This window comes from Ensifer adhaerens, assembly GCF_002007205.1.
Taxonomy (GTDB): Bacteria; Pseudomonadota; Alphaproteobacteria; order Rhizobiales; family Rhizobiaceae; genus Ensifer; species Ensifer adhaerens_D.
Map to the genome: position 1 here is coordinate 1 of NZ_LAZS01000006.1, position 56,118 is coordinate 56,118.

Sequence of the window (56,118 nt, forward strand, 5' to 3'; positions counted from 1 at the left end):
ACCACCGACAGCTCCGGATTGACCTGCTTCAACCGGATCGCCGCCGCCAGACCGGCCGGTCCCGCACCGACGATCACAACGTCGAACTCCATGCTCTCGCGTTCGGGCAGGTCTTGCTCGGTCATACCGTCTCTCCAGTCTCACCGGTCTTCTGCCGGCTCAGTTCCCAGGACATATCATCCCGTCATGGCAAATGCAGTTTGGCTTGTCGAGCCGGGATGCGACAGACGATGCCCGCTTTTGCGCATGAGGTCATGACTTTAGGGCAAATGTCTATATGACGTGTACGTAAACGTAAATACATCAATTTGTCGCGCGACGACGCTATTGAGCGTGCGGCCTTGCTTTTGCCGAAGAGCCGTGCGACGAGGCCGCCGCCCCACCGGCGGCACGCGCCGGCACACCCCATTCGCAATCGGCACTCGGCAAGGCGCCTTTCGGCGCCGGACGGCGTGCCTTTTGTCGTCGCGGTACCGGCTGCCTCCGCACTGGACGGCGGCTCTAAAGAATTCAAGTTGCGTTGCGCGCCACCGGCCTCACACCGGGCGGCGAAGCGACGCCAGACGCAAGGAGAGACACCCATGGCCAAGGCACTGGGCTTTGATTTCGGCACGACCAATTCCGTCCTGGCAGTCGCGGCCGGCGACACCACCCATTCGATGCAGTTCGACAGCCTCGCCGGTTCGACGGACGCCATGCGGACGGCCCTCTCCTTCATGAAGGATGCCCATCTCGGCGCCCAGGCGCTGAAGGTCGAGGCGGGCCAGGCAGCAATCCGGGCCTTCATCGACAATCCGGGCGACTGTCGCTTCCTGCAGTCGATCAAGACCTTTGCGGCAAGCCCCCTCTTCCAGGGCACGCAGGTCTTTGCCAAGCGCCACAGCTTCGAGGATCTGATGCGGGTGTTCCTGACCAAGCTGCGCGACTATGCCGGCGACGGCTGGACAGACCAATACAGCCGCATCGTCGTCGGCCGCCCGGTGCACTTTGCAGGTTCCAGCCCCGATCCGGCGCTGGCGCTTGAACGCTATGGCGCCGCCCTCTCCGAATTCGGCTTCCCGGAAGTGCACTATGTCTACGAGCCCGTGGCAGCGGCCTTCTACTTTGCCCAGAACCTCAAGCAGGATGCGACGGTTCTCGTCGCCGACTTCGGCGGCGGCACCACCGACTATTCGCTGATCCGCTTCGAGACCAAGGCCGGGCGGCTGACCGCAACCCCGATCGGCCATTCGGGCGTCGGTATCGCCGGCGATCACTTCGATTTCCGCATCATCGACAACGTCGTCTCGCCGCTGATCGGAAAGGGGAGTCTGTTCAAGAGCTTCGACAAACTGCTTGAAGTGCCATCGAACTACTATGCGAATTTCGGCCGCTGGAATCAGCTTTCGATCTTCAAGACATTGAAAGATTTCACCGATCTGAAGAAGCTCGTGCGCCAGAGCCTGGAGCCGGAAAAGCTCGAGGCCTTCGTCGATCTGATCGAGCATGACGAAGGCTATCCGCTCTACAACGCGATCTCGGCAACCAAGATGCAACTGTCAAAACAGGACGAGACCGAGTTCTATTTCGCCCCGCTCGGCGAAATGTCGCGCCGAACCGTTCGCCGCAGCGATTTCGAAGGCTGGATCGCGCCGGAGATCGCGCGCATCGAAGGCGCGCTCGACGACGTGCTGCAGTCGACCTCTACCGCGCCGGAGACCATCGACAAGGTCTTCCTCACCGGCGGCACTTCCTTCGTCCCGGCGGTGCGCTCGATCTTCGAACGCCGGTTCGATGCAAGCCGTATCGAGAGTGGCGGCGAACTGCTGTCCATCGCCCATGGCCTGGCACTGATCGGCGAGCACGACGACATCGCCCACTGGACGGCGAACGCCGCCTGAGCCTCACCGTCATCCATGACCTTGGATAGCAATGTCGCGGGCCGGAAAAGCGGTTCCGGTCCGGCGGCATATGGGCTAGGTTGGCTGTTATGATTTCCGCCCACGACCTCTCCCCGGCCGAGCTTGCTGCCCTCCTCGCCTTCCACGGCGATGCCGGCGTCGAATGGCTGCTGGAAGAGGAGGCCGTCGACCGCTTTGCCGAATTCGAGGCCATGAAGGCGGCGCGCGGAAACGGGCGCGCCTCAGCGGCCAGCGGCCGAGCGGAAACACCATCGCAGCCGGCTGCCCGTCAGGCAACGGCACCGGCCGCTCCGGCACAATCCCGGGACGTTCGCGCTACCCTTCCCAAGGCAAGCGCCCCCGCCGTCGCCATTCCGGACGCCCAGGCGATCGAGGAAGCACGCTTTGCCGCCGAATCGGCACGCTCGCTCGCAGAATTGCGGGTGGCGATGGAGGGTTTTGCCGGCTGCAATCTCCGGAACAGCGCCCGCAACCTGGTTTTTGCCGAGGGCGATCCGGCAAGCGGCGTCATGATCGTCGGCCCGATGCCCTATGCCGACGACGATCGCGACGGCCAGCCCTTTGCCGGGCGCCTCGGCGACATGCTCACCCGGATGCTGGCCGGCATCGGCCTTACCCGCGACAATGTGCTGCTGAGCAATGTCGTGCCCTGGCGGCCACCGGGCAACCGGGTGCCGACGGCGCGCGAAGCCGATATCTGCCGCCCCTTCATCGAACGCCAGGTCGCACTTGCCGAGCCCAAGCACCTGCTGCTGCTCGGTAATTTCACCGCCCGCTTTTTCCTTGGCGGCAACGACACGATCCACCAGCTTCGCGGCGAATGGCGAGAGCTTCCGATCGGCGGCATCACGGTGGCGACCCTTGCCACCCTGCATCCGCAAGACCTAGTGACCGCGCCGGTCAACAAGCGCTTCGCCTGGCAGGACCTGCTTGCCTTCAAGGCCCGGATCAACGGCTGATCCGCAAGGCGGGCCTTTGCCTGGACAGCCCTCCTTTCCGCCTGCCCGTTTCATGAACAAAGAATGAAGAAAGCCATGCGGTTTGCGCATATCAGCGGCGCATTTTGACGCATTGCAAAATGCGATGTTGCATTGCAATATACTGGCACGGGAGGAATGGAATCTAAGGAATTGAACCATGACTGCCCGCTTTCGTCCGATCCACAGCAGCTTTGAGACGCTCCGCCACACCGGCGCTGCTTACCGGACGCCGTTCAACCGCTTCGGCACGGCAGCCAACGAGCAGATGACCGCGATCGGCCTTGCCCGGACCACCCGTCCGGCGCAGATTTTCGCCGATTTCATCCAGCGCTGATCCCCACGCGATACGCGGCTTTGCGTGTCGCGTGCACAACCGACAACGAAGAAAGGAACGAAACCATGACCAAGCCGATTGCAAGCCTCAAGGTCCTGTTCGATTCGATCTCCGACATCGGCACGGCCGTGCGCGCCTCGCGCGAGTACACCGTTCTCAGCACCAAGAAAGACGCACGCCGCGCCCACCGCACGGCCGTGAGCCCGCTGCTGCCGAACTGACCCTTGCCTGACGGCAAACGCACCGCCTTTTTGCCATCGCCTGTCGCAATCGACAGGGCGCAAAAAACTGGATAGAGCCACACTCGTCCCGACTAAGGAGTGTCAGGCTCATCCGGTCCCTGCCAGACCGTTCCTCGCTCCACCTGCGTTTGCTCGTCATCGCATAGATGACGAAGCGCCACGTTTCCAGGAGCGCCAATGCTGGCCAGCCTCGCTTCCGTCTTCAGCCTGATGGTCTCGACCCTGCTCATGATGGTCGCCTTCGGCCTTCAGAGCTATGTGATCCCGGTGCGCTCCGTCGCCGAGGACTGGTCGACGCTGACGGTCTCGGTCATCGCCACCGGCTATACGGTCGGCTTTACGCTGTCCTGCGTCGTCACCCCCAAATTCGTGCTCCGGGTCGGCCATGTGCGCGTCTTCACCGCACTGATCACGCTGTTGTCGATCGCGATCCTGCTCTGCGGACTCATCGTCGACTGGCGCGCCTGGATCGTCTTCCGCGCCATTGCCGGGTTCGCCATCTCCGGCAGTTATCTCGTCATCGAAAGCTGGCTCAACGAGCGCGTCACCAACGAAAACCGCGGCCTTCTGTTTTCCCTCTACCTGATCACGACGATGGTCGGCACGATCGGCGGACAATACATGGTGCCAATCGGCGACCCGACCAACACGTCGCTATTCATGCTCTGCAGCGTGCTGTTCTCGCTGGCGCTGCTGCCGACGGCACTCTCCTCTTCCCCCATGCCGGCGCCACCGGCACAGGCGAAGTTCGACATCCCCGCCCTATTCCGCCGCTCGCCCGTCGCCGTCGTCGGTGGTTTTCTCGCCGGCGCGCTCTCGGGCGCATGGCTGAACCTCGGCGGCGTCTTCACGCAGAAGATCGGCCTTTCCACCGCCGAAGGCGCAACCCTGCTCGCCTCGCTTTTGACCGGCAGCGCCATTTCGCAGATCCCGATCGGCCGCCTCTCCGACAAGATCGACCGGCGCATCGTCATGGTCGGCTGCGGCATCGTCGGCGTCGTCTCATGCCTGGTGATGTCGGCATCGATCGGCAGCCAGCCGGCGGTGCTCTACGTCATCGCCGCCTTCGTCGGGTCGGTGCTCTTCCCCATTTACGCGCTGAACGTCGCGCATGCGAACGACCTCGCCAAACCGAACGAATATGTCGAGACGTCCTCCGGCCTGATGATCACCTATGGGCTTGGCACGATTTCCGGTCCGCTGATGGTCGGTCCGGTCATGGACCGCTTCGGCCCGTCGGCGCTGTTCCTCGTTCTTGCCGTCTATTTCGCTCTCTATGGCGGCTACGCCGCCTGGCGCATCCTGCAGCGTGAGCAGCACAAGGGCCTGGTCACAAAGACCGACTTCCAGGCAACGAGCGTGATGCCGACGCCCGGGCCCGATGTGACGAGCCCCGTCGCCCAGCAGATGGCCCAGGAGCCGCTGATCGACGACGACACGGTGCCGGCCTGGGAGAAGGCCAAGCCGTAAAGGCGGGGCTCACCCCTGCGGCGTCACGTGCTTGCGAGCGCCTCTGCGCTCCAGGCCAAGCCGATGCTCGCGGAAGATGATGAAGATGCCGGCGCCGACGACGATGGCGGTGCCCATCAGCATGGTGGCGGTCGGAATGTCGTCGAACAGGAAGTAGCCGATGATCAGGCCGAGCACGATCGAAGTATATTCGAACGGCGCGATCGTCGACATGTCGGCATGGCGATAGCTTTCGGTCAAAAGGATCTGCGCGACCCCGCCGCAGAAGCCAGCGAGCATCAACAGCAGAAAGGCCTCGCGCGAGATCGACGGCCAACCGAAGGGCAGCGTCGCGAGCGAAAAGACCGAGGCCGACAGCGAGAAATAGAGCACGATCGTATGGGTGCGCTCATTCTTGACGAGTTTTCGCACCAGTACCATGGCCACCGCGCCGAGGGCCGCCGAAATCAGAACCGCCGCAGCGCCCAGCGCCTCCAGCGAACCGAAGCCGCCTTCGCGGAAGAGTGTCAGCCGCGGCCAGGTAATGATCATCACCCCGACCAGTCCGATGACCACTGCCGACCAGCGATAGAGCCGCACCGTCTCGCCGAGGAAAAACGCTGCGAAGGCGACGGCAATCAACGGCATGGCATAGCCGATGGCGATCGCTTCCGGCAGCGGCAGATGCACCAGCCCGTAGAAACCGAAGCTCATCGCGAGAATGCCGACGAAGCCGCGGGCGATGTGACCGGTGAAGTCCTTCGTCTTGAAGGCATCGCGCAACTGTCCGCGGAAGGCGAGATAGCCAAGGATCGGCACCATGGCGAAGGCCGAGCGGTAGAAGGTGATCTGGCCGGTGGCGATCTCGCTTCCGGCCGCCTTGATCAGCGTCGACATGCAAACGAAAATGACGACGGAAAGGACCTTGAACAGGATCCCCTTCATCGGGCTTTCGAGTTCCGCATTCATTGAGGGCACTTTTCGAACAGCCTCCGCCGGCAATCAGCAGACACGAGGGCTGGTTTGGGAGATTTTTTCAGCGGAGAGAACCGCCACAGGATTTGGTCACTTTAGCGACGCTTGGCGGGAAAGTCGGATCAAACTTCGTGATGAATGACGTTTTTTCTTGATCGATCGGCCTTCGACAGTAGGACGCCAGGCTTTTCTTTAGCTGCCCCGAAAAAATCCTTTCCAATTCATGTCTTGTTAGTCCCACTTCGATACACATCGGTCCGATAGGGGAGCGGGAAGAATAACGGACGCCATGTCTTTTCTGCCGGAAGTGCGGTCGCCGGCATCACAATCGTGTGGCACAATCCAGCTTTTCGCCCCTTGGCCTTTTCACCATCACAGGCGCCCTCTACAAATTCTCCAGTAGAACGGTGCAAGCGGGACTGACCATGCGGACAAATACTGGCCAGATCATTCATCTGGAAGACTACCGGCCGACCGATTTCGTTCTGGAGAGAGTGGATCTGACCTTCGAGCTCGACCCGAAGGAGACCAAGGTCGAAGCCCGGCTGATCTTCCACCGCCGCGAAGGCATCGACGGCGCAGCACCGCTCGTGCTCGACGGCGACGAGCTGACGATGACCGGCCTGCTGCTCGACCAGGAAGAGCTTGCGACGTCGCTCTTTGATGTCGCCGACGATACGCTGACGATCCGCGGTCTGCCCGAAACCGCTCCGTTCGAAATCACCATCACCACGCTGCTCTCGCCCGAGACCAATACGCAGCTGATGGGTCTCTACCGCACCAACGATGTCTATTGCACGCAGTGCGAGGCCGAGGGCTTCCGCCGCATCACCTATTTCCCCGATCGTCCCGACGTCCTTGCCGTCTACACGGTCAACATCATCGCCGACAAGAAGTCCGCTCCGCTCCTGCTTTCGAACGGTAATTATCTCGGCGGCGCGGACATGGGCGATGGCCGTCACTTCGCCGCCTGGTTCGATCCGCATCCGAAGCCGAGCTATCTCTTCGCGCTGGTTGCCGGCGATCTCGGTGTTGTCGAGGACACGTTCACCACGATGTCCGGCCGGGAAGTCGCGTTGAAGATCTACGTCGAACATGGCAAGGAGGCACGCGCCTCCTATGCCATGGATGCGCTCAAGCGCTCGATGAGGTGGGACGAAGAGGCTTTCGGTCGCGAATACGACCTCGACATCTTCATGATCGTCGCCGTGTCCGACTTCAACATGGGCGCCATGGAGAACAAGGGCCTCAACGTTTTCAATGACAAGTACGTGCTCGCCGATCCGGAAACGGCGACCGATACCGACTACGCCAACATCGAGGCGATCATCGCGCACGAGTACTTCCACAACTGGACCGGCAACCGCATCACCTGCCGCGACTGGTTCCAGCTCTGCCTGAAGGAAGGCCTGACCGTTTACCGCGACCACGAATTCTCCGCCGACATGCGTTCGCGCCCGGTCAAGAGAATTGCCGAGGTGCGGCACCTGAAGTCGGAGCAGTTCCCCGAGGACGCGGGCCCCCTCGCCCACCCGGTGCGGCCGACGAAGTATCGCGAAATCAACAACTTCTACACGACGACGGTCTACGAGAAGGGATCGGAAGTCACCCGCATGATCGCCACCATCCTTGGCCGCGATCTGTTCAAGAAGGGCATGGATCTCTATTTCGACCGGCATGACGGTCAGGCGGTGACGATCGAGGATTTCGTCGCCTGCTTCGAGGCGGCGAGCGGCCGAGACCTTCGCCAGTTCGCGCTCTGGTATCATCAGGCCGGAACGCCGCTGGTGACCGCTTCGGGCGCCTATGACGCGGCCAAGCAGACCTTTACGCTCGCGCTCGAACAGACCGTGCCGGCCACACCCGGACAGGGCGCCAAGGAGGCGATGCACATTCCGCTCAAGATGGGCCTGCTGCTCGAAGGCGGCGGTGAGGCCGCGCCTACCGCCGTTTCCGGCGCCGACATAACCGACGACGTCCTGCATCTGACAGAGCGCAAGCAGACGATCGTCTTCTCCGGTATCCCGTCGCGGCCGGTTCCGTCGTTCAACCGCAGCTTCTCCGCGCCGATCAACCTGCATATCGAGCAGAGCGCCGACGATCTCGCGCTGATCGCGCATCACGAAAGCGACCTCTTTGCCCGCTGGCAGGCGCTCAACGCCATTGCACTTACCAATCTCGTCGAGGCGACGGCGAATGTCCGCACTGGCAAGCCGGTCACCACAGACAAGGCGCTGATCGACGGCCTGATCCGGGCCGCCGCCGACAACAGCCTGGAGCCGGCCTTCCGTTCGCAGGCGCTGGCTCTGCCGAGCGAATCCGATATCGCCCGCGAGATCGGCACCAACAACGATCCGGACGCGATCCACGCTGCACGTCAGCAGATTCTGACGGCCGTTGCCGCCGCCGGTCGCGATACCTTCCTCACGCTCACCGACGAACTCGTCTCCAGCGGCGACTTCAGCCCGGATGCGGCAAGTGCGGGGCGCCGGGCGCTGCGCAACAGCGCGCTCACCTATCTCGTGCAGGGCGATGAAGGGCCCGAGCGTGCGGCCAAGGCTTTCGCCGCAGCCAACAACATGACCGACCTCAGCCATGCGCTGGCGCTGCTGGCCCACCGCTTCCCGGATTCGGCCGAGGCGGCCGAGGCTCTTTCGACCTTCCGCAAGCGCTTCGCCGACAACGCACTCGTCATCGACAAGTGGTTTGCGGTCCAGGCGACGATCCCTGGCGCTCAAACGCTCGATCGGGTCAAGGCGCTGATGGCCGAGCCGCTCTTCAACGGCAACAATCCGAACCGCGTGCGCTCGCTTGTGGGCACCTATGCCTTTGCCAACCCGACCGGTTTCAACCGTGCAGACGGCGAAGGTTACCGTTTCCTGGCGCGCCAGATCCTCGACATCGACCCGCGCAATCCGCAGCTTGCGGCCCGCATCCTGACCTCCATGCGCTCCTGGCGTTCGCTGGAGGACAAGCGCGCCGGGCATGCCCGCAAGGCGCTGAAGGAGATCGCCGGCGCGTCGAAGCTTTCGGCCGACGTCGGCGACATCGTCGAGCGTATGCTCAAGGCCTGAGCGCCGTAAAAGCCTGATTTATCTTGAGGCCGGGCCGCGAATGCATGTCTCCTTAAATCGTCCCCGATTTAAGGGAAAAGACATGCAGCAAATCAAAGCGTTACAGCGACCTTCGCGCGTCTGACTAGACGCGCGGCGCTGTAGCGCGACCCGGCCTATTATTTTCCAACGATAAGAATTGGTTAACAAATCTTTACCAGTGCCTCTGGACAAGGCGAATCGCCCTGTGATTCATTGAGTCAGATTCGGGCGAGCGGCGCGCCGAATCATCAGAGGGTTTTAAGAATTGGGAAAGATGGCGGACGCGCGACCAGCGAGCGCAGCCGACGGGCGGTTGCGACTCAAGCTTCCGGGCATTGCCGGCCTGGAGCAGGAGTTTATCTCGCAGGCGAAGATCTTTGCCGGGCCGGCTTCACGCCGCCTGGCAAACGCGGAGCCCGTTCTCAAGCGCTCCATCCCGATCCTGATCATCGCGTTCCTGATCATCGTGGCGGTTTCGCGCATGTCCAGCATCATGGACGAGCACGCCCGCATGGAGGAAAGCTCGCGCCAGACCGTCGGTCTTGCGGCCGCGATCGCCGTCGCCGCCTTCCAGACGGACGGTGTCGCACTGTTCGACGAGGGCCGTCGTGCCGAAGCGGAGCAACGCTTCAGCCAGTTTCTGCCGACCGGCATGCTCGATCCCGGCACATTCATCCTCGCGGTGCGCAAGGACGGGCGGATCTTTGCAAGCACGCAAGGCGGTGGCCCGCTCATCGGCCGCACGCTCGCCGCGGCCGCGCCTGACATCGCGACGCTGCAATATTTCGGCGAACATTCGAGCGTCATGAAGACCGCGATCGCGGGCGCCGACCACATCGTGGCGCTGGCGCAGCTGCCGGACGCGGCTGGCGTCGTGCTGGCGGCAACGCCGGTCACCCAGCTCGAAACGACCTGGCGAGACGAGGTTTCGCTGAACGTCACGCTGTTTGCCGGCATCTCGGCGATCCTGCTGATGGTGCTCTACGCCTATTACATCCAGGCCAAGCGCGCTCGCGACGCCGATTCGGTCTTTGCCGAATCCAATCTCCGGGTGGAGACGGCGCTGTCGCGCGGCCGCTGCGGCCTCTGGGACTTCGACCTCGCCAACCGGCGGCTGTTCTGGTCGCGCTCGATGTACGAAATGCTCGGCATGCCCGGCGAAAGCAGCGTGCTTTCCTTTGGCGACGCCGCGCGGCTGATGCACCCTGACGACCACGGCATCTACAGCGTGGCCCGCACGATCGCGCGCGGTGATGCGCGCCAGATCGACCAGGTGTTTCGCATGCGGCACGCGGACGGCCACTATGTGTGGCTGCGCGCCCGCGCCGAAATCATCCGCACCGCATCCGGTCGCGCGCACCTGATCGGCATCGCCATGGATGTCACCGAACAGCACCGGCTCGCCCAGCGCTACGCCGAGGCGGACCAGCGGCTCGCCGACGCGATCGAATGTACCTCCGAGGCCTTTGTGCTCTGGGACAAGCACGACCGCCTGGTCATGTGCAACACCCACTTCCAGGACGCCTACAAGCTTCCCGATCACGTGCTCGTTCCCGGCACCGAGCGCATCGCCGTACAAGGCGCTGCCGCGCGTCCTGTCGTCGAGCGGCGGATCGCCGACCCCGACCACAGCAATCAGTCGCAGACGAGCGAGGTCCAGCTCGCCGACGAACGCTGGCTGCAGATCAACGAGCGCCGTACGCGCGACGGTGGCCTTGTCTCCGTCGGCACCGACATCACGCTTCTGAAGCGTCACCAGGTGCGCTTGCGCGAATCCGAACGGCGACTGATGGCGACGATCGGCGACCTTTCGGCGTCGCGCATGACGCTGGAGCGGCAGAAGACCGAGCTTTCGGTCGCCAACTCCAACTACCAGGCGGAAAAGGACCGCGCCGAGGCTGCCAACCGCGCCAAGTCGGAGTTCCTCGCGAACATGTCGCATGAGCTGAGAACCCCGCTCAACGCCATCCTCGGTTTTTCGGAAATTCTGCAGAACCAGATGTTCGGCCCGCTCGGCTCGGAAAAGTACAACGAATATTCCCGCGACATCCACGAGAGCGGCAAGCATCTGCTCAACGTCATCAACGACATTCTCGACATGTCGAAGATCGAAGCCGGCCACATGCGCATCAGCCGCGAGACGATCGATCTCGCGCCTCTCATCGAAGAGACGCTGCGCTTCACCACCATTCCCGCGGAGCAGAAGAACATCCACGTGGTGCAGCAGATCTCCTCCGGCCTCACCATGGTCGCCGATCGCCGCGCCATGAAGCAGGTGCTGCTCAATCTCCTGTCCAATGCGGTCAAGTTCACCAATGAGGGCGGGCGGATCTCGCTGCGCGCGCGCAAGGTGACGGGCGCGGTGACGCTGACGATCGCCGATTCCGGCATCGGCATCCCACGCGACGCGTTGCAGAAGATCGGCCAGCCCTTCGAGCAAGTGCAGAGCCAGTATGCCAAGAGCAAAGGCGGATCGGGGCTCGGGCTTGCAATCTCGCGCTCGCTCACCCGCCTGCATGGCGGCAGCATGAAAATTCACTCGACCGAAAACGTCGGCACGATCATCTCGGTCAGGATTCCGGACCGCACCTGACGTTTGGTGACAGGACTAATCCCGAGACAACCGACTGGAAGACGCGGCGCACCGCCTTAGAGAGCCTGCGGACGTCTCCCTCCAGTGTCTTCAGGTCCGGATAGTCCCCCGCCCGGCAGACGAGATCGATCAGGCCCGCCGGCGCCTCCTTCGGCTCGAACTCACCCTCGATGCAAAGCCGCACGATCTGGGACAACTCAGTAAAGAGGTGCAGCGCTTCGAGAGTGACATCGAGATCGTTCGGGTTCATCAGCGCATCGCCGAGCAGCTTCAGCGCGTCGCCGGTATTGGTGCCGGCGATCAGCGGCTGAACGCCCTTCGCAGGCGCGACGAGCGCCAGATACTGGCTGATGAACTCGATATCGACGAGACCGCCCGGTATCAGCTTGAAGTCCCAGATATCGCTCGGCGGCTTCTCGCTGTCGATCATCTCGCGCATGGAGATCACGTCGGCGCTGACCCTGACGATATCGCGCTTGCGCCCGAGGATTTCGGCGAAGATCGCATTAGCCTCGGCGATCAGCCTGTCGTCGCCGCAGATGCAGCGTGCCCGCGTCAGGGCCAGGTGCTCCCAGGTCCAGGCCTCTTCGCGCTGGTACTTGGCAAAGGCGTTGATCCTGGTCGCGACCGGCCCTTTGTTGCCCGAGGGACGCAGGCGCATGTCGACCTCGAAGAGAATGCCTTCGGCAGTCGGCGCCGAAAGGGCCGCGATCAGGCGCTGCGTCACCCGCGTGAAGTAGCGGGTCGGATCGAGCGGCTTGGCGCCGTCGGATTCGGTTGCCGCCTCGTCGTAGTCGTAAAGCAGGATCAGATCGACGTCGGAGCCAGCGGTCAGTTCGTGGCTGCCGAGCTTGCCCATGCCGACGACGGCTATACGACCTCCGGGGAAATCGCCATGCGCCGAACGAACTTCGTCCTCGACCGCCTTTACCGCCGCGGCGATGATGAGATCGGCGAGATCGGTAAAGGCGCGGCCAGCCTGAGCACCGGAGATCGCGCCCGTCAAAAGCCGGATGCCGATCAGGAAGCGCTGCTCGGCGGCGATGATGCGCAGGCGGTCGAGCACCTCCTCATAATGCCGCGCGCCACCGACGAAGTTAGCGATGCGCGGCGCGAGATAGTCCCGCGTCGGCAGTTCGGCAAGCAGGCCGGGATCGAGCATGCCGTCGAAGACGTGCGGGCGCGCAGCGATGATTTCGGCAAGCCTTGGGGCCGACGACATGACGTTGACGATCAGCGATAAGAGGCCCGGATTGTTTCCGAGCAGCGAGAAGAGCTGGATGCCCGCCGGCAGGCCGGAGATGAAATTGTCGAAACGCAGCAGCGCCTCGTCGGCGCGACGGCTCTCACCGAAAACACGCAACAGCTCCGGCGTCAGCTCGGTCAGCCGCTCGCGCGCCTCCACCGACTGCGTCGCGCGATAGCGGCCATAGTGCCAGGTGCGGATCGTATGGGAGATATCCGACGGCCGTTGGAAGCCGAGCTTCTTCAGCGTCTCCAGCGTGTCGGGATCGTCGCGCTGGCCGGTGAAGACGAGGTTGCCGGTCTCGGTCGAAAGCTTGGCTTCCTGTTCGAAGAGCTGGGCATAGCGGCGCTCGACCGTTTTCAGCACGCGAGAAAGCGCCTTCGAAAAGGCAGTGGTATCCTCGAAGCCGAGCATGTAGGCGATGCGTTTCAGCTCCGCCTCGGTCTCGGGCAGGACATGGGTCTGCTCGTCGCGCACCATCTGGATCCGGTGCTCGACATCGCGCAGGAACCAATAGGCCTCGACGAGTTCGTCGGCCGTCTCCTCGTCGATCCAGCCGGCCTCGACGAGCGCGCGCAGCATCGGCTCGGTCGCGCGCTGGCGCAGTTCCGGCATGCGGCCGCCGGCGATCAGTTGCTGGGTCTGGACGAAGAACTCGATCTCGCGAATGCCGCCGCGGCCGAGCTTGATGTTGTGGCCCTTGACCGCGATCTCGCCATGCCCTTTGTGGGCGTGGATCTGGCGCTTGATCGAATGAATGTCGGCAATCGCCGCATAATCGAGATACTTGCGGAAAACGAAGGGGACTAGTTCCCTGAGGAACCGCTCGCCGGCCTCGATGTCGCCGGCAACCGGCCGCGCCTTGATGAAGGCCGCGCGCTCCCAGTTCTGCCCCCTGCCCTCGTAATAGAGCATGGCTGCCTCCACCGGGATCGCAAGCGGGGTGGAGCCCGGATCCGGCCGCAAGCGCAGGTCGGTGCGAAAGACATAGCCGTCGCCGGACCGCTCCTGCAGGATACGGATCAGGCGGCGCAGCAGCCGCCCGAAAGTCTCCGACGCGTCGTCTCGATCGACGATGATGCCGGATTGCGGATCGTAGAAGACGACGAGGTCGATGTCGGAGGAGTAGTTGAGCTCGAAGGCGCCGAGCTTGCCCATGCCGAGCACGACGACACCTGAACCCGCGCTGGGGTTTGCAACGTCCTTGACGTTCAGCTTGCCGCCTTCATGGGCGCTCAGTAGCAGGTGATCGATGGTCGCGGAGACGGCAGCGCCTGCAAATTCGCTGAGCCAGCGCGTGGTTTCGCGCCCGTCGAAATGGCGGGAGAGATCGGCGAGAGCGACGGCGAAGGCAAGCTCGCGCTTGGCCCTTCTGAGCCGCGCCATGATCTCGGTATCGGCCAAGGCCGCGCCGCCCTCGTTCGGCTTCCAGGCGTCGCGGGCGCGGCGCACCCGTTCGGCCAGGAAGGTCGCAAGATCGGTCGACAGGAGCTCTTCGAGAATGGCCGGGCGGCTGCCGCCGGTGTCGCGCAGGAAGGGGGAAAGGGCAAAGGCAGAGACGATGAAGGTCTTGAACGGCGTTTCGGACGCAAGAAGGCTTGCGACCCTGTCATGGCCCTTGGCCATATCCTTCAAGACCGAAAGCGCTGTTTTGGCGTCGGCTTGTGTCGCCGGACGGATCGGCGTCGTCTCGATCGCCCAGCACTTCTGCACCTGTTCCTGCATGCCGACTCCCTTTGGCCGGAGCGGACGGTGCGCAACGACCGCGCACAATGCCTCACTCCACCTTGTCTCCCTAAAACCGGTCTATCAGGTTGCAGTCATCGGGAAAACCATCTGAACCGTCAGGCCCTTGCCGCCGTCTTCGGCGGAAGGAACCGTGTCGGCGAGACGCAGCGAGCCGTGATGCATTTCCATCACCGCCTCGACCAGCGACAAGCCGAGGCCGGTGCCAGGCTTGGACCTGCTCTCGTCCAGGCGAACGAAGCGCTTCACCACCTCGTCATGCATCGCTTCAGGTATGCCGGAGCCGTGATCGGCGACGGCCAACACGACATGTCCGTCAAGCTTTTCCAGAGAGACCCTGATCAGCGGATTGTCCGCACCTTCGGCATATTTGATGGCGTTGTCGATGAGGTTGCCGAGGGCCTGGCCGACCAGTTCGCGGTTGCCTGAAATTGCGAGATTCTGGGCAATGTCGGCTTCGAGTTTCAACCCGGCGTCTTCCGCCACGGGCTCATAGAGTTCGACGCAATCGGCGACGATCTGCGAAAGGTCGATCTCGCTCATTTCGGCAACGGAGGAGCCGGCCTCGACGCGCGAAATCATCAGAAGCGCGTTGAAGGTGCGGATCAGCTGATCGGATTCGCCGATGATCTCCTCGAGAGCGCCGCGCTGGCTCGTTCCCTTGCGGGCAAGTGCGGCTTCGGCCTTGTTGCGCAGCCGCGTCAGCGGCGTCTTCAGGTCGTGGGCAATATTGTCGGAGACCTGCCGCAACCCTTCGTTCAGTTTCTCGATGCGACTGAGCATCGCGTTCAGTGATTCCGACAGCCGGTCGAACTCGTCGCCGGAGCCGCTCATCGGCAGGCGCTGCGAAAGATCGCCGGCCATGATCTTGGTGCTCGCCTCCGACATGCGGTCGATGCGCTTCAGGGCGTTGCGGCCGATACCGAACCAGATGACGAGCGCGCCGAGTCCCATGACGCCGAGCGCCACCATCAGCGCCTGGCGCACCAGGGCGCGGAATTTCTGCGGTTCCTGCAGGTCGCGGCCAACGAGAATGCGCAGGCCATTATCGAGCACCAGGACATGGGCCAGCGCCACATGGCTGTCCTTCTTGTTCTCGTCCGTGTAGCGCTGATAGGCAAACGGACGCTCGGTCCAGCCTTCGCTATCGAGCAACCCCGGCTCCAGGCTGGCGACGTTGCCGGCGAGGATCTCGCCACTCGGCCCCGCGATAACGTAGAGATTGGCGCCCGGCTGGCGTGCCCGGCGCTCGAGCGAACGCAAAAGGCCGTTCATGCCGGCGCGACTATAGACCTGCTCGATCTGCGCCACCTCGGCGGTGACGGCGTCCCGGGTCTGCTGCTGCAGCAGCCGTTCCGACATGCCGGTGACGTAGAAGACGAGAAAGGCAGCGCAGAGCGAAAAAAGGATGAGGTAGAGGGCGGAAAGCCGGACTGCGGTCGTTCTGAAGAGAACGCGAAGCTTGCTCATGCGGACGCCCGGTCATCCTTGATCATGTAGCCGGCGCCGCGCACGGTGCGCAGCAGCGGCACGTCGAAATCCTTCTCGATCTTTGAGCGCAGCCGCGAGACATGCACGTCGATGACGTTGGTCTGCGGGTCGAAGTGATAGTCCCAGACATTTTCGAGCAGCATGGTGCGGGTGACGACCTGGCCGGCATTCTTCATGAGATACTCGAGCAGCCGGAACTCGCGCGGCTGCAGGGGGATTTCCTTGCCCTGCCGGCGCACGGAATGCGACAGGCGATCGAGTTCCAGATCGCCGACGCGGTAGACCATGTCCTGATCTGGTGTGCCCTTGCGGCGCCCCAGCACCTCGACACGGGCGAGCAACTCGTTGAAGGCATAGGGCTTGGGCAGATAATCGTCGCCGCCGGCGCGCAGGCCCGTGACCCTATCGTCAACCTGGCCGAGCGCGGACAGGATCAGCACCGGCGTGTGGATGCCCTTGCGCCGGAGTTCGGTGATGACAGAGAGACCGTCGCGGCGCGGCAGCATGCGGTCCACCACGAGAACGTCGTAATTGTTCTCGCTGGCCATGAACAGGCCGCTCTCGCCGTCGCTGGCGTGATCGGACACGATGCCCGCCTCACGGAAGGCTTTCGCCAGATAGGCTGCTGCCTCCAGATCGTCTTCAATGATGAGAATCTTCATACGCGCGACCATAGTCCCGGACCCCTGTCTGTCTCAACCGGTTTCGACTTTCCGACAACCGGGTTGGCGAGTGCCCTCGTCACGATCGTGGCGATCGGATCGAGCCAAACCATCGCGTGCGATTCCCGGCAGGTGGGAGCGGAATGCGGGCGGGAACCTCGCACTCTTCCCTTCAAATGCGGAGCGCCGCGAAATCACTTGGAAATCGCGGCGCTCCGGTCAATCAGTTGACTGCCGCGATCAGCCCTTGTCGATCGGGAGGGCCACGAAGCGGCTGCCGTTTTCGGCCTCGATCTGGAAGAGCGCCTTGCTACGACCGTCCTTCTTGGCAGTGTTGATGACCTTGAGGATATCGTCGGCGGACTTCACTTCCTGATTGTTCACCGAGACGATCTTCTCGCCCTGCTTCAGGCCGCGATCGCCAGCGTCGGAGTCCTGGTCGACAGAGGCGATGGTGACGCCCTTGCCATCGTCGGACGGCACGACCGTGACGCCAAGGTCGGCCAGAGCCTGCTCGCTCGACGGCTGCGCTTCTTCGGACTGGTCGTCCTGGGCCTTGGCGGCCTCCTTGTCGTCCTTCGGCAGCGTGCCGATTTCGAGCTTGACGGTCTCGGCCTTGCCGTCGCGCCACAGCGCCAAATCGACCGTGGTGCCCGGGCGGATCGCCGCAACCTTGCGGGCAAGGTCACGCGGATCCTTGACCGTGTCGCCATTCAGCGCCGTCACGACGTCGCCCTTCTTGATGCCGGCCTTTTCACCCGGCGAGCCGGCCTGCGGCTCGACGACGAGCGCGCCGCTTGCCTCCGCAAGACCGAGCGATTCGGCGATGTCCTTGGTGACAGGCTGGATCTGCACGCCGAGCCAGCCACGGGAAACCGAACCGTCCTTGATCAGGTCGGCGACCACATCCTTGGCAACGGTCGACGGAATCGCAAAGGCGATGCCGACATTGCCGCCGCCCCTGGGCGAGAAGATCGCGGTGTTGATGCCGACGACTTCGCCAGAGAGGTTGAAGGTGGGGCCGCCCGAGTTGCCGCGGTTCACCGCCGCGTCGACCTGCAGGTAATCGTCATAGGGGCCGGAGCCGATATCGCGGCCGCGCGCCGAGACGATACCGGAGGTCACCGTGCCGCCGAGGCCGAAGGGGTTGCCGACGGCAACCACCCAGTCACCGACGCGGACCTTGCTGTCATCCGCCCAGCCGACATAGGTGAACTTGCGCTTGTCATCGACCTTGAGCACGGCAAGATCGGTGCGGCTGTCCTTGCCGACCAGCTTGGCATCGAGTTCGGTGCCATCGTTGAGGATGACGGTGAAGGCCGAGCCGTCGGAAACGACGTGGTTGTTGGTCACGAGGTAACCGTCTTCGGAGATGAAGAAACCGGAGCCCTGCGCGGTCGGACGCAGGCGACCTTCGCCATGCGGGCCACGGCGGTTGGGGCCACGGTCGGCACGGTCATCGCCGCGCGGGCCGAATTCCTTGAAGAAGCGCTTCAGCGGGTGGTCATCGGGCAGATCGTCGAAGCCGCGACCGTTGAAATCGAAGGTGAAGTCGCTGCCATCTTCGGACACCGGATTGACGCGCGACTGGACGCGCACCGAGACGACGGCAGGCGAAACCGCATCGACGACATTGGCAAAGCTCGGCACCGACGGCGCTTCCACCTTCACCGGTTCGGCGAGGGATTGCGAGATGCTTGCCGGCAGACCCGAGGTCAGCATGACGGCGGCAAGACCGGCGACGGTCGAGGTCTTGAGAACGGTCTTGAGGGAGGGACGCAGGGATTTGGTCGTAAACATCCGTTTTGCCTTTTCTCTTCCTTGATGCCGTCGGAGACGGCACCGAAACCTTGTTGCGAAGCCCGCCTCAGGGAAGGCGGAATTCGTTTTTGGCTGACTGGAGGAACAGCCGATGACGAAAGATGTAACGGATGGGACCTTACTGAGTTCTGTCCGGAAAATGAATTTTTGGTAATGTTGTGAAGAGGTGACCAGGGGTCGGCCAAAGGCCAGCTTGGCAACGCACGCCGGCGCGAACGATGATGGCCATCGCCGGCAATGATCTCCAGTGATATCAAGATATTAGTGTTGAGGCCGGTCGAACGAACGCACGTTCGGCGCGCGCTCCGCTAGGGCTGAAGCAGCTTCTTCAGCTTTTCCTTTTCTGCCTCGGAGAGCGGCGTCCCTTTTGCTTGGGCGCCGCGCCGGCGGGCGGCGACGATAAGGGTGATAGCCCCGACGACGAGCAGGGTTGCCGGCATGCCCCACAGGATCAAGGTCTTCGTCTCGAAGCGCGGCTTCAGCAGCACGAATTCGCCATAACGAGACACGACGTAATCGATGACGGCTTCGTCGCTGTCACCGTTCGCCAACCGCTCGCGCACTAGGACACGCAGGTCCTTGGCAAGCTCGGCGTTCGAGTCGTCGATCGACTGGTTCTGGCAGACCATGCAGCGCAGTTCGGCCGAAATTGCCCGCGCCCGCGCCTCGAGCGCGGGATCGGCGAGCACTTCATCCGGATTGACGGCAAAGGCCGTGCCCACAGGCGCGAGCAACAGCAGAAGTGCCAGGGCCAAACGCTTCATTCCGCAGCCCCCACCGGCACCGACTTCGGTCGCTTGGCCTTGGCCGGAGCACCGACGCGCAGGCGGCGGTCGCTCAGGGAGACGAAACCACCGGCCATCATGAACAGGGTGCCGCCCCAGATGCAGAGGATCATAGGCTTCCACCAGATGCGCACGACGATGCCGCCTTCGTTGATCTGGTCGCCCAGCGAGACATAGAGCTGGCTCAAACCGAAGGTGCGGATACCGGCTTCGGTCGTCGGCATGCGGCGCGCCTGGTAAAGGCGCTTCGACGACCAGACCTCGGAGAGGGTAACGCCGCCGCGGCTGATGGTGAAGTGACCCGATTCCTCGGTGTAGTTCGGGCCGCTGCCATTGCGCATGCCGTCGAAACGCAAACTGTAGCCCCCGGCATCGACCGTCATGCCCGGCTTCATCTCGACCACGGTTTCGGTCTCGAAGGCCGTAACGGCGACGACACCGACCAGGGTGATGCCGAGGCCGATATGCGCAAGCGCCGTGCCGAAGGCCGAACGCGGCAGGCCGGAAAAACGCCGCCAGGCGACGTTGCCGGCCACCTTGCCGAGGCCGGAGCGCAGCGCCAGATCGGTGAGCGAACCGACAATCAGGTAGACGCCAAGGGCAATGCCGAAGAGCGCCAGGACCGGACCGCCATTCATGAAATAGTAGTAGGCGGTACCGCAGAGGAGACCGATCGCGACCGCAGCGAAGAGCCGCTGCGAAACGCCGGCGAGGTCACCGCGCTTCCAGGCGAGCAGCGGGCCGAAAGGCACCGCAAAGAGCAGCGGCAGCATCAAGAGACCGAAGGTCATGTTGAAGAAAGGCGGGCCGACAGAGATCTTGTCGCCGGTCAGCGCCTCCAGCACCAGCGGATAGAGCGTGCCAGTCAGGACCGTCGCGGTCGCGGTCGTCAGGATCAGGTTGTTGAAGACGAGCGCACCTTCACGCGAAATCGGCGCGAAGATGCCGCCGGCTTTCAGGTGCGAGGCGCGAAAAGCAAAGAGCGCAAAGGCGCCACCGATGAAGAAGACGAGGATCGCGAGGATGAAGATGCCACGGGTCGGGTCGGTGGCGAAGGCGTGAACCGACGTCAGGACGCCCGAACGCACGAGGAAGGTGCCGAGCAGCGACAGCGAGAAGGTCATGATCGCGAGCAGCACGGTCCAGATCTTCAGCGCCTCGCGCTTTTCCATGACCAGCGCCGAATGCAAAAGCGCCGTGCCGGCAAGCCACGGCATGAAGGAGGCGTTTTCGACCGGATCCCAGAACCACCAGCCGCCCCAGCCAAGCTCGTAATAGGCCCAGTAGGAGCCCATGGAGATGCCGGCGGTGAGGAACGTCCAGGCGGCAAGTGTCCACGGGCGGACCCAGCGCGCCCAGGCGGCATCGATCCGGCCTTCGATCAAAGCGGCGACCGCAAAGGAGAAGCAGACGGAAAAGCCGACATAACCGAGATAGAGCAGCGGCGGATGGATGGCGAGGCCGACGTCCTGCAGGATCGGGTTCAGGTCCTTGCCCTCGCCCGGCGCCGGAACGAGACGGGCGAAGGGATTGGAGGTCAAAAGGATGAACAGCGCAAAAGCCATGGCGATCCAGGCCTGGACGGCGAGCACATTGGCCGTCAGCGTCTCGGGCAGGTTGCGCCCGAAGGCGGCGACCAGCGCCGAGAAGAACGTCAGGATCAAGAGCCAGAGCAGCATCGACCCCTCATGGTTCCCCCAGACGCCCGAGATCTTGTAGATCAACGGCTTCAGCGAATGGGAGTTTTCCCAGACGTTGCGGACCGAGAAATCCGAGGTCACGTAGGCGAAGGTGAGAACGGCAAAGGCGAAGGCAACCAGCAGAAAGCAGGCGACCGCGGCGCTGGAGGCAAGCTCCATCAGACCGCGATCGTTCAGCCGCGCGCCGAGGATCGGCAGGGCGGCCTGAATGACCGCCGTCGCCAGCGCCAGAACCAGGGCATAGTGTCCGAGCTCGATGATCACTTGATGGTTTCCTTCCCGCTGAGCTCGACGCCCTGGGCCTTCAAACGGTCGGCGACATCCTTGGGCATATAGGTCTCGTCATGCTTGGCAAGGACCGAGTCCGCCACGAAGACCGAGCTTCCGGCAACGAAGGTTCCCTCCGTCACCACGCCCTGCCCCTCGCGGAACAGATCGGGCAGGATGCCCGTATAGGTGACCGGCACGCCGCTCAGCGTATCGGTGACTGTAAACGTCACCGTCTTGCCGTCGCCGCGGTTGACGGAGCCGGCTTCGACGACACCGCCGAGGCGGATGCGGGTTCCCGGCGGGACGTCTGCCTTGGCGAGGTCGCTCGGCACATAGAAATAGGCGATCGCCTGGCTGAAGGCGAACATCACGAGGAAGGCCGCAAGCACCAGGAAGCCGACACAGCCGCCGATGATCGCCAGTCTTTTTTGTTTGCGCGTCATTGCGTTACTCCGTCGGTGGCAATCCCGAGCTCACGCGCCAGCGCCAGCAACTGCTTGCCGCCGTCGCCATCGGCCGGGAAGATTTTCAGGCCCTCCCTTAGCGCAGCCAGTGCCTTGTCTCGTTGATCAAGGACAACATGGGAGCGGATCAGCCGCGCCCAGCCTTCGAGATTATCTGGATTTTCCTTCAGCCGGCTTTCGAGGCTGTCGACCATGCCCCGGATCATTTCCTGGCGATCGCCAGCGCTCATGCTCTGGGCCGCGGCCACGTCATCGGCGCTCGGATTACCAGGAGCAGCAGCACTGGCCGCGCCGGGACCCGCCAGTTCCGCGACATGCTGTTTGACGAGCGGCAGCCAGGGCGCGTCGGCCGGCGACGTTGCGACCAGCCGGTTGAAGGCGGTCAGCGCTTCCTCCTTCTTGCCTTCCTGCTTGAGGCCGAGGGCAAGATAGAATTCCGAGCGCGGATCATTGGGGTCGAGCGACAGCGCCTGCTTGAGCGCGTCCTGCGCCTTGTTCGTCACGACGCCGTCGGACTGCACGACCAGCGCCTCGGCGTAACCACCGAGACGCGCCGGCGTCGGCCCAAGCAGGCGGATCGCCCGATCATAGGCATCGACCGCTTCTTCGACACGGCCGTTGCGCATATAGATCGGCGCGAGCAGATCCCAGCCGGCGCCATCGTTCGGGTTCACGGCCAGATGGTTCTCGGCCTTGGCAATCAGGATGTTGATATCGCCGTTGGGATCGGCCAGGCGCGCGGCGAGCGGCTGCGCCGGCAGACCCGGGCTGCCGGTCAGCAAGTAAAGACAGAGGCCGACGGCCGGAAGACAGAGCAGCACGAAGGCCTGGGCCAGACGGCTGACACCGCGGCGCGGGGCGGCGGCCGGAGCCGTCTCGCCGTCACTCTCGCCGGCAGCGAGCAGCCGGCGCGCCACTTCGGCCCGCGCAAGCTCGGCGTCATCGCCACCGATCAGGCCGCTGTCCTGGTCGCGCTTCAACTCTTCGAGCTGGTCGCGATAGACCTCGATATCATGGCTGTGGGGAGACGACGGGGCTTCCCCTGCCCGCAGCAGCGGGAGGATGAGCACGGCAGCGACAGCCGCCGTCAGGGTGGCGACAAGGATCCAGAACAACATGGAAGCTCAATACTATGGCCCCCATGCCATTCCAACTCGAAAACCCCTTATGACGGAGATTTGAGGCGTTTCGCCGCAACAGCGGATCGCGCCGCCTGAGCGCATCCGGGAGTGCCCGGTCGGCCAGGCCTCAGGTGAGCGGGGTCCAGCTGCCGTCCGGGTTGCGACAGGCAGCGCCCCGCGCCGTCTTCGGCTGGCCCTTGACGGTGACCGTATGGCTGTACTGCCGGCAGTTCTGCGACCCGACCTGATAGGGCGCCGCCGCAACGACCGAACCGTTGACGCCACGCCCGTCCCAGGTCACCGGCTGGCCGCCGGGGGCCGCTTCAAGCGCGCGGTACTCCGCTTCGAGCGCCCGCTGGCGGTCGGATGCTCCGATGTCGAGATCGGTGAGACGAGCAATTACCCCGCCCTGGAGGGCCGCGATGTAATTGGTCGAGGAGGCACCACGCGTCGCCGTCGAGCCGAGGCTGGCGGCCGCGCCCTTGCTGCCCGTCGTGCCGCATCCGGCAAGTGCTACGGCCGAGGCGATCACAACGATCCTGCCGCTAACGACAATAGCCCGTGTCATTTCTGCCTGGTTCCTCATGATCCGCGACACTCAATCATCCTATCCGAAGCCGCATTCTTCAGCTCGTTCCATTCGAGCTCGATAACGACTAGTCCTTGATTTTCTTTTGGCATTCCCCGCTTGCCGAGGCAACGGCGAGCCCTGCGCGTGTGACATTTTCAAGCACGGGTGTGACCCCTAAATCACGATGGATTCGCAAGCGCGACGCCAGATCCACGCATTTCCCCATCACCCTCTAAACGGCCGCCGGCAAAACCAGTTCCGCACGCAACCCTCCCTCGTCCCGTCGCGACAGGGTGATGGTGCCCTGATACTCCCGGACGATCTCGCTGACGATCGAAAGACCGAGCCCGGTCCCGGGCTTGCTTTCGTCGAGCCGCTTGCCGCGCTTCATCGCCACGGCGATCTGGTCGGGATTGAGCCCCGGGCCGTCGTCGTCGATGTCGAGCACGATCCATTGCCGGCCGGGCTCCTTTGCATGAACCTCGCTCGGTGCAGGCCTGACGTTCAGCCACACTTCGCCGTGGGCATGACGGGCAGCATTTTCGAGCAGGTTTCCGACGGTCTCCTCGACGTCCTGCAGCTCCATGGCGAGGACCAGTCCCGGCGGATTGATCGACAGGTGGACCTGCTTTTCCGGATTGAGCTTGCGCATGACGCGCACGAGGCGTTCGAGCGCCGGCTGCGCTTCCGTCCGCGCCAGCACGGACTCGCGCTGCGCCGCGATCCGGGCCCGGCTGAGATAGGACTGAACCTGGGTCTGCATCGCATCGACCTGGGTGCGCACCAGCTCGCCATGCGATGCTTCGAGCACCCGGGCCTCGTTGAGCAGGACCGCGATCGGTGTCTTCAGCGAATGGGCGAGATTGCCCACCTGCATGCGGGCGCGCTCGACGATGCGCCGGTTGCTGTCGATCAGCGCGTTGACCTCGTTGGCGAGCGGCTGGATTTCGCGCGGGAAAGCGCCGTCCAAGCGTTCACTTTCGCCGGCGCGGATCTTTTCCATCGAGCGCCGGACCTCATCGAGCGGCCTCAGGCCGAAGAGGATGGTGAGCGCGTTTACCCCGAGCCCGCCGAGACCGAAAATGGAGAGCGCGATGGTCAGGTTGCGGGTGAAGCGGTTGATATCGGCCTCGAGCACGTCGCGGTTGCCCGCCACGCGAAAGCGCGCCGTATGGCCCTGGATGTCGAGAACGACCTCGGTCTCGGAGACCTCGACCTCGTTTCCGAAGGGATCCTTGGTGGTGTAGAAGCGAACATAGCCGGTGTCGAACGGCACCTCGTCGACGCTGGCGATCGGCAGTTTGCCGTTGCCAAGCGAGGTTGAGATCAAAGGCGGCGTATCGAACTCACCGATCGGATCGACGATCCAGTACCAGCCGGTCTGCGGCTGCGAAAACCGGAGGTCGCCAAGCTGCGGGCTGCCCGACAGCACCGTTCTCTCATTGACGGAGATCGAGTTGACGACGTTAAAAAGCTGGGCGCGCAGCAGGTCCTTGAAGCCGCGCTCGGAGCCCTGGCGATAGAGCTCGGAAATCACCACGCCGATCACGACGAGAGCCACCACCGCCCAGACGGTGGAGACCACCAGAACGCGTGCAGTGAGCGATCTAATTGCCATTGCCCGGCGCTTGCATACGGTATCCGAGACCGCGCACCGTTTCGATCAGATCGTTGCCGATCTTCTTGCGCAGCCGGCCGATGAAGACTTCGATCGTGTTGGAATCGCGGTCGAAGTCCTGATCGTACATGTGCTCGACCAGTTCCGTGCGCGAGACGACCTGCCCCATGTGGTGCATGAGATAGGAGAGCAGCCGGAACTCGTGTGACGTCAGCTTCAATGCCACGCCATCGACCGTGGCCTTGGAGCCCTTGGTGTCGAGGCGGACCGGGCCGCAGACGATCTCCGAACTCGCATGGCCGGCGGCGCGCCGGATCAGGGCGCGAATGCGGGCGAGAACCTCTTCGACGTGGAAGGGCTTGGCGACATAGTCGTCGGCGCCGGCATCGATGCCGGCCACCTTGTCGCTCCAGCGGTCACGCGCCGTCAGGATCAGAACCGGCATGGTCTTGCCGTCGCCGCGCCATTTCTCAAGGACGGTGATGCCGTCCATCTCCGGCAGCCCGATGTCGAGGATCACGGCATCATAGGGCTCGGCATCGCCGAGATAGTGCCCCTCCTCACCATCATAGGCCTGGTCAACGACGTAGCCGGCCTCCTTCAGCACCTCGGCGAGCTGCCGGTTCAGGTTGGCGTCGTCCTCGACAATCAGAATGCGCATCCGTCTTTACTTCCTCTCGCGACCATCCTGCTGCATGCTTCGCCAAATCCGGCCGATTTAAGGATAAGAACATGCAGCCATTCAAAGTGCTACAGCGACCTTCGTACGCCTGATACGGCACGCGGCGCTGCAGGGATAGCCTACATCGGCACCTTGACGGTCACCTTCTTCGGCCTGCCGCCATTGCCGGGAACAAGCACGGTGATCACGCACTGACCATCGGACGTCGGCTGCGCCGACAGCAGTTCGCCGCCAGTGTCGGCAACGACCTGCGCTGCGGCCGCACTGCAATCGCCGGCCACACGAACGACAATATCCGACGGCACGTTGATCGCTGGCGGGCTGAAGCCTGCGAGGCCTGCAGCAAGCGCGGCTATGATCACTGGTGAAGACATGAACGCACTTTCGACTTGGGAAGCATCATGGCAGAAGCAATAACCGAACGAGGCTGAATGGCAAATGAATGTCGGCCTTTCGGACCGGAAGGCACTACCGGGAAACGCATCACCTCCCCTGAAATCCGACCTTAGATTGCGGCGATTCTGCCCTGGAGGAAACCTGCACCGGTCATTCCGTTGCCAAGCCATAGCCACTTCCTGCGACAGGACTAGCGACGCGGTCGCGCGAAGACACGGCCCGGAACCCAAGGCCACCAGCGGACTCAGGCCAACGATCAGCTTTCGTTAAGCATGTTTCGCTAGGATCCTCTGCAGCTCAACGCGCTGACCTGCAGAGTGCCCTTCCTGATCGAGGGCGGCATGGCCGCGGATCCGTTTTCCCGATTCTTTTGAATCATTTGACGGCGGTCGCTCGCAGCGTGAATCAACCACCTGAGAAACTGATTCAAACCGACCGGAGCCCCCCTTCCGAACAAGGCCCGATCAATCCGTCAGCACGGCATCGATCACGACCGCCACACCGGTTTCTTCTTAAGTGAGGACTGCGAAACGGTCGACCCTCGCCACAATCTATGCGCGCAAATTACTTCAAAAATACTTGCAACTTAAACCTGTTGACGACAGGGACCGATGCGTGCTGTGTATAAACGGAAAATTAATCGATTTAAAGATTTTTCAATCGTTTAAATGATTTAAGCCACTGATTTACAAAGCCTTTGCGATGTGAAATTGTCCGCCACACCATATATCACGAAACCGTCACAGAACCCGGGAGGATCGCATGCAGACGCTCGCAAACAACCAGCCCGCATCTCAGCAGTCCAAAGTACCGCAATCGTTGCTCGACCGTTTCGAGAGCGAATGGCGTGAGATGCGCGCCGCGGGCCAGACAGAGCCGAAGCCGGTCGCACCGGCAGAATGAGGCTTGCCTGAGTGGCGCGCCCGCGCGTCACCTGCCCTGCCCTTCCACGTCTGCCATTTCCATAGATCCATTGTCGGGTAGCGCCTGTTCGTGGCGTTTCCGATGCTCGTTTGCGGGCCGGCGGTGAGCCATCACCGTCGGTCGCGGCGTTTCCGGCCCTATGCCGCGGGCGATCGACCACTGACGGCAAAGGCCATCCAGGCAGCCCAATCAGGCTCCGCCAGCGTCCTTATCGAACGCGCGCATCAAGCCCGCCCCTTGCAATTTTTGTAGTGATTTTCAGCCTTTTTGCCATTCGGCAAAAGCGTGTTACTCTTTTCGCATGCTGACGGAAGAGATCGAAAGACTCGCGCTGAGCCTGCCTGGAACGGAGGAAAATGCGCATTTCGGAACGCGAGATTTCCGCGTTGGGAAGCGCATTTTCATGAGCCTGCCGGAAGCCGGTCGTGCCGTTTTCAAGTTCACGCCCGATCAGCAGCGCATGCTTCTGGAAATGGAGCCCGGCGTCTGTGCTGCGGTGCCCGGAGGCTGGGGCGACCGTGGCTGGACCTCGCTCTATTTCGTCCAGGCCGACGAAGATCTCGTCCGGCAGTCGATGGAGACGGCATGGCGCAACGTTGCGCCGAAAAGCCTCGTCAAGAAGAACGGCGGCAGCCATTAAAGGCTCGTTGCGGCAGAACGGCCGCACAGGCTCCCGCACTGCCAAAACGATTCCGCCGCTTCGACTAACCTCTTGTCACTCCACGTTTTCCTGCCCCACTTCGAGTGGCCAGGTGACGAGATAGTCCTCGTAGTCGTCGACGTCGATGCCGTCCTCCGCTACGGTGCGGCCACGGACCGAAATGCCGGCAGCGTGAACTGTTTCCGGATCGCCCGAAATCAGCGGATGCCACCAGTAGAGATCGCGCCCTTCGGCCACCAGCCGGTAGCCGCAGGTCGGCGGCAGCCAGGTGATTTCGCGCACAGCCTTCGGCGTCAGCTGGATGCAATCGGGCACCGTCGCCTGGCGATTAGGATAGTCCTTGCAGCGACAGCTTTCGCCGTCGAGAAGTGTGCAGCGGATCGAGGTCCAGGCGATCTCGCCGGTGTCCCAATCCTCGAGCTTGTTGAGGCAACAGAGGCCGCAGCCGTCGCAGAGGCTTTCCCACTCGACATCGGTCATGTCTTCAAGGCTCTTCGCCTTCCAGAAAGGCATTTCGCCCATCGTCATCACACTTTCGTCAAATCGCTCGCGATACAGAAATTTCGCAGAAAATTGCCGGTTTTTTAAGGCCGGCGGCGCGATATGCAAGTAGATTGGAATTTGACGCCGTGCAAATATTACATGGCGCCGGCATGATGCCGTAGAGCTTTCAGGACGTTGAGACCGTGCGGGAACCGAGGAAAGACGATAATCGGCCGAAGAAGCGGCACATCTTTCTGAGAGTCGATTCCTGGATCGATTCCACGGTCTGGAATGCCGGCTTCAAGCTGGGGCAGTGGTGGGAAGACACCACCATCTTCTTTCGTCGTTTCCGTGTTAGCGGCTGGAAAAAAGCCGTCTTCGAGGTGCTGGGCGAAGGCATGAACTGGGGCACCGTCGGTTCGGTGCTGATGCTGGCGCTGGCGCTTCCCGCCTTTGAGGAAACCAAGGGCAACTGGCGCGCCCAGAGCGATTTCGCCGTCACCTTCCTTGATCGCTACGGCAACGAAATCGGCCATCGCGGCATCATCCACGAGGATTCCGTGCCGATCGACGAGTTGCCGGATCACCTGATCAAGGCGGTGCTGGCGACCGAAGACCGGCGCTTCTTCGACCATTGGGGCATCGACTTCCTGGGCCTTGCCCGCGCGATGACGGAAAACGCCCGCGCCGGCGGCGTCGTCCAGGGCGGTTCGACCCTGACGCAGCAACTCGCCAAGAACCTCTTTTTGTCGAACGAGCGCACGATCGAGCGCAAGATCAAGGAAGCCTTCCTGGCCGTCTGGCTCGAATGCAACCTGTCGAAGAAGGAAATTCTCCGGCTCTATCTCGACCGCGCCTATATGGGCGGCGGCACCTTCGGCGCGGCAGCGGCGGCACAGTTCTATTTCGGCAAGTCGATCACCGATGTGAGCCTTGCGGAATCGGCCATGCTGGCCGGTCTCTTCAAGGCGCCCGCCCGCTACGCGCCGCACGTCAACCTGCCGGCCGCACGCGGTCGCGCAAACGAGGTTCTGACCAACCTCGTCCAGGGCGGACTGATGACCGAGGGCCAGGTGATCGCCGCGCGCCTCAACCCTGCGACCGTCATCGACCGCGCCCAGGTGAAGGCGCCCGACTTCTTCCTCGACTGGGCCTTCGACGAAGTCCAGCGCATCGCCCGCCCCTTCGCGCAGCATTCGCTGATCGTGCGCACCACGATCGACATGGGCCTGCAGCACGCTGCCGAGGACTCGGTGGAATCGAGCCTGCGTCAATATGGCGAAAGCTTCCACGTCAAGCAGGGCGCACTGGTCATGCTCGAGAATGGCGGCGCCGTGCGGGCCATGGTCGGCGGTCGCGATTATGGCGAGAGCCAGTTCAACCGCGCGACGCGCGCGCTGCGGCAACCGGGCTCCTCCTTCAAGGTCTATACCTACGCGGCAGCGATGGAGAAAGGCATGACGCCGGAAACGGTCGTCGTCGACGCCCCCATCACCTGGCGCGGCTGGTCGCCGCAAAACTATGGCCGCAGCTATGCCGGCCGCGTCACCATCCTGACGGCCATCGCCAAGTCGATCAACACTATTCCCGTGCGCCTCGCCAAGGACAAGCTCGGCACGGACCTGATCGTCCAGACAGCCAGGGACATGGGCATCGAGACGCCTCTTCGCGCCGACAAGACTATGCCGCTTGGCACGTCGGAGGTGACCGTGCTCGACCAGGCGACGGCGTACGCGGTCTTCCCGGCCGGCGGCGTACAGTCCCGCCGCCACGGGATCAGCCAGGTCCTCAACTATGATGGCGATATTCTCTACGACTTCGGACGCGACGAACCGCCGGCCCGGCGTATTCTCTCCGAAACCGCCAATGCGTCGATGAATTCCATGCTGACGCAGATCCCGATCATCGGCACGGCGCGCAAGGCCGCCCTCGACAACGGCATCGTCGTCGGCGGCAAGACCGGCACGACGCAGGCCTATCGCGACGCCTGGTTCGTCGGCTTCACCGGCGACTATACGACCGCCGTCTGGTTCGGCAACGACGACTACACCTCGACCAACAACATGACCGGCGGCTCGCTGCCGGCGATGACCTTCAAGCGGCTGATGGACTATGCCGAGCAGGGCATCGAACACCGGGCGATCCCGGGGATCACCGCACCGACGGCGCCGGCAAAACAACCGCCGCAGGTCGCGACAGCGAAGCCGGACGAGAACGCCCTGCCGCCGCTGGTGCGGCCGCGCTCGCTCTCGACCGACGTCACCCGGCTGTTGCGAAGCATTGGCGAGACCTTTGAAAAGGCGCCGGCGCTGAAGGCTCCCGAGAAGGTCGGCGGCAGACTTGCGGCTCTCGGCGCGGCTGAAGAACCGCGTTCCGGACAGGCGAATGTCGATGCCGCCCGCAACTGACGTTTCCGGCGTGCTCGCTCCTCTGGCGTATAACCGTCGCGGTGTCCGGTTCAAGGCCGACAACGCAGTCGCCGTTGCGCCGGACGCGGATTTCGGCGACATAGTGGGACAACCCGACGGCGCCGCGCCGCCGGACCATATCCGGTAGAGTAGCCCTTGTTTCGAATCCCCTTCCTCGTCGCCCTGACCCTTGCCATCGCCTTCGGCGGCGGCATCGCCTCGGCGGTATGGGCGCTGAAAGCGACCGTCGGCTTCGGTGCGATCGCGATCGGCCCCTGGGTCGCCTTTCCCGAGGCGCAGACGGCCAACGCCGATCCCTATGCGAAAGCCCACCGGGCGCGGGCCGGAGAGCTGCTCTATGGCGGCGCCGAGGGGCTGATGTTCAGCGCCCAGGTGGACAGCAAGGGTGAGAAGCTCCAGGCGGCCTGCTCCTATGAGGTCGCGGGGCTGACGCCGCAGGCGCGCTTCTGGACGCTCTATGCCGCGAATGCCGAGGGCCTGCCGCTGCGGCCCGGCTCCGACCTCCCCTCCGCGCTCAATTCCTGGACCGTTCTGCGCAGCGAAAACAGCAACTTCACGGTCCATGTGTCGCCGAACGCGCAACCCGACAATTGGCTCGCCGTGCGCCACTCGGGCACGTTCCGGCTGGTGCTGACGCTGCTCGATACGCCGACGGCGGGCTCCTCCGGCCTGATCGACCTCGCCATGCCAATTATCACCAGGACGGGTTGCGGCGATGCGTAGCGTTCTCTTCGCGACAATCCTCGGCCTCGTCGGCGCCGCCCTGCTGCACATCATCATCGTGCTGGCGCTGCCGCAGTTCACCGGCCGCGACGCCTATACCCGTGTCCTCGGGCTCCTGGAGATGGACAGTTTCTTTGCGCTGACCAGCACGCCGGGCTCGACGGGCCTTGCCAATGACGATCCATACCTGAGGACCGCGGTCTGCAGCTTCTCGATCGCGGACGGACCGGCGCGCTTTCTTGCCAGCGGCAACGTGCCGTTCTGGTCGCTCGCCGTTTTCGACGGCAATTCCAATGAGGTCTTCAGCATGAACGACCACACGGCGGTCAACGGCAAGCTCGACCTCGTCGTCGCCACGCCGATCCAGTTGGTCGAGCTGCGGAAGTCTCCGCCACAGGCGCTCGCACAATCGATCATGATCGAGATGAAGGAACAGGATGGTTTTGCCGTGCTGAGAGCGATGGCGCCCGTCGACAGTTTCGAGGAGCAGGTCCGGAACTTCCTTGCGGAATCAGCCTGCGAACCGTTCCGACGCTAGGCCAGCCGCGCGGTCTTCGGGCAGCCGTGGCAGCGCTAGTGCACCAGCGCAAGGATGGCGCGTCGAGCGCAGCAGTGCATGGGGATAAGCCCGAAGTGCCGGGCATGGACTGTGACTTGAGAGCGACCGTTCCGGTCGCCTGTTGCGCAGGAGTGCCGCGGCTCACTGCTTCTTGATGCGGCGTCCGTCCGGCGCGGTCGGCTGCGGGTCGCGATCGAGGCGCTCGTAGCGGATACCGGTGAACAGCAGCACTTTCGCTCCGCCCGATATGGCCGGAGGCCGGTGCGGCGGTATGCGAACCTTGCGGTCCTGAATTCTGATCACGTCTGCCATGCTCGTCTCCACAAAGTCTTGAGACGGATGAACTACCGTACAGATTTCACCCTGCCCGTTCTCGGGCCAGCGCATTTTCCCAGATCTTCCCTGGACAGGCGCGCCTTTCTCGTTTGCTCCTTCTTCCGGTCGCCCGGATGTTGCTGTTCTGGTTCACGACGCGGCCCGATCATACCGGGTCCACTCCGATTGAGCCATAGGTTGGTTAACAGATTACTAATACATGCCTGCAACCCCAACCTGCGTTCAGTATGTCTCCCGACCAGTCCCGGCGATGTATCCGAGGTAACAGCGGCGATCCGGGCCAAGCCCAGCTTCGGCCGCTAGCGTCGGGACATCAGGCCGAACAGGAAGGACACCCCCGCAACGGCGACCAGGGTCGACAGCGGTTCTTCGCGGACGCGCTCGCGCACGCGTTCGGCCAGGAGATCTGCTTCTCCCTGCACAACCGCCTTCGTGCTCGTTCCGATCCCAGAGACCGCTTCCGTCAGCCGGGCGATTTCCGCACGCAGCTCGGCGATCTGTGCATCGACCTCGGCGCGGGCGCCTGATTCCGCTTCACTCACGGCAACCTTCTCCACTGCCTGCAGTTTCTTTTCGACCATTGCAACGCTCCCTTGTCTGCGCGGGCTCAACGCGTCGGCCGGCGTTTGGTTCCGCCCGCAGCTGTCGAAAGCGGGTTTGCGAAACGCAAAACGGGCGACCAGGGCCGCCCGTTCTTTCTGTCAGACAGGGCCGCGCAATACGCGGCGCTCAGCTCAGTTCTCGCAGTAAGGATCGTCGAACTGGCAGCGAACCATCGGAGCCGGACGGGCCCGTTCATAGACGGTGCCGTCGTCCTGCCGGACACGAACTCCGTCGCTGCGGCGCTCCCAATCGCGCCGATCCTCACGCTCCGTCCGCTGACGGCGCCATTCGTCGTCGCGCCACTTTTCCTCTTCGCGCTGGCGGCGTTCCCAGTCGCGTAGATCGCTACGCCGTTCGCGTTCCCAGTCGCGGCGCTCGCGTTCGCGCTGCCGCTCCCAATCGCGACGATCTCGCCGGTCGTCGACCCAATCCGGTCCGCGGCGCCAGCGATCGCGCTCACGATAGAAATCGCGGCCGCGGTAGTTGCGGTCCCAATAGTTGTCGAACTGGAAGACAACAGTCGGAATTCCAAGCGGGCGATAGTAGCGCGGCTCGACATAGACGCGATTGCGGCGATAGTCGGCCTGGACATAACGTCCGGCAACCCAGCCGCGCCCACCATAGAACGACACGTCGCACCACGGCAGATCGGCAAGGCAGCCATGGATTTCGACTGATTCGCCCGCCGGGATCATTGAAACCGCCGGATAGCGCGTGCTCGGACCGGAGCGCATGTTGACGTTCGCGGTGGCAAAACCTTCGGCAGCCTGGGCAATTGCCGGGGCCAAAAGGAGCGCGCAGACCGCCGCCGCGCGCAGAATAAATTTCTTCACAGTTCCATATCTCCCATGGAGAGGCCCCTCTTCACACGGCCCCAAACGTCGGCGGGCGTCCGGGCCCTTCACCGTCGTCGCGATAACTCATGACAGCATGTGGATTTTTTATGGCTAATGCTGCGGATGTCCCCGACATTTGCCGCACCCGGCGGGCGATCTGCCGGCGCGCCACCGGCCCTGGTGTGCCGCAAGCCTGAATAAAGCTCCAACATCCATAGTTAACAGTGCGCTAACGCTTTTCTTCTAATTTTTGCGACGTGTGCCGTTCCGGATCGCCGGCAATGGCGATCATGTTTTGCGTGCAGGGAATTATCGTGACGGATCGCTTTCGTGAGTTGGAAAGGCCACAGACCGGCCGCTTGAAGGACGTCGTCCTGATGGCGACCGTCACCGGTTTCGAAAGCCTGCGTTTTCCCCGCAAGTCCGACATGAAGCAGTTTGCAGAGCTGTTCGAGCCGTTGTTCCTCGGTTCCAGCAACGAAGCGCGCCGGCAGGCGGCGGCCGCCCTTTCGCAATGCCAGCAGGTTCCCGAGACGGTCGCAGCGCTGATCGGCAGCATGCCGATCGCGATCGCCGCGATTTTTCTCACCCGTTCGAAGGCGATCGCCGACCGGACGCTGATCACGATCATCCGTGAGCGCGGGCCGGAACATGCCGCGGCCATCGCCCGCCGTCCGAACCTCTCCCCTCTCGTCGTCGACGCCCTCGTCGAGCATCACAACCCGCCGGGGCTGGCGGCCCGCAGCAATGCCGCAAAACCCGCAGCGGCAGGGCAGGTCAGCGTGGAGGCTGAAGCCGCCTCGTTGCGCACGGCGCGCGAAGAAACGCTTCGCCGCGAGATCAAGGCGCTGGCGGGCGCCCGTCCCCATAATGTTCCACAGACGCCGTCGTCCACGACGATGACCGACGTCCATGCCGCACTGCTTGTGCGCTTTGCCCGCAGCGGCGAGATCATCCTGTTTTCGCGTGTCCTTAGCCAGGCGCTCGGCACCAAGGATGCGCAGGTCGAGCGCATCCTGCTCGATATTTCCGGGCAGTTGCTGGCAACAAGCCTGGTCGCGCTCGATGTCGAGGCGGCCGATGCCGGTTTCGTGCTTCAGGCCCTCTATCCGCATCTTCGCGAAACCTTTGGCGAAACCAGCCATGCCGCAGCCTTGATCGGCGCCATGAGCCGCACCGCCTGCCGCGAACAGCTCGAGGCGTGGCTTGCGACGGAGGCCGAAGAAGAGGCGCCCGCGGCAAGACACGAAACCTATTTTGCCGACAATACCGCCAACGACACACGGCACGTCGGCGCGCGCAAGGTTGCCGCAGCCGTGGCCCATGCGCAGCCGCAGCGGCTTTTCGGCCGCCGCCGCGGCTAAAGCGCGTCGCGACCTTTCAGATTCGCTCCGAGCGCTTTAAGTTATTGATTTGTCGCATGTCGTTATCGCAAAACCGCTGCACACTTTTGCGCGACATGCTCTAGTCACCCGCCGGGCCACTGCAACGATTTTTCGTCTCCAATCTGGCCACCAGGCGGCATGCTCCCATGCTGGAAGCATGCCTCAACCGTCGGACGAGTTGACGACTGCTCCTCTCCTAGAAAAGCTGCTTCATCGCGTCGATGATCCAGTTCCATTCACGACCGGTCGGAGCCTGGGGCGCCTGTCCCTGCAACACGGCCATCAACTCCTGGTATCGAGCCGAGCGGGCGTGGTGCTTGCGGTATTGCTCAAGCTGCCAGTCCAGAAAATCCTGGTCCGGAGCCCGCTTCATCGCCTTTGCCGACCGCTCCAGCCAGTCGGCGGCGATCTCCCGACCGACGGCTGACTGAGGGCCAAGGCCATTGTCGATGGCCACCCTCACCCGCGCAAAGGTGGCTTCGGCGGCTTGAGCGTAGGCAGCAGGATCGAACTCCTGCGTCCACAGATCGGACATGTGGGCGCGCATTTCGGCGGCATAGGCCTTGTCGGACAACATATCCATCAGTTCCGCCCAGGCGTCGATCTGTTCGGCTGTCGGGTCTTCCGGCAGGTCCGGCGTACCGGCATCCATCATTTTCTTCTTCCACGCCGCATCCATGGGCGCGTCGCCGGCGACATCGTCGTAGAAGCGCTCGAGCGCGGTACGAAATTCCGTCTTTGAAAGCTTGGTCACGTTCCATAATCTCCTGAGATCCATTGGGGAGGGTTCATGGAGTTTCAAAGCCATCCGCAAGGCCGTGGCGATCCGGCGCTTTGACCGGATTTCCGTTTCGAGCGTTCGAAGCCGCAAGGCCAGAACATCAGCGAACGAGCTTCGGTTGGCCAGGATCTTTCGGATTTCCGTGAGGCTGACGCCCGCTTCACGCAGGGCAAGAACGAGGTCCAACCGAGCCAGGTCGGCTCCGGAATACATGCGGTAGCCGCTCTCCGTCCGCGTCGAGGGGGGCAGCAACCCCTTGTCCGAGTAAAACCGAAGCCGCCTGACCGGTATGCCGCTCAGCTTCGAAAGTTCGCCTATCGAAAAGACTTGATCGTCCATAAACGCGTCCTACGGCCTCCACCAAGTGGAGAGTCAAGCAGGCCGGCGCAATCGGCAAGACGGTATCAGGACCGGCCTGCGCCATCTTCGGGAACGACCTCGAACAGATCGCCACGGTCGTCCAGTTCGATCTCCACGATCCAGCAGTCCGGATCGAAGCGGATCTCGCTTGCAAGCGCCGCATCGACCTCGTCGGCATCGCTGTCGCGCAGCCGCACTTCGAACTTGCGGCCAAGATCGACTTCGTCGGCAAAGAAATTCTGCGGCGCCGGAGCAAAGAGCGTCTCGGTGCCCATGCGCGTCCGCTGGCGGATGAAGATCGCACCGGCCTCCTCCGCGCCCTTGCGCAACACCGCCGCATAGCCGCCGAGCGAAAACGCGCGGCGCAGGAGGGACGAGACGAAGATATGGGATTTCAGGCGCATGAGAGGCTGATACACGCGCGGGGCGAAGGAGGCAAATCCGCTCAAGCCACCGCGGGCGCAACAGAGCCGTCAGAGCGCGCCGATTTCCTTGAGCTTTTTCAGCACCTGGGCATTGGGTTCGCCGGTTTGCGGCAGGCGGTAGTGTTTCTCAAAGTGGCGGATCGCTGCGCGCGTCTGCTCTCCGGCAACGCCGTCGACCGTGACGTCCGCATAGGCGAGATTGCTGAGCCCCTTCTGGATGTTCAACACCAGTTCGCTCGACACCGGAATTTCTGCGCGCGGAACGAAGGTGCTTTCCTTCTCGGCCGACCGGATGGCTGCAGCGACCGGATCGATCTCCACGCCCCCGCCCTTCGTTTCCGAAAGCGGCCGTCCAGCCGGAACCGCGGCGGCCTTTCCAGCCGGCGCGGCCTTCAGGGCCTGCAAAAGTTCGACGCTCGCCGCGCCGGTTCCCGTGCGACCCGCCCGCTCCTCGAACCTGAGGATCGCCGCGGCCGTGCGCGGACCGCTCCGTCCGTCCGGCGTGCCGTCATAAAGGCCGATCCGACCCAATTCCTTCTGGATCTCGGAGACAAGCCTCGACTGCGCCGGATTCGGCACGCTCGCGACCCGCTCGGGCGAAGGCTTTTCCGACGACAGGTCCGCGGTCGCGATCACGTCCTCGACGTTTTCCGCCTTTGCCTCACCCTCGCGTTCGATGACGAAGGTGGTCACCTTTCGCGGCTCGATCTCCTCGCCCTTGGCGATGGCGATTCGCTGAGCCGTTTCGGCACTGACGAGCGGGACGCGGGTGCGCAACAGCGGCGACGGATGCGTACCGTGCTGATACCACATCGCATTGGCCGCAACGAAGGAGAACACGACGAGGAAGGCGGCCGAGCCACCCGATACCAGCGGATGGCGCGCCATCAGGCGACCGGCAAGCCCGGCACCCCGTCCGGCAAGGACCAGCCCGCGCACGGCCAGGCCGGGCGTTTGCCGCGCGGCCTTCTTCCGGTCAGGCTGTTTTCGCTTGCGCGGTGCCATATCCCCGTTCCTCGTTCAAACCCTTCCCCTCGAACCGCCCCCCTTCGGCGGCCGGGGCGACATCACAATCCTTCAGGCGCGGCGGAAATTCCACCGTCACTGGCGCACGCGCTTCTTCATGCTCCGCACAGGCGATACCGGAGCCATCACGCGGCAGCGTGACGACGATAACGGTGCCCTCGCCTTCGCGGCTGCGGATGGAAAGCTCTCCGCCGTGCAGAGCAACCAGGCCCTTGACCAGCGATAGGCCGAGGCCGGTGCCTTCGTAACGGCGGGTATAGTCGTTCTGGATCTGGACAAAAGGTTGACCAAGCAACGCCAGCTTGTCGGCTGCGATGCCGATGCCGGTATCGCTGACGGAAAGCTTCAGCATCGCGCCGTCGGCTTCCGCGTCGATCGTGACGACGCCGCCCGGATCGGTGAACTTGACGGCATTGCCGACCAGATTGATGAGGATCTGCTGGAAGGCGCGCTGGTCCGCGTTAATCTCGCCGATACCGCGGGTGATGCGGCTTGCAAGCTTGACGCCCTTTTCCGCTGCCTGGTGCGACAGCATCGCCTCGCAGGCGGAAACCGCTTCGGCGACACCGAAGGGCTCGGGCATCAGCTCGTAGCGACCCGCCTCGATCTTGCTCATGTCGAGCATGGTATTGACGACGGATAGCAGGTGCTCACCGGACTTGTGGATCAGGCCGACATATTCGCGCTGGCGATCGTTTTCGAGCTTGCCGAAATATTCGCCGGCAAGCACGTCCGAAAAGCCGAGGATGGCATTGAGCGGCGTGCGCAGTTCGTGGCTGACGGCGGCAAGGAACCGCGTCTTGGCATCGTTCGCCGATACGGCTTCAGCGGTTCTGGCCGCCGCTTCGGCGCGCAGGCCCGCTTCTTGCGAGACATCACGCGACTGAGCGAGGATCGCGACCAGCCGGCCATTGTCGTCGCGCAGCGGCGCCAGCTCACAGGACATATAGACGAACTGTTCGCCTTCGATCGGCAGCGTGCGCCGCTCGATGCGGATGTCGACCGTCGCCCGGTCGCCGCCCTGGCGAAGAATGTCGATCGCGCTCAGGAAGGTGATGCGATCGGAGATGTGGATCTGCTCGATGAAACCACGGCCCGCTGGATCGCGCATCAGGGTCAGATGTTCGGCCGCGTCGCGGCCATGGACGGAAAGCACATTGCCGCGCAAGTCGTGCACGGTCACCAGGCCCGCGAAGAGGTCATAGGCGGCAGACAGGTCCGGCACGACAGGATCCGTTGCCGCGGCCACCTCTTCCGGCGCCCGGCTACGGGCAATCGCGCCTGCCGCTGCAAGCAGCGAGGCCGAGGCCCAAAGGGCCGTGCCGAGCGGGAGCGCGGAGGATACGGGCATGGCGAGCGAAAGGGCAAGCGGCACCACCGGCAGAGCCGTCAAGGAAACCGCCGCGAGCGTGCGCAGCCGCTTCGCATTGCGGTGGTCAACCGGCGAAGACGCCTCACGACGGGGAAGCCACAGGGCCGCGACTTCGTCCACACGGGACGCCCATCTGCCAGCCATGTTACGCAATACGCTCACGCTTTACCCTGCTACATTTGTTGTTCTTGCGAGGCCGACGCTATCGTTTTCGCGACCCTTGGGATCGGGACTCAGAGCCGCCTCGTGACATGTCGGAATCTCGCATCCCCGGCTTAATGAAAGAATAAACGCGGCGGTCCCGGAACGGTGCGAAACGGTCGAAAAATCCCGTTTTGAGGCAAATCGGGCGACCTTCATTTCTTGTGGTTAATGGGGCGTAAGCAACGGATTTCCGTGCATTTTCTGCACTGTATTAACGATTGTGGCGCAGCTTTTGCGGTGCGATCGCCGGTGCTTTCGGGGTTGCCGCATCCGGCTCTGCCACGAACCTTAACGGCAAAAGCTAAAATGCGACACAAAGGCGCTGCAAATCGGCGGACACCGGCATTTCATTAAAATTTGAAGTAAATGCCGCTCGTTTTGGAAAAGCCGTCTTGTGATTCCCGCCCTAGTGTCGATTTCAACAAGGGGCCGGGCATCAAGAGAACGCTGGCGGGCTCCAAGGATTAGAAGGTGGCGTGAACGGGTATCAGGGGATACCACGGCGCTGCGGGATGCCGAAGGTGCAAAAGCCGGCTACAAGACTGGCGGGCCGAGGCAGCCGAACGAAGGATGGGCAGAACATGTGGTTTCTCATCAAGGCGACATTCTGGTTTTCGCTGGTGCTGGTGTTGCTGCCGTTCCTCGACCCTTCGAGCACGCAGAAACTCGAACATGCCCCGAAGGTAGAGCTCGGCGACACCTTCTTCGCCGCCAATGAGGCGTTCCAATACATCAGCGCCATCTGCATCCAGAAGCCGGATGTCTGCGAGAAGGGTGCAGAAACCTTCGTCGCCCTCGGTCACCGGGCCCGCGAAGGCGCCCGCATCGCCTACGAGTTCCTCGATACCCAGTTTGCCGAGACCGACGCCACGATGCCGGACGCCAAGGTCAAGACCGGTACGGTCACGCCGGCCGCCGATGTGGCGGCTCCGGCTACCGAGGTCAGCACCATCGACTCCGAACCCGTCTTCAAGCGCACGCCGGTTCCGGAAAAGCGCCTCGATCCCAAGGCCGTGGTTATCCAGTAATCGCGCCCGGCACCCCACAGATACCGATTGACTGACTGCCTGACTTGCCGTCCTGTTACGGCCGCCGCGAGGATCCCATCCCCTCGCGGCGTTTTCTTTTTTGGCACGCAACCGCTGATTTTCAGGCGACACAGCCACACGCAAGCCCTGGCTGCTTAGGTCCGCCGCACCAAGCGGAGGCGGACGATGCAGATTTATGGGCTTTTCTCGAACGCCGGCGTGATGCGCCCGGCGGCATCCGGCGCCACCCTCGGCGGCGATGCAATGGGAGGCGACAGCAAGAGCCCGGCCTCGACCGCCCTGCTTCTCGGCACCGGCGACGAAAGCGCCGCGAACCGGGCTGCCGCAGCCAAGAAGAAGCTCGACGAAATCAAGGAGCAGCTCCGCATGCTCCGGTTCTTCGCGTCGGATCCGGAAACGCTTGCAAGGCTCGCCAAGCAGCTTGCCCAACAGCTGGGCACCGCCGCCCAGCAATTGGCGGGCGCCGGTGGCGGGGGAGCTGCAAGCGGCGGCGCATCCGCCTCGGCGGCTGCCGCAGCTACGGTGCTTGCCAACGCCGGCAGCGCGCAAGCGGATGCGGGCAGCGCGCAAACCGATGCCCCCGCGGCTGACAGCGAGGCTGAGCCCCCTTCGGGACCGACAAGCTTTGCCGAGCGCGCCTATCGCGAGTTCGGCGCCGATGATGGCCATTCCGATCCCGCAGCGAAAGTGGCGGCCGAACTCAAATCCGTTGCCGAACAACTGAAGCAACTGCTGCGTAAGGCGGAGCAGGATTTGCGCGCCAAGGGATCCGGGCGTCAGGCCGATGAGGCGCGGGCCGCCGGCCAGACGCTTTCGGCCGCCACCGGTAACATCGAGGGGGCCGGTGGAAGCGCAATCGCTTCCCTGAGCGTCCCGACAAGCATTTCGGTCTGACCAGGGGATACGGAAGCCGCCGCCTCTCCCGCGCATTTGCCGGTTCTCAACGGCCCTGCCATCGCCTATATGAAGGCTGAAAGCCCGAACGCCTGAAGGCAAAGGGCAGGAACAGGGATGATTTTGTTCGCCGCAGGGATCGGCGGGCTTATAATCTCCCGACGAATGGACCGGACCCATGACGACGCTCGACCAGATCATCGATGATTTCGCCTTCCTTGAGGAATGGGAGGATCGCTATCGCTACGTGATCGAGCTCGGCAAGGTGCTGCCGGAGATGCCAGAAGCCAAGCGCACCCAGGAAAACAAGGTTCAGGGCTGCGCGAGCCAGGTCTGGCTCGTCACCAATGCGGCCGGCAATCCCGAGGACCCCGTCCTTAACTTCGAAGGCGAGTCCGACGCCCATATCGTGCGCGGGCTCGTCGCGATCGTGCTTGCCATCTACTCCGGCAAGCATGCCTCCGATATCGCCCGGATCGATGCGATCGACACCTTCGGCAAGATCGGCCTGATCGAGCACCTGTCGACCCAACGCGCCAACGGCCTGCGCTCGATGATCCGCCGCATCAAGAACGAGGCGGAGCTTCGCCTGGCGGCCTGAGACGCAGGCATTGCCGAGCATCGCGCGTTCAAGACGCGCAACCCTTCACGGCATGTCTTCTTCCGCTGGGTGGGCGACCATGTCCGATATCACGGCGTCCTTCCAACGGCTGGTCAGAAAATCAATCAATGCCCGGGCCGCCGGCCCCATGGGGCGGGAGGGACAGACACAATAGACGCCCGTCTCCTTTCCCGTCCAATGGGGGAGTATCTGAACCAATTTGCCGCTCCGGATCGATGCGGCCATGGTCACTTCAGAATGAAAGGCGATGCCTTGGCCATCGACAGCGAGCTGATGGACGGCGTCTCCGTTGTCGGCACGCATCCTCCCGCGCGGCCGAAAGGACCGTTCTCCGGTCGGGCCGAACAGGCGCCAGACCTCACCATCATGGTTTGCCGTCGACACGACGCATTCGTACCGCTTGAGTTCATCGATCTCCGCGGGATCACCATGTGTTTCGAGATAGGCCGGCGAGGCCACGAGAATTCGGCGGTTGCCGAGAAGTTTGCGCGCGATCAAGCCCGAGTCCTGGAGGTTGCCAATACGGATTGCCACCGTGACCCCCTCAGCGACGAGGTCGACGTACCGGTCGGTCATGAGGAGGTCGAGCCGCAGTTGCGGGTAAGCGGCCAGGAACGCCGACAGATATGGCACGACGTGATTGCGGCCGAATGAGACGGATACGCTAAGCTTGAGCGTACCGGTCGGCAGGTCCTGTTCATTGCGAGCCCGTAGCTGCGCGTGATGCAATTGCTCCAATGCCGCGGCGCAGTCGCTGAAATAGCGCTTCCCCGCATCCGTCAGGGACATTGCCCGCGTCGTGCGGTTGATCAACAAAACACCGATCTGTTGCTCCAGTGCCTTGACGAGCCGGCTGACTGAGGAAGGCGTCATGTTGAGATCGAGTGCCGCCTTTGCGAAGCTCTGGTGCTTGACCACAGCGACGAAGGCCTGCACCAGATGCAGAGACGGCCCGTCCATTGCTTCCCCTCCGGAATGAATGCCTGAAAATCCTAGCTATTATCTTTAGATCTCGCAATTGCGACGAGCTGCTTTCTTCGAATGGAGGTCACCTTGAGCAGCAACGACAACGCCGCAATGTTCCACGCGCTTCATCACCAAGCTGAGCCGTTGCGGCTGCCCAATGCCTGGGATGCCGGCAGCGCGCTTCTGATCGAGCGGCTCGGCGCCCGCGCCATCGCGACGACCAGCGCCGGCGTGGCATGGTCACTTGGTTATCGAGACGGCGACGCCCTTCCGCTGGATCGGCACCTGGCAAGCGTTGCGGCAATCGCCCGTGTCATCCGTGTCCCGCTCAGCGTCGACATTGAATCGGGCTACACCGACGATGCGGCGGAGATGGCCCGGACGACCGCTCGTTTCATCGAAGCCGGTGCGGTCGGGTTCAACATTCAGGATGGCGCCGGCACGCCGGATCTGCTCTGCCGCAAGATCGAGCAGGCCCGAGAGACGGCGGAGCGGCTTGGCATCGGACTCTATATCAATGCGCGCACGGACGTTTACGCGCGAGCGCTTGCACCCGCTGGCGACCGTGTAAAGGAGGTGCTCGCCCGCGCCAGGCAGTACCGGGACGCGGGGGCCGACGGCCTCTTCGTGCTCGGGGTGACCGATCGGACCGAAATTCGTGAAATCGCAAAAGGCACCGAACTGCTGCTGAACGTCATTGCCTGGCCCGGCTTGCCTGCCGCCACTGAACTATCCGCGCTTGGTGTAACTCGGATCAGTGTCGGGTCATGGATTTCCCAGACGTTGTGGATGCAGACGTCGACGTTGGTGACGAGCTTCCTCGCCGACGGGCGGTCCGAGGCGCTTTTTGAGCACGCGACGCCATATCCGGAGATCAATGCATATTTTTGAGCCACGTTCGATGCGCCCACGCATCTTACTCAGAAGCCAAAGGCGGCCATGATACGTTGAGGTGATGCATCTTTTTGTGCGGGCGCCCGCGGACGAGGCGGCTGAAACACAATGGCCGGGCTCACGGGCCCGGCCATTGTGATTGAATTTCCCGCCCACGGCCAAGCAACCACCACGGGCTGCCCGCATCCTCAGCGGGAGGGTGAGCTCATTTGCCGCGACGCTTGCGGCGCTGACCGAGACCCATTTCCTTGGCGAGACGCGAACGTGCTTCCGCATAGGCGGGCGCGACCATCGGGTAGTCGGTCGGCAGGTCCCACTTCTCGCGGTACTCTTCCGGCGACAGATTGTGGTGGGTCATCAGGTGGCGCTTCAGCGACTTGAAGGTACCACCGCATTCGAGGCAGGTGATCTGGTCGTCCTGGACGGACTTGCGAACCGACACGGCCGGCTTCGGCTTTTCAACGGGAATGACGACCGGCGCCGGGGCTGCCGTGTTGTTCAGCGCCGAATGCACATCTGCGATCAGCGTGGGAAGCTCGGCGACAGGAACCACGTGATTGCTGACGTAGGCGGCAACAATTTCCGCCGTCAGTTCAACCAGAAGTTCATGGCTCGCGCCAAGCGCTGTTTCAGTCATTTCTTTCTCCTATCGGACTTCAGCACAACCCGAAACGACGTTTCGGGGGAGGAACGCTTGCAAGCGCCGTCAGGAAGCCTTGGCTGCCTTGGGATAGACCATCAACGCGACAAGGAGAAACGCCTGCCGCGATATCAAGAGCTGGAAATTTGATTACGAAACCTGCTGCCGATTAACCGGTGACGACCGAACTCTCAAAGCAACAATCAGCATTCACAACTCAAGCTGGAATTTCAGTTCAAAGTATTTTCCACGACGACACTTTACATTTACTCGATTAACATCGATGCGCGAAAAGTCCAAACATAAATTTGACGACGCTTAGCAACTTTATCTCCAAATTGCTAAAATGGCCACACTCGATCGTAAAGTCCTGAAATACAGTTTCAGAACTGTGATCGATCAGTCGCGACGCGGCTCTTCCTTTTGTGGAAGCTGATCTATGACTGACAGCTTAGCCAGCCTGTAACCTGCCTGATGTGCGGCTTTTGCCAAGAGATGAGCCGAGATCGGCGCAGTCAGAACGAAGAAAAAGAAGCCTGCGAGGGCGCGAATCAAAATGGCCGCATCGAGAGAATGCACGCCCGCGGCCAGAAGCAATAGGCCCGATCCGATCGTACCGGCCTTGGAGGCCGCATGCATGCGCGTGTAAAGATCAGGAAAGCGGATAATGCCGATCGCCGCCAGCAGCGAAAATGTCGCACCGACGACCAACAGGACGGCGACCAGCAGGGCGACGGCAATCTCGAGGACCGGGTTCATCGGCGCCCTCCCTTGCGCTTGCGATGCGCGGCCCTCGGCGCCGACACGCGCCTGGCCTCGGTCGCGCCCCTTTCGACGGCCGCCCGCTCCGGCGACAGGCCGCGCGCCAGCACGAAGCGGGCAAAGGCGACCGTCGCCAGGAAGCCGACAAGACCGAGCGCGATGGCAATGTCGATATAGAGGTTGAAGCCGGTGCGGATCGCCACGACGGCAATGAGGCCGATGGCGATCGCCACCAGCATATCGAGGCCGAGTACCCTGTCGGGCAACGTCGGGCCGCGAATGATGCGCCAGACCGTCATCAGAAGCGCTGCGGACAGAACGACCAGCGCGAAGCCGGTGGCAAGGACGAGGATTTGCGCCGAGAGGTTCATTCGAAGGCCTCCTTGATCCGGCGCTCGAAGCCATTGGCGATGTCGCGCCTGAGGCCACCCGGATCGGCGCAATCGAGCGCATGGACATAGAGCGTCCGGCGATCGTCGGAGACATCGACCGACAGCGTTCCGGGCGTCAGCGTGATGAGATTGGCCAGCAGTGCGATTTCGAAATCGCTCTTGACCGTCAGCGGATAGGCGAAGATGCCGGGCTTCAACACCATCTTCGGCTGAATGACCAGCAAGGCGACCTTGGTCGCCGAGATCGCCAGTTCCTTGAAGAACAGCGCCGTCAGCAGGAACAGCTTGATCGGGCGCACCGGGTAGGCGACAGGCTGAAGCTCGCGCCGGATCAGAAAGAGCGACAGGGCTCCGACGGCAAAACCGAGGATCAGGTTGGCGGGCGAGAAGCTGGCGCTGATTGCGCCCCAGATCGCCGTGAAAACCAGGTTGATGGTCAGGAACTTGGTCACGGGGCACCTCCCGGGAAGACCGAGTTCAGGTACGCCGATGGTTCGGCGAGGCCTGCGGCGGCGTTCTGAACCACGGAAAGCAGCGGCTCGGGATAAAGGCCGATCGCCAGCGCCAGCACGGTCAAGGCGGTAACAGGCAGAAAGGCCGCTGGCGAGATCGTCGCGGACGCAGATCCCCCGCCCCCGGAAGCCGCATCGCGCCAATAGGCGAGCAGGAAGAAGCGTCCGGTGACGACAGTCGTCAAGAAACCGGTCAGAAGCAGAACCGCTGCCAGCCACCAGGCGCCGATATCAAGCGCCGCCTTGACCAGCATCACCTTCGGCCAGAAGCCGGAGAACGGCGGCAGGCCGGACACGGCGAAGGCGAGCATGAGCGACAGCGCCGCAAAACCGGCGTGACGGCGATAGAGACCCGCCAGCGAGACAAGCGAGAAGCTGCCGCCGAGTCTGGCCGCAACACCCGACGCGAGGTAAAGCGCGGTCATGACGAGCATCGAATGCAGGGCATAGAAGATCGCGCCGCCAATGCCGCCCGGACCACCGACCGCGACCCCGGCAAGGATCGAGCCGATGCCGGAGACCACGAGATAGCCGAGCATGCGGCGGAAATCCGATTGCGCCAGTGCCCCGAAGACACCGACGAGCATGGTCAGCGCGCCGGCAAGGGCGATCACGAAGCTCAATTCCTCGCGCTCCGCCGGCAGCAGCATCACGGTTACGCGAATGAGCGCATAGATCCCGACCTTCGTGAGCAGGCCGGCAAAGAGCGCCGACACGACAACGCGGGGCGTATGATAGGACGCCGGCAGCCAGAAATTCACCGGGAAGGCGGCGGCCTTCATCCCGAAGGCGAGCACGAACAGCGCCGTCAGCGTCATCAGCGGCGCCGTGCCGGCCAGACCCTCCGACTTGCGGGCAATGTCGGCCATGTTGAGCGTGCCGAAGCTCGCATAGAGATAGCCGGTCGTGATCAGAAACAGGGTGGTCGCAACGAGGTTGAGGAAGCCGTATTTCACCGCGCCATCGATCTGCTCGCGCTCGGAGCCGAGCACGATCAGGCCGAAGGACGAGATCAGCAGCACCTCGAACCAGACGTAGAGGTTGAAGATGTCGCCGGTCAGGAACGCGCCCGAGACACCGGCCATCAACAGCATCAGGAACGGATAGAAGCCGTAGCGCCGACCGCTGTCGTTGATATCGGCGAGCGAATAGATACAGCCGGCAAGCGCAACGACGGAAGCGGTGAGCGCAAAGAGCGCGCCGGTCAGATCGACGGTGAAGGCGATGCCGAAGGGCGGCAGCCAGCGCCCCATGACCATCGTTACCGGTCCGCTTGCGAGCACGTGCCGCAGCAGCAGAATGTCGATGACGACGAGGCCGGCAAGGCCAAGCACGGCGATCGGCGGATGCCAGTCGATCTTGCGGCGCAGCATCACGAGCAGCGCGCCGATCGCGAGGCACCAGGCAACCGGCAGGATTACCAGCCAGTCGGCAGATGCGACGGGCTCGAGCACGAGTGCTGCGGAAAGGTCTGCGGGGGGAGAGGTTGTAGCGGCCATGGGTCGGTCAGTATCCAAGCGGCGGAGCCGGCTCGTCCTTCGGCTCGGCAACGCGCATCTCGTCGGTATTGTCGGTTTGCAGCGCCTCGTAGGCGCGCCAGGCAAGAACCAGCAGGAAGGCGAAGAAGGAGAAGGAGATGACGATCGCCGTCAGGATCAGCGCCTGCGGCAGGGCGTTGGCGGCCGGGCCGACAAGCGCATCCTGGTCGCCGGGAACGACCGGTGGCACGCCGCGCGTCAGTCGTCCGCCGGTAAAGATCAGAAGGTTGACAGCATTGCCGAGGATGGCAACGCCAAGCAGCACGCGGATGATGTACTTCGACAGAAGCAGATAGACGGCGACGGTGAAGAAGATACCGACAAGCAGGGCGAACCAGGCTTCCATCATTCCCCTCCCCGCTCTTCGAGCGAAAGGGCGATCGAACTGATCGCGCCGACGACCACGAGATAGACACCGCAATCGAACAGCGTCACCGTCGACAGCGGCACCTCGAGGCCCAGCACCGAAGGATAGATCCAGAGACCGGTCATGAAGGGTACGCGGGCGGCGATCGAGATCAGGCCGGCGACCGTCGCTGCAAGGAGGCCGGCTCCGGCAATCGCCATCGGGTGGAAATAGATCGCACGACGCACCGTCTCGACGCCGCAGGCGATGCCGTAGATCGCCAGTGCCGACACCGCGATCAGGCCGCCGATGAAGCCGCCGCCGGGCTCGTTGTGACCGCGCAGCAGGACGAAGATCGAAAACAGCACCATCAGGCTCGTCAGGAACGGCGCGACGGCACGGAAGATCACCGAGTTCATGCGCGCTCCTCCGTATCCGGATCGTTATCGGCGACACGCCGCAGCGAACCGGCCCTCAAGCGAACCAGGGACAGGATCGCAAGACCCGTGACCATCACCACGGCGATCTCGCCCAGCGTGTCCGTGCCGCGGAAATCGACGATGATGACATTCACCACATTGGCGCCGTGGGCGATCGACTTCGAGTAGAGATTGAAGAAGTCGGTGAGCGTCGCGTCGAAAGGCACGCCCGTTGCCTTCAGGAGCATCAGGCCGAAGCCGAGACCGCAGGCAAGCGCGATGGCGAAATCCGGGAACTTCTGCGCAAAGGGGCGATGATCGGACGGCGAGAGCCGGAGCCGCGTCATCACCAGCGCAAGGACGACGACCGAAAGCGTTTCGATCATGAACTGCGTGAAGGCGAGATCCGGCGCGCCATAGAGCAAAAAGATGACGGCGACGGCAAAGCCCTGGATGCCGAGCGAAACGATGGCCGTCAGCCGGTCGGCGGCAAGCACCACGGCGACAAGGCCGATGACGGCGATGGCCATGATCGCCAGTTCGTGCAGCGGCACGTCGGCTGCGAAGAAAGGTGCGCGAGGAAACTCGCCATAGGCGATCGGCACGACCAGCAGTACGAACGCAACCAGGATGAAGGTCGCCGTCATGTAGACTTCGAGGCGGCCGGATTGCAACCGGCGCGTCAGTGTGACGGAGAAACGAACGAGACCGCGGATGAACTGGTCGAAGCCACGGTCCGGACCCCAGCCGATATCGGCGAGGATCGTCGCCATGAAGGCACGCACGCGGTCGAGTTTCAGATAAAAGCCGATGCCGATGACGGCGGTCGCGATCGACATCATCAAGGGCAAGCCGACGTGGGGAACGACCGAAATCGTGACCGCACGGGGTTCGCCCGCGATCGCCGACGCCATCGGCGTCGACACCAGTTCGTGCGTCAAGCCCGAAAGCAGGGCGGCCGAAAGCCCCTTGGCTGCAAGCAGCGCCGGCCCGAGCCAGAGCAGGACCGGGGCCCCATGTGCAGCCTTCGGCGTCTCGACCTTCGGACCGACGAACGGCTTCAGCGCGACGGCAAAGGCCACGGCAAACATCAGCGCATTGCCGAGGATCGCGATCGCGGCAAAGACCAGGGAACGGCGGTCGAGGCCCGAGAGCGCGTAGTAGATCTCCTCCTTGGCGATGAAGCCGAAGAACGGGAACAGACCGCACATCGAGAATGCCGCCGCAAGCGCGATGACGAAGGTGAGCGGCATCGCAGAGCGCAGGCCCCCGACCCTGGTCACGTCGCGTGTGCCGGTTTCGTGGTCAATGATGCCAGCGACCATGAACAGGGCGCCCTTGAACAGCGAGTGGGCGACAAGATAGAGCACCGCCGCTTCGATCGCGTGGGGTACGCCAAGCCCTGTCAGCATCACGAGCAGGCCGAGGGATGCCATCGTCGTATAGGCGAGCATCAGTTTCAGGTCGGTCTGGCGGCAGGCAAGTGCTGCGCCGATGACGAGTGTCGCACCGCCGAAGAGCGGCAAGAGGATCTGCCATTCGGGTGTTCCGCCGAGCACCGGGTTCAGCCGCATCAGCAAGTAAACGCCGGCCTTCACCATGGTCGCCGAATGCAGATAGGCCGAGACGGGTGTCGGGGCTTCCATCGCGTTCGGCAGCCAGAAATGGAAGGGGAACTGCGCCGACTTCGTAAAGGCGCCGCCGAGAACGAGGATGAGCGCGGCCAGATAAAACGGGCTTTCGCGCATCTCCGGCCCGAAGGCGGCAAGCAGCGAGAGCTGGGTGACGCCGCTGACGTTCCAGATGATCAGGAGCCCGGCGAGCAGGAAAAGGCCGCCTCCCCCGGTCACGACGAGCGCCTGAAGTGCTGCGCGCCGCGCCGCCTCACGCGAATGATCGAAGCCGATCAGCAGGAACGAGGTGATCGAGGTCAGTTCCCAGAAGACGAAGAGCATCAGGAAGCTGTCGGAGACGACGAGCCCGAGCATCGAGCCCATGAACATCAGGATGAACGAAAAGAACCGCCCCTGCTGCGGGTGGCCCTTCAGATAGCCACCGGAATAGAGCACGATCAGCGTGCCGATGCCGGCGATCAGCAGGACGAATGTCAGAGACAGCCCGTCTATCAACCAGGAAAAGCTGACGTTGAACGACGGTATCCAGGCATAACCGCCCGTAACCACCTCGCCCTTGGCCACTTCGGGCCAGAAACGGGCGAAGTGCAAAACGATCACCAAGGGAAACAGGGCAAGGACCCAGGCCGCATTGTGCCCGAGAAGACGCGTCAGAAGCGGCGCGAGCAATGCCGCGACGAAAGGCAGTGCGAGAGCCAGCAATGTCAGGGCCGCAACATCCATCGTCCTGGCCTGCTCCTTTCATTTCATCGTGTAATCGACCGAACCCCCGACATAAAAGAAGGATGTTGGGGTCTCAAGCCTTATCCGGGTAAAATCGACGTTATGTGCCGTTACGTCGCTTTTGAGAGCGGACTTAGCAGTCCAAGCACGATCGGATTCATTCATTTCATGCGGCGGAGGTCGTCGGCAATTAAAATGCTGTTAGCATAATATTCAGTTGCTGTCGCAGCAGGACCGAACGTCCTAGAATCGGGACAATAAGACGTGGTAGTTGTACGTAAAGGCTTCTTAAACTCAAAATAATACGAAGCCTGGATCGCCAAGCGGGCGGAAACCAACGGCTGCTCGGAACCTCTGTCTTCGACGATTGCCTGTGAACCGCAAGGCTCCGGTTCACCGACTGTCTTTCTGCCGCAAGCAGCATGAACTGAACAACCAACGATTACGGGCGAGGCCTGCTTGGAACGATCTCGCATAGTCGTCATCGCCAGTATCCTGGCTGCACTCGGCGCGATCCTGCCGATGCTGGCGGCCTATTATCTGTCGTGGTCGATCGCGGTGCGCGGCGAGCAGACACGGCTTTCCCGCCTTGCCGACTATGCCATCATGCGCGCAGACGCCGCGCTCGCGGAAGCGTCCAAGGCGCTGAAGGCCGCCGACCGGTTCGATATGCCGCCATGCATGACGACACATATCGCGGCGCTCCGGTCCCTCGTCGTCAACACGACCGCCATCGAAGATATCGGCTACTTCGAGAACGGGCTGCTCAGATGCACCTCGTGGGGTTACCCGCCGCGCCGTCTCACTCGCTCGCCGCCTGCCGATTTCTTCGCGAGCAACGGCGTCGAAGTGATCCCGCGGATGTATCCGACGATCAGCACCGGCGCGCCCATGACGGCATTCCGCTATCACTCCTACACCGTACTGACCAACCCGATCCGTTTCGTCGACGTGATTGCCGAGCCGGGCACCCGGCTTGCCGTGGCCACCAAGAACGGTGTGCTGGTCAGCACCTTGAACGATCCGGATCCGTCGCTGACGGAGCGCCTCGCCGATCTTCCGAAGACCGGCAGCAACGCCGACGACCTGTTCGCAACCGCCCGGGACGCAAACTGGATCGCCGTTGCCGCAGCCCCCAAGATCGCCATTCTCAGCGACATGGATCGAGAGCGCCTGCTGCTTTTGCCAGGGGGCGCGCTGGTCGCGGCGCTGATGGTCGGGCTCGTCGTCTGGCTGTCCCGGCGTCGCCTGTCGCCGCTCGGCGAGCTTTCGATCGCGGTGCAGCGGCGCGAGTTCATCGTACATTACCAGCCGCTGATCGAGCTCAAGACCGGCATCTGCGTCGGTGCGGAGGCCTTGGTGCGCTGGCGGCGGCCGGATGGGCAGATGGTCCGGCCGGATCTCTTCATCCCGCTTGCGGAGGAGAACGGGCTGATCGAGGAAATCACCGATCAGGTGCTCTACGCGACGATCACCGAGTTGAAGGGCGTGCTCGCCGCCGACCGCTCGCTGCACATAGCAATCAATCTCGCAGCCGACGACCTCAAGTCCGGGCGCATCCTTCCGGTGATCGAGACGGCGCTTCAAAATACCGGCGTGCTTGCGGAGCAGATCTGGCTGGAAGCGACCGAACGCGGCTTCATGGACGTGAAGTCCGCCCGGGCGACGATCGAGGAGGCGCGCAGACGCGGCCATTCAGTCGCAATTGACGACTTCGGCACCGGCTATTCGAGCCTGCAATATCTGCAGGAGCTTCCGCTCGACGCGCTGAAGATCGACAAGTCGTTCATCGATACGATCGGCACGGACTCCGCCACCAGTTCGATTACGCCGCATATCATCGACATCGCCAAATCGCTCGATCTCTACATCGTCGCCGAGGGGATCGAGCGGCGGGAACAGGCTGACTATCTCGTCGAGCGGGGCGTGCAGTACGGCCAGGGGTGGCTGTTTTCCAAGGCGTTGCCGGCGGCCGAGTTCATCGCCTTCTACAACGACAGCAAACGCAGGCTCGGGGCCGGGCCGGCGGTGATCCGCCGCGAGATCGCTTGAGACCGAGCGCCGACGAGCCGCTGGCGAGGTTTGCGCCTGCGGTCGCGCATTCCTATATAGTCGCCGCAACGACAGGAGACGTTCATGACGACCGTAAAGACGCCGAAGGTGGTGAAAACCGATGCCGAGTGGCGGGCACAACTCTCGCCGGAACAGTATCGCATCACGCGGCAGCAGGGCACCGAGCGTCCGTTCACCGGTCCATTTCTCAACAACAAGCACACCGGCACCTACGAATGCGTCTGCTGCGGCCGGGCGCTGTTCCGCTCCGACACCAAATTCGATTCCGGATGCGGCTGGCCGAGCTACTTTGCCGCGATCGACGATCAGGCAATCCGCGAGATCGAGGACCGCTCCCACTTCATGGTCCGCACGGAAATCCGTTGCGCGGATTGCGACGCCCATCTCGGTCACGTCTTTCCCGACGGTCCGCCGCCGACGGGGCTGCGTTATTGCCTCAACGGCCACGCGATGACGTTCACCGAGGATTGACAGCGAGGCGCGGAAGGAGTGCCATGAGATGCTGTTCCGCCGGGAACGGCCCAGTGGCGCCGACCGCGCTATATACAAGAGGTCGAGCAAGCGAGAGGAGGTCCGCATGCTACGCATCCTGACTGCACTCGCATTGCTGCTGCCCTCCGCCCTGACGGCGGCGGCGGCCGAGGATTGGGTTCCCTACGCCAATGCGCGTTTCGGCTATGTGCTCGATATTCCTCCCGGCTTCGAATTGCAGAGCCAGGGCGACAATGGCGATGGCGCGAGTTTTCATGCCAACGACAACGGCGCGACCCTTTCAGTTTTCGGCAGCACGCTCATGGACGGTGACTTTGAGACCGACGTCAACGACCGCATGGGTTACGAGCGGGAGGGCGACTGGCGGATTTCCTATTCCCGCGTGACGGCAGCCTGGGCAAGCTTCTCGGGCGCGCGCGGCCAGGACGTCTTCTACACCCGCGCGATCGCGCTCTGCGACGGCAGCGCCGCCTATTTCCGCCTGCAATACCGCAAGAGCCGTCTTACCAGTTTCGATGGCGTGATTTCGCGCATGGCGGAGGCATTGAGGCCGTCGGAAGGCTGCCAGCACGCACCGGTCGCCGCTGCGGCCGGCGAGGCACCGAACTGATCGCGCTCAGGACGCTGCGTTGAAGCAGGTCAGCACGGCCGAATAATGCACCGCCGCTCCCGTTACGACGAAGCCGTGCCAGATGGCGTTCTGGAAGCGCAGCTTTTCCCACACATGGAAGATCACGCCGGCGGAATAGATGATGCCGCCGATCAGGATCAGCATGAGCGTCGTTGACGTCAGCGTAGACAGCAGCGGGCCGAGCGCGAGCACCCCGCTCCATCCCATGGCGAGGTAGAGCAGGATCGCCAGCCGGTCGAACCGGCCCGGAAAGAAGCACTTGATCGCGACGCCAAGGCCGGCGATCGCCCAGATGCCGATCAGCATCACGAACAGGAACGGGTCGTCCAGGCCGCGCTGCAGGAAGGGCGTATAGGTCGCCGCGATCAGCACGAAGATCGAGGAGTGATCAAAGCGGCGCAGGAACCATTTGGTGCGCGAGATCGGGTAGAGATTGTAGAGAAACGAGATCGACAGCGTCGCAAGCAGCCCCGCGCCATAGACCGCAGCGGCGGCAAGCTGACCCGTCGTGCTCCACAGCATTGCGTAGAAGATCAACGCGGTCACGCCAACCAGCGCGGCAGCAAGGCCGATGCCGTGAACGATGCCGTCGGCAATCAGTTCCGAACGGTCATAGTTCCATTTGACGCCAGCGAATTCCACGTCTTCCCTCTCCCCGCACGTCCACTCTTTTACAGCGCGCATTCCCAGTGCACGGCCAATTTCCACCATCCTGCCACAAGCCCGCGCTGCGGAAAAGCAGCGCGAGTGCGGCAAAAGCATCAACTTTTGCAACGCATTACAACAGTTGCATGAGGTGTCTGCGAAGATTGGCGGGAGACTTGTCGGCAGGTGCGGCGATGACCACATGAACGACCGGAAAACCAAGATCGGGAGGAACATCATGTCAGTCCTGCGTACCCCACAGCCGGAGCAGGCGGCAGCCCTCACCGATCTCTGTCTGCGATCGAAGGCCGTTTGGGGCTATGACGCCGCTTTCCTTCAGGCATGCCGGCCGGCGTTAACGCTCACGGCCGATGACTGGAACGATTCGGATTTGCAGGTCGCCATGGATGGCGCGCGCATCCTTGGCTTGGCGCAGGTCCGCGGGGTCGGCCTGACGGCCGAGCTCGACAAGCTGTTCATCGAACCGGAAGCGCGAGCGGTAGGCATTGGCCGGCAGCTCTTCGACTGGTGCGTCGGGGCGGCGCGCAGGCGCGGTGCAACGGTCATGACGATCGATGCGGACCCGGGCGCCGCCGCGTTTTACCGCCGCATGGGCGCGGTCGATGACGGGGTCGTCGCGTCCAGCGTCATCCCCGGGCGGTTCCTGCCTCGACTGAAAGTGGAGTTGGGGAGCGGCCTGACCGCCTGATGTCACCGCCCGCCGCGGGAAACCTCGGCCGCGCATTCCTGGCAAAGCGGTGCATGGGGCACGGCCTGCAGGCGCGCCGCCGAAATCGGCAGGCCGCAACGCACGCAGGTTCCGAAGGTGCCGGCAGCGATCCGATCGAGCGCAGCGTCGATCGCACGGATTTCCTCCTGGCCCGCCAGGCCAAGGCCTTCGAGAACCTCGTCCCCCTCGCGCTCCGTCACCCGGTCCGGGACATCAGCGTTCATCGGCTCATCGAGATCGTGCTCGATCTTGACCAGACGCCCCTGCAGCTCCGCCTTGCGGCGGGTCAGGCGGTCGTGGAAGTCGTCAAGCCCATGTTTGTCCATCTGAAGACTCCTTGGCGGTGGCGGCGCGAAGGTCACGCGCCGCATGCGCTCTTGTTGTTCGTGACTTACCGGTCGACGAGAACGGCGCAGGGGCAATGGCTGACGACCCGGCTTGCCGTCGACCCGATGAAATAATCGATCAGACCCGGCCGGTGGGAGGCGATGATCACCAGGTCGGCATTCTCTTCGCTCGCAACGGCGTTGATCGTACCGGCAGCACCGCCGGTGCGAATTTCGACGCGGCCGTTGATACCGTGTTTGGTCTTCATGTCCTCGAGCGTCTTTTTTGCCTGCTTGCGGGACTCCTCGACCATCTCCAACGGGAAATCGACGATCATGTAGCCCTGCGCATAGGCATTCAGATCCTCGACGACATTGAGCAGGACAATCTCGCCCCCTTCGTCGATCAGCTTCTCGGCGATGCCCAGCACGGACTCGCCGTGTTCAAGCTGATCCATGGCGATCGGGACGATGATCTTCTTGTACATGCTGTACTCCTTCTGTTGCCCACGTGGATCGCCGGGCCGTTGCCACGGGCCAATCCCTCGTCTCAAGATTGCGCCTCGACCGCATTTTCGGCT

General features: G+C 63.0%; 56 protein-coding genes and 1 pseudogene. 22 read left to right on the top strand and 35 right to left on the bottom strand.

What is annotated here, in order from left to right; all coding sequences use genetic code 11:
- A partial coding sequence (locus tag XB14_RS32640; RefSeq protein ID WP_143348368.1) for an FAD-dependent oxidoreductase occupies positions 1-125 on the bottom strand: 125 nt, incomplete at its 3' end.
- 456 nt (positions 126-581) lie between these two features.
- Between XB14_RS32640 and XB14_RS12670 the strand changes: the two genes are divergently transcribed.
- The 5 genes from XB14_RS12670 (at position 582) to XB14_RS12680 (ending at position 4,927) form a co-directional block, all read left to right on the top strand.
- On the top strand, positions 582-1,880 hold the full coding sequence (locus XB14_RS12670) for an Hsp70 family protein (RefSeq protein ID WP_077961985.1): 1,299 nt from the start codon (positions 582-584) through the stop codon (positions 1,878-1,880).
- Between the two features lie 89 nt (positions 1,881-1,969).
- Positions 1,970-2,860: a uracil-DNA glycosylase gene (locus XB14_RS12675; RefSeq protein ID WP_077962898.1), complete on the top strand. Its 891-nt coding sequence runs from the start codon at positions 1,970-1,972 to the stop codon at positions 2,858-2,860.
- A gap of 178 nt (positions 2,861-3,038) precedes the next feature.
- Positions 3,039-3,215 carry a hypothetical protein gene (locus tag XB14_RS32645; protein ID WP_089043882.1) on the top strand — a complete coding sequence of 59 codons (177 nt, stop codon included), beginning with the start codon at positions 3,039-3,041 and terminating at the stop codon, positions 3,213-3,215.
- 65 nt (positions 3,216-3,280) lie between these two features.
- Complete coding sequence (locus XB14_RS32650) at positions 3,281-3,436, top strand: hypothetical protein (protein WP_143348369.1); 156 nt, start codon at positions 3,281-3,283, stop codon at positions 3,434-3,436.
- Between the two features lie 198 nt (positions 3,437-3,634).
- Entirely contained in the window at positions 3,635-4,927 is a 1,293-nt protein-coding gene (locus XB14_RS12680) for an MFS transporter (protein WP_077961986.1), read from the top strand.
- 9 nt (positions 4,928-4,936) lie between these two features.
- On the opposite strand, the gene XB14_RS12685 is transcribed toward XB14_RS12680, so the two are convergent.
- Positions 4,937-5,875, bottom strand: a complete 939-nt coding sequence (locus XB14_RS12685) for a DMT family transporter (RefSeq protein ID WP_077961987.1) — start codon at positions 5,873-5,875, stop codon at positions 4,937-4,939.
- A gap of 431 nt (positions 5,876-6,306) precedes the next feature.
- Between XB14_RS12685 and pepN the strand changes: the two genes are divergently transcribed.
- Both pepN and XB14_RS12695 read left to right on the top strand, forming a co-directional pair.
- Positions 6,307-8,955 (top strand): aminopeptidase N, encoded by a 2,649-nt coding sequence (gene pepN, locus XB14_RS12690; RefSeq protein WP_077961988.1) that lies wholly within the window; start codon positions 6,307-6,309, stop codon positions 8,953-8,955.
- Between the two features lie 286 nt (positions 8,956-9,241).
- On the top strand, positions 9,242-11,569 hold the full coding sequence (locus tag XB14_RS12695; RefSeq protein WP_077961989.1) for a PAS domain-containing sensor histidine kinase: 2,328 nt from the start codon (positions 9,242-9,244) through the stop codon (positions 11,567-11,569).
- On the opposite strand, the gene XB14_RS12700 is transcribed toward XB14_RS12695, so the two are convergent.
- The 12 genes from XB14_RS12700 to feuN all read right to left on the bottom strand — a co-directional run bounded on the left by XB14_RS12700 (position 11,547) and on the right by feuN (position 26,120).
- Positions 11,547-14,540, bottom strand: a complete 2,994-nt coding sequence (locus XB14_RS12700) for a bifunctional [glutamine synthetase] adenylyltransferase/[glutamine synthetase]-adenylyl-L-tyrosine phosphorylase (RefSeq protein ID WP_077961990.1) — start codon at positions 14,538-14,540, stop codon at positions 11,547-11,549. The two genes, XB14_RS12695 and XB14_RS12700, sit on opposite strands and share 23 nt — an antisense overlap.
- Before the next feature lie 84 nt (positions 14,541-14,624).
- Positions 14,625-16,031, bottom strand: coding sequence for a sensor histidine kinase (locus XB14_RS12705; RefSeq protein WP_077961991.1), 1,407 nt, complete (start codon positions 16,029-16,031; stop codon positions 14,625-14,627).
- Positions 16,028-16,726, bottom strand: coding sequence for a response regulator transcription factor (locus XB14_RS12710; RefSeq protein ID WP_077961992.1), 699 nt, complete (start codon positions 16,724-16,726; stop codon positions 16,028-16,030). Before XB14_RS12710 ends, XB14_RS12705 begins: the two co-directional genes overlap by 4 nt.
- Before the next feature lie 228 nt (positions 16,727-16,954).
- The gene (locus XB14_RS12715; RefSeq protein ID WP_077961993.1) at positions 16,955-18,514 is read right to left on the bottom strand and encodes a Do family serine endopeptidase; all 1,560 of its coding nucleotides are present in this window, start codon (positions 18,512-18,514) and stop codon (positions 16,955-16,957) included.
- Between the two features lie 329 nt (positions 18,515-18,843).
- The gene (locus XB14_RS12720; RefSeq protein ID WP_077961994.1) at positions 18,844-19,299 is read right to left on the bottom strand and encodes a cytochrome c-type biogenesis protein; all 456 of its coding nucleotides are present in this window, start codon (positions 19,297-19,299) and stop codon (positions 18,844-18,846) included.
- Positions 19,296-21,284, bottom strand: coding sequence for a heme lyase CcmF/NrfE family subunit (locus XB14_RS12725; RefSeq protein ID WP_077961995.1), 1,989 nt, complete (start codon positions 21,282-21,284; stop codon positions 19,296-19,298). Before XB14_RS12725 ends, XB14_RS12720 begins: the two co-directional genes overlap by 4 nt.
- On the bottom strand, positions 21,281-21,733 hold the full coding sequence (ccmE, locus tag XB14_RS12730) for a cytochrome c maturation protein CcmE (protein ID WP_077961996.1): 453 nt from the start codon (positions 21,731-21,733) through the stop codon (positions 21,281-21,283). The genes XB14_RS12725 and ccmE overlap by 4 nt, the downstream gene beginning before the upstream one ends.
- Complete coding sequence (gene ccmI, locus XB14_RS12735; RefSeq protein WP_077961997.1) at positions 21,730-22,872, bottom strand: c-type cytochrome biogenesis protein CcmI; 1,143 nt, start codon at positions 22,870-22,872, stop codon at positions 21,730-21,732. The genes ccmE and ccmI overlap by 4 nt, the downstream gene beginning before the upstream one ends.
- A 130-nt stretch (positions 22,873-23,002) precedes the next feature.
- The gene (locus XB14_RS12740; RefSeq protein WP_077961998.1) at positions 23,003-23,443 is read right to left on the bottom strand and encodes a hypothetical protein; all 441 of its coding nucleotides are present in this window, start codon (positions 23,441-23,443) and stop codon (positions 23,003-23,005) included.
- 235 nt (positions 23,444-23,678) lie between these two features.
- Positions 23,679-25,064, bottom strand: coding sequence for a sensor histidine kinase (locus XB14_RS12745; RefSeq protein WP_077961999.1), 1,386 nt, complete (start codon positions 25,062-25,064; stop codon positions 23,679-23,681).
- Positions 25,054-25,725 carry a two-component system response regulator FeuP gene (feuP, locus tag XB14_RS12750; RefSeq protein ID WP_034789361.1) on the bottom strand — a complete coding sequence of 224 codons (672 nt, stop codon included), beginning with the start codon at positions 25,723-25,725 and terminating at the stop codon, positions 25,054-25,056. Before feuP ends, XB14_RS12745 begins: the two co-directional genes overlap by 11 nt.
- A gap of 140 nt (positions 25,726-25,865) precedes the next feature.
- On the bottom strand, positions 25,866-26,120 hold the full coding sequence (feuN, locus tag XB14_RS12755; protein ID WP_077962000.1) for a two-component system FeuPQ modulator FeuN: 255 nt from the start codon (positions 26,118-26,120) through the stop codon (positions 25,866-25,868).
- 784 nt (positions 26,121-26,904) lie between these two features.
- Between feuN and XB14_RS33210 the strand changes: the two genes are divergently transcribed.
- Positions 26,905-27,045, top strand: coding sequence for a hypothetical protein (locus XB14_RS33210; protein WP_179119579.1), 141 nt, complete (start codon positions 26,905-26,907; stop codon positions 27,043-27,045).
- 322 nt (positions 27,046-27,367) lie between these two features.
- Positions 27,368-27,706 (top strand): MmcQ/YjbR family DNA-binding protein, encoded by a 339-nt coding sequence (locus XB14_RS12760; RefSeq protein WP_034789357.1) that lies wholly within the window; start codon positions 27,368-27,370, stop codon positions 27,704-27,706.
- A gap of 75 nt (positions 27,707-27,781) precedes the next feature.
- On the opposite strand, the gene XB14_RS12765 is transcribed toward XB14_RS12760, so the two are convergent.
- Positions 27,782-28,249, bottom strand: coding sequence for a YcgN family cysteine cluster protein (locus tag XB14_RS12765; RefSeq protein WP_077962899.1), 468 nt, complete (start codon positions 28,247-28,249; stop codon positions 27,782-27,784).
- A 164-nt stretch (positions 28,250-28,413) separates the two neighbouring features.
- On the opposite strand from XB14_RS12765, the gene XB14_RS12770 reads away from it, so the two are divergent.
- The 4 genes from XB14_RS12770 to XB14_RS12780 are packed head-to-tail and all read left to right on the top strand — an operon-like array spanning position 28,414 to position 31,900.
- On the top strand, positions 28,414-30,618 hold the full coding sequence (locus XB14_RS12770) for a transglycosylase domain-containing protein (protein WP_077962001.1): 2,205 nt from the start codon (positions 28,414-28,416) through the stop codon (positions 30,616-30,618).
- Positions 30,602-30,766, top strand: coding sequence for a hypothetical protein (locus XB14_RS33215; RefSeq protein WP_179119580.1), 165 nt, complete (start codon positions 30,602-30,604; stop codon positions 30,764-30,766). The genes XB14_RS12770 and XB14_RS33215 overlap by 17 nt, the downstream gene beginning before the upstream one ends.
- Before the next feature lie 8 nt (positions 30,767-30,774).
- Positions 30,775-31,362 carry a DUF1214 domain-containing protein gene (locus tag XB14_RS12775; RefSeq protein ID WP_077962002.1) on the top strand — a complete coding sequence of 196 codons (588 nt, stop codon included), beginning with the start codon at positions 30,775-30,777 and terminating at the stop codon, positions 31,360-31,362.
- Positions 31,355-31,900 carry a DUF1254 domain-containing protein gene (locus XB14_RS12780; protein WP_077962003.1) on the top strand — a complete coding sequence of 182 codons (546 nt, stop codon included), beginning with the start codon at positions 31,355-31,357 and terminating at the stop codon, positions 31,898-31,900. The genes XB14_RS12775 and XB14_RS12780 overlap by 8 nt, the downstream gene beginning before the upstream one ends.
- Positions 31,901-32,062: 162 nt before the next feature.
- Here XB14_RS12780 and XB14_RS33220 read toward each other — a convergent pair whose 3' ends face one another.
- The 3 genes from XB14_RS33220 to XB14_RS12795 all read right to left on the bottom strand — a co-directional run bounded on the left by XB14_RS33220 (position 32,063) and on the right by XB14_RS12795 (position 33,693).
- Entirely contained in the window at positions 32,063-32,233 is a 171-nt protein-coding gene (locus XB14_RS33220) for a hypothetical protein (RefSeq protein WP_164475067.1), read from the bottom strand.
- A 323-nt stretch (positions 32,234-32,556) separates the two neighbouring features.
- Positions 32,557-32,838 (bottom strand): hypothetical protein, encoded by a 282-nt coding sequence (locus XB14_RS12790; protein ID WP_077962005.1) that lies wholly within the window; start codon positions 32,836-32,838, stop codon positions 32,557-32,559.
- A 153-nt stretch (positions 32,839-32,991) separates the two neighbouring features.
- Positions 32,992-33,693: an SH3 domain-containing protein gene (locus XB14_RS12795; protein ID WP_077962006.1), complete on the bottom strand. Its 702-nt coding sequence runs from the start codon at positions 33,691-33,693 to the stop codon at positions 32,992-32,994.
- 293 nt (positions 33,694-33,986) lie between these two features.
- Here XB14_RS12795 and XB14_RS12800 point away from each other — a divergent pair, with 293 nt between their 5' ends.
- The gene (locus XB14_RS12800; protein ID WP_077962900.1) at positions 33,987-35,060 is read left to right on the top strand and encodes a DUF2336 domain-containing protein; all 1,074 of its coding nucleotides are present in this window, start codon (positions 33,987-33,989) and stop codon (positions 35,058-35,060) included.
- Between the two features lie 217 nt (positions 35,061-35,277).
- Here the strand turns inward: XB14_RS12800 and XB14_RS33555 are convergent, their stop codons facing one another.
- From XB14_RS33555 to XB14_RS12820, 5 genes and pseudogenes are all read right to left on the bottom strand, one after another.
- On the bottom strand, positions 35,278-35,835 hold the full coding sequence (locus XB14_RS33555; RefSeq protein ID WP_234804072.1) for a hypothetical protein: 558 nt from the start codon (positions 35,833-35,835) through the stop codon (positions 35,278-35,280).
- A gap of 159 nt (positions 35,836-35,994) precedes the next feature.
- Positions 35,995-36,201 (bottom strand): annotated as a pseudogene (locus XB14_RS33560) (MerR family transcriptional regulator); the annotation flags it as partial.
- A gap of 65 nt (positions 36,202-36,266) precedes the next feature.
- A complete protein-coding gene (locus tag XB14_RS12810; protein WP_077962008.1) occupies positions 36,267-36,626 on the bottom strand; it encodes a DUF1491 family protein in 360 nt (119 codons plus the stop codon).
- Between the two features lie 69 nt (positions 36,627-36,695).
- The gene (locus XB14_RS12815) at positions 36,696-37,652 is read right to left on the bottom strand and encodes a peptidoglycan-binding protein (protein ID WP_077962009.1); all 957 of its coding nucleotides are present in this window, start codon (positions 37,650-37,652) and stop codon (positions 36,696-36,698) included.
- Positions 37,624-39,189, bottom strand: a complete 1,566-nt coding sequence (locus XB14_RS12820; protein WP_077962010.1) for a sensor histidine kinase — start codon at positions 39,187-39,189, stop codon at positions 37,624-37,626. Before XB14_RS12820 ends, XB14_RS12815 begins: the two co-directional genes overlap by 29 nt.
- A gap of 641 nt (positions 39,190-39,830) precedes the next feature.
- On the opposite strand from XB14_RS12820, the gene XB14_RS12825 reads away from it, so the two are divergent.
- The 3 genes from XB14_RS12825 (at position 39,831) to XB14_RS12835 (ending at position 41,793) form a co-directional block, all read left to right on the top strand.
- Positions 39,831-40,277: a DUF5330 domain-containing protein gene (locus XB14_RS12825; RefSeq protein WP_077962011.1), complete on the top strand. Its 447-nt coding sequence runs from the start codon at positions 39,831-39,833 to the stop codon at positions 40,275-40,277.
- A gap of 186 nt (positions 40,278-40,463) precedes the next feature.
- Complete coding sequence (locus XB14_RS12830) at positions 40,464-41,192, top strand: hypothetical protein (protein WP_077962012.1); 729 nt, start codon at positions 40,464-40,466, stop codon at positions 41,190-41,192.
- 178 nt (positions 41,193-41,370) lie between these two features.
- On the top strand, positions 41,371-41,793 hold the full coding sequence (locus tag XB14_RS12835) for a SufE family protein (RefSeq protein ID WP_077962013.1): 423 nt from the start codon (positions 41,371-41,373) through the stop codon (positions 41,791-41,793).
- A gap of 45 nt (positions 41,794-41,838) precedes the next feature.
- Here XB14_RS12835 and XB14_RS12840 read toward each other — a convergent pair whose 3' ends face one another.
- Positions 41,839-42,774, bottom strand: coding sequence for a LysR family transcriptional regulator (locus XB14_RS12840; protein WP_077962014.1), 936 nt, complete (start codon positions 42,772-42,774; stop codon positions 41,839-41,841).
- Between the two features lie 93 nt (positions 42,775-42,867).
- On the opposite strand from XB14_RS12840, the gene XB14_RS12845 reads away from it, so the two are divergent.
- Positions 42,868-43,671 (top strand): isocitrate lyase/PEP mutase family protein, encoded by an 804-nt coding sequence (locus XB14_RS12845; RefSeq protein WP_077962901.1) that lies wholly within the window; start codon positions 42,868-42,870, stop codon positions 43,669-43,671.
- A 208-nt stretch (positions 43,672-43,879) separates the two neighbouring features.
- On the opposite strand, the gene mucR is transcribed toward XB14_RS12845, so the two are convergent.
- The 8 genes from mucR to XB14_RS12885 all read right to left on the bottom strand — a co-directional run bounded on the left by mucR (position 43,880) and on the right by XB14_RS12885 (position 50,640).
- On the bottom strand, positions 43,880-44,311 hold the full coding sequence (gene mucR, locus XB14_RS12850) for an exopolysaccharide biosynthesis transcriptional regulator MucR (RefSeq protein WP_043620098.1): 432 nt from the start codon (positions 44,309-44,311) through the stop codon (positions 43,880-43,882).
- Positions 44,312-44,713: 402 nt separating this feature from the next.
- Positions 44,714-45,073, bottom strand: a complete 360-nt coding sequence (mnhG, locus tag XB14_RS12855) for a monovalent cation/H(+) antiporter subunit G (protein ID WP_077962015.1) — start codon at positions 45,071-45,073, stop codon at positions 44,714-44,716.
- A complete protein-coding gene (locus XB14_RS12860; protein WP_077962016.1) occupies positions 45,070-45,447 on the bottom strand; it encodes a cation:proton antiporter in 378 nt (125 codons plus the stop codon). The genes mnhG and XB14_RS12860 overlap by 4 nt, the downstream gene beginning before the upstream one ends.
- Complete coding sequence (locus XB14_RS12865; protein WP_034789330.1) at positions 45,444-45,920, bottom strand: Na+/H+ antiporter subunit E; 477 nt, start codon at positions 45,918-45,920, stop codon at positions 45,444-45,446. The genes XB14_RS12860 and XB14_RS12865 overlap by 4 nt, the downstream gene beginning before the upstream one ends.
- A complete protein-coding gene (locus XB14_RS12870; protein WP_077962017.1) occupies positions 45,917-47,479 on the bottom strand; it encodes a Na+/H+ antiporter subunit D in 1,563 nt (520 codons plus the stop codon). Before XB14_RS12870 ends, XB14_RS12865 begins: the two co-directional genes overlap by 4 nt.
- Before the next feature lie 7 nt (positions 47,480-47,486).
- Positions 47,487-47,864, bottom strand: a complete 378-nt coding sequence (locus XB14_RS12875) for a Na+/H+ antiporter subunit C (RefSeq protein ID WP_077962018.1) — start codon at positions 47,862-47,864, stop codon at positions 47,487-47,489.
- Positions 47,864-48,283, bottom strand: coding sequence for a Na(+)/H(+) antiporter subunit B (locus tag XB14_RS12880; protein ID WP_077962019.1), 420 nt, complete (start codon positions 48,281-48,283; stop codon positions 47,864-47,866). The genes XB14_RS12875 and XB14_RS12880 overlap by 1 nt, the downstream gene beginning before the upstream one ends.
- Positions 48,280-50,640, bottom strand: coding sequence for a putative monovalent cation/H+ antiporter subunit A (locus tag XB14_RS12885; RefSeq protein WP_077962020.1), 2,361 nt, complete (start codon positions 50,638-50,640; stop codon positions 48,280-48,282). The genes XB14_RS12880 and XB14_RS12885 overlap by 4 nt, the downstream gene beginning before the upstream one ends.
- 459 nt (positions 50,641-51,099) lie before the next feature.
- Between XB14_RS12885 and XB14_RS12890 the strand changes: the two genes are divergently transcribed.
- The 3 genes from XB14_RS12890 to XB14_RS12900 all read left to right on the top strand — a co-directional run bounded on the left by XB14_RS12890 (position 51,100) and on the right by XB14_RS12900 (position 53,815).
- Positions 51,100-52,692, top strand: a complete 1,593-nt coding sequence (locus XB14_RS12890; RefSeq protein WP_077962021.1) for an EAL domain-containing protein — start codon at positions 51,100-51,102, stop codon at positions 52,690-52,692.
- An 84-nt stretch (positions 52,693-52,776) separates the two neighbouring features.
- Positions 52,777-53,184: a peptide-methionine (R)-S-oxide reductase MsrB gene (gene msrB / locus XB14_RS12895; RefSeq protein ID WP_077962022.1), complete on the top strand. Its 408-nt coding sequence runs from the start codon at positions 52,777-52,779 to the stop codon at positions 53,182-53,184.
- Between the two features lie 106 nt (positions 53,185-53,290).
- Positions 53,291-53,815 (top strand): hypothetical protein, encoded by a 525-nt coding sequence (locus XB14_RS12900; RefSeq protein WP_077962023.1) that lies wholly within the window; start codon positions 53,291-53,293, stop codon positions 53,813-53,815.
- 6 nt (positions 53,816-53,821) lie between these two features.
- Here the strand turns inward: XB14_RS12900 and trhA are convergent, their stop codons facing one another.
- Complete coding sequence (gene trhA, locus XB14_RS12905; RefSeq protein ID WP_077962024.1) at positions 53,822-54,478, bottom strand: PAQR family membrane homeostasis protein TrhA; 657 nt, start codon at positions 54,476-54,478, stop codon at positions 53,822-53,824.
- Between the two features lie 205 nt (positions 54,479-54,683).
- Between trhA and XB14_RS12910 the strand changes: the two genes are divergently transcribed.
- Complete coding sequence (locus XB14_RS12910; protein WP_077962025.1) at positions 54,684-55,190, top strand: GNAT family N-acetyltransferase; 507 nt, start codon at positions 54,684-54,686, stop codon at positions 55,188-55,190.
- A gap of 2 nt (positions 55,191-55,192) precedes the next feature.
- Here XB14_RS12910 and XB14_RS12915 read toward each other — a convergent pair whose 3' ends face one another.
- Entirely contained in the window at positions 55,193-55,537 is a 345-nt protein-coding gene (locus tag XB14_RS12915; RefSeq protein WP_077962026.1) for a TraR/DksA family transcriptional regulator, read from the bottom strand.
- 65 nt (positions 55,538-55,602) lie between these two features.
- Entirely contained in the window at positions 55,603-56,025 is a 423-nt protein-coding gene (locus XB14_RS12920; RefSeq protein ID WP_077962027.1) for a universal stress protein, read from the bottom strand.
- Between the last annotated feature and the right edge of the window lie 93 nt (positions 56,026-56,118).

Bases quoted from the DNA above. Each gene is read 5' to 3' on its own strand.
- XB14_RS12710 (WP_077961992.1), bottom strand. From the start codon at position 16,726: ATGGTCGCGCGTATGAAGATTCTCATCATTGAAGACGATCTGGAGGCA.
- XB14_RS12870 (WP_077962017.1), bottom strand. From the start codon at position 47,479: ATGGCCGCTACAACCTCTCCCCCCGCAGACCTTTCCGCAGCACTCGTG.
- XB14_RS32650 (WP_143348369.1), top strand. From the start codon at position 3,281: ATGACCAAGCCGATTGCAAGCCTCAAGGTCCTGTTCGATTCGATCTCC.
- XB14_RS12670 (WP_077961985.1), top strand. From the start codon at position 582: ATGGCCAAGGCACTGGGCTTTGATTTCGGCACGACCAATTCCGTCCTG.
- XB14_RS12820 (WP_077962010.1), bottom strand. From the start codon at position 39,189: ATGGCTGGCAGATGGGCGTCCCGTGTGGACGAAGTCGCGGCCCTGTGG.
- XB14_RS12800 (WP_077962900.1), top strand. From the start codon at position 33,987: ATGTTTTGCGTGCAGGGAATTATCGTGACGGATCGCTTTCGTGAGTTG.
- XB14_RS12680 (WP_077961986.1), top strand. From the start codon at position 3,635: ATGCTGGCCAGCCTCGCTTCCGTCTTCAGCCTGATGGTCTCGACCCTG.
- XB14_RS12715 (WP_077961993.1), bottom strand. From the start codon at position 18,514: ATGTTTACGACCAAATCCCTGCGTCCCTCCCTCAAGACCGTTCTCAAG.
- XB14_RS33215 (WP_179119580.1), top strand. From the start codon at position 30,602: ATGCCGCCCGCAACTGACGTTTCCGGCGTGCTCGCTCCTCTGGCGTAT.
- XB14_RS12830 (WP_077962012.1), top strand. From the start codon at position 40,464: ATGCAGATTTATGGGCTTTTCTCGAACGCCGGCGTGATGCGCCCGGCG.
- XB14_RS12705 (WP_077961991.1), bottom strand. From the start codon at position 16,031: ATGAGCAAGCTTCGCGTTCTCTTCAGAACGACCGCAGTCCGGCTTTCC.
- XB14_RS12675 (WP_077962898.1), top strand. From the start codon at position 1,970: ATGATTTCCGCCCACGACCTCTCCCCGGCCGAGCTTGCTGCCCTCCTC.
- mucR (WP_043620098.1), bottom strand. From the start codon at position 44,311: ATGACTGAAACAGCGCTTGGCGCGAGCCATGAACTTCTGGTTGAACTG.
- XB14_RS12810 (WP_077962008.1), bottom strand. From the start codon at position 36,626: ATGCGCCTGAAATCCCATATCTTCGTCTCGTCCCTCCTGCGCCGCGCG.
- XB14_RS12880 (WP_077962019.1), bottom strand. From the start codon at position 48,283: ATGAACTCGGTGATCTTCCGTGCCGTCGCGCCGTTCCTGACGAGCCTG.
- feuN (WP_077962000.1), bottom strand. From the start codon at position 26,120: ATGTCTTCACCAGTGATCATAGCCGCGCTTGCTGCAGGCCTCGCAGGC.
- ccmI (WP_077961997.1), bottom strand. From the start codon at position 22,872: ATGTTGTTCTGGATCCTTGTCGCCACCCTGACGGCGGCTGTCGCTGCC.
- XB14_RS12790 (WP_077962005.1), bottom strand. From the start codon at position 32,838: ATGGTCGAAAAGAAACTGCAGGCAGTGGAGAAGGTTGCCGTGAGTGAA.
- XB14_RS12900 (WP_077962023.1), top strand. From the start codon at position 53,291: ATGCTACGCATCCTGACTGCACTCGCATTGCTGCTGCCCTCCGCCCTG.
- XB14_RS12840 (WP_077962014.1), bottom strand. From the start codon at position 42,774: ATGGACGGGCCGTCTCTGCATCTGGTGCAGGCCTTCGTCGCTGTGGTC.
- XB14_RS12760 (WP_034789357.1), top strand. From the start codon at position 27,368: ATGCTGACGGAAGAGATCGAAAGACTCGCGCTGAGCCTGCCTGGAACG.
- XB14_RS12915 (WP_077962026.1), bottom strand. From the start codon at position 55,537: ATGGACAAACATGGGCTTGACGACTTCCACGACCGCCTGACCCGCCGC.
- pepN (WP_077961988.1), top strand. From the start codon at position 6,307: ATGCGGACAAATACTGGCCAGATCATTCATCTGGAAGACTACCGGCCG.
- ccmE (WP_077961996.1), bottom strand. From the start codon at position 21,733: ATGACGCGCAAACAAAAAAGACTGGCGATCATCGGCGGCTGTGTCGGC.
- XB14_RS12685 (WP_077961987.1), bottom strand. From the start codon at position 5,875: ATGAATGCGGAACTCGAAAGCCCGATGAAGGGGATCCTGTTCAAGGTC.
- XB14_RS33220 (WP_164475067.1), bottom strand. From the start codon at position 32,233: ATGGCAGACGTGATCAGAATTCAGGACCGCAAGGTTCGCATACCGCCG.
- XB14_RS12885 (WP_077962020.1), bottom strand. From the start codon at position 50,640: ATGGATGTTGCGGCCCTGACATTGCTGGCTCTCGCACTGCCTTTCGTC.
- XB14_RS12875 (WP_077962018.1), bottom strand. From the start codon at position 47,864: ATGGAAGCCTGGTTCGCCCTGCTTGTCGGTATCTTCTTCACCGTCGCC.
- XB14_RS12825 (WP_077962011.1), top strand. From the start codon at position 39,831: ATGTGGTTTCTCATCAAGGCGACATTCTGGTTTTCGCTGGTGCTGGTG.
- XB14_RS12780 (WP_077962003.1), top strand. From the start codon at position 31,355: ATGCGTAGCGTTCTCTTCGCGACAATCCTCGGCCTCGTCGGCGCCGCC.
- XB14_RS12745 (WP_077961999.1), bottom strand. From the start codon at position 25,064: ATGGCAATTAGATCGCTCACTGCACGCGTTCTGGTGGTCTCCACCGTC.
- feuP (WP_034789361.1), bottom strand. From the start codon at position 25,725: ATGCGCATTCTGATTGTCGAGGACGACGCCAACCTGAACCGGCAGCTC.
- XB14_RS32645 (WP_089043882.1), top strand. From the start codon at position 3,039: ATGACTGCCCGCTTTCGTCCGATCCACAGCAGCTTTGAGACGCTCCGC.
- XB14_RS12815 (WP_077962009.1), bottom strand. From the start codon at position 37,652: ATGGCACCGCGCAAGCGAAAACAGCCTGACCGGAAGAAGGCCGCGCGG.
- XB14_RS12700 (WP_077961990.1), bottom strand. From the start codon at position 14,540: ATGCAGGAACAGGTGCAGAAGTGCTGGGCGATCGAGACGACGCCGATC.
- XB14_RS12835 (WP_077962013.1), top strand. From the start codon at position 41,371: ATGACGACGCTCGACCAGATCATCGATGATTTCGCCTTCCTTGAGGAA.
- XB14_RS12910 (WP_077962025.1), top strand. From the start codon at position 54,684: ATGAACGACCGGAAAACCAAGATCGGGAGGAACATCATGTCAGTCCTG.
- XB14_RS12765 (WP_077962899.1), bottom strand. From the start codon at position 28,249: ATGGGCGAAATGCCTTTCTGGAAGGCGAAGAGCCTTGAAGACATGACC.
- XB14_RS12920 (WP_077962027.1), bottom strand. From the start codon at position 56,025: ATGTACAAGAAGATCATCGTCCCGATCGCCATGGATCAGCTTGAACAC.
- XB14_RS12740 (WP_077961998.1), bottom strand. From the start codon at position 23,443: ATGACACGGGCTATTGTCGTTAGCGGCAGGATCGTTGTGATCGCCTCG.
- XB14_RS12720 (WP_077961994.1), bottom strand. From the start codon at position 19,299: ATGAAGCGTTTGGCCCTGGCACTTCTGCTGTTGCTCGCGCCTGTGGGC.
- XB14_RS33210 (WP_179119579.1), top strand. From the start codon at position 26,905: ATGCAGACGCTCGCAAACAACCAGCCCGCATCTCAGCAGTCCAAAGTA.
- XB14_RS12860 (WP_077962016.1), bottom strand. From the start codon at position 45,447: ATGAACCTCTCGGCGCAAATCCTCGTCCTTGCCACCGGCTTCGCGCTG.
- msrB (WP_077962022.1), top strand. From the start codon at position 52,777: ATGACGACCGTAAAGACGCCGAAGGTGGTGAAAACCGATGCCGAGTGG.
- mnhG (WP_077962015.1), bottom strand. From the start codon at position 45,073: ATGAACCCGGTCCTCGAGATTGCCGTCGCCCTGCTGGTCGCCGTCCTG.